Origin of the sequence: Actinoplanes octamycinicus, assembly GCF_014205225.1 — a bacterium.
Classification (GTDB): Bacteria; Actinomycetota; Actinomycetes; order Mycobacteriales; family Micromonosporaceae; genus Actinoplanes; species Actinoplanes octamycinicus.
The window spans coordinates 8,987,625-9,044,328 of the sequence record NZ_JACHNB010000001.1; the positions used below are offsets into that span (position 1 = coordinate 8,987,625).

General features: G+C 73.7%; 49 protein-coding genes (2 of these 49 only partly in view). 19 read left to right on the forward strand and 30 right to left on the reverse strand.

Translation table 11 applies throughout. The features are described 5' to 3' along the window. On the forward strand, nucleotides 1–237 hold the end of the coding sequence (locus BJY16_RS40695) for a LacI family DNA-binding transcriptional regulator (protein ID WP_185046907.1). The gene continues 807 nt to the left of window position 1, outside the view; the window shows 237 of its 1,044 coding nt (coding positions 808–1,044); the start codon falls outside the window, past its left edge; the stop codon is at nucleotides 235–237. Between the two features lie 552 nt (nucleotides 238–789). Continuing rightward, entirely contained in the window at nucleotides 790–1,620 is an 831-nt protein-coding gene (locus BJY16_RS40700) for a hypothetical protein (protein ID WP_185044850.1), read from the forward strand. Nucleotides 1,621–1,772: 152 nt separating this feature from the next. Here the strand turns inward: BJY16_RS40700 and BJY16_RS40705 are convergent, their stop codons facing one another. Then, nucleotides 1,773–2,717, reverse strand: a complete 945-nt coding sequence (locus BJY16_RS40705) for a hypothetical protein (protein ID WP_185044851.1) — start codon at nucleotides 2,715–2,717, stop codon at nucleotides 1,773–1,775. 62 nt (nucleotides 2,718–2,779) lie between these two features. Here BJY16_RS40705 and BJY16_RS40710 point away from each other — a divergent pair, with 62 nt between their 5' ends. Genes BJY16_RS40710 through BJY16_RS40720 form a run of 3 tightly spaced genes read left to right on the forward strand, consistent with a single transcriptional unit; the run spans nucleotide 2,780 to nucleotide 6,276 of the window. Beyond that, nucleotides 2,780–3,412: a TetR family transcriptional regulator gene (locus tag BJY16_RS40710; protein ID WP_185044852.1), complete on the forward strand. Its 633-nt coding sequence runs from the start codon at nucleotides 2,780–2,782 to the stop codon at nucleotides 3,410–3,412. Between the two features lie 54 nt (nucleotides 3,413–3,466). Continuing rightward, nucleotides 3,467–3,886: a hypothetical protein gene (locus tag BJY16_RS40715; protein ID WP_185044853.1), complete on the forward strand. Its 420-nt coding sequence runs from the start codon at nucleotides 3,467–3,469 to the stop codon at nucleotides 3,884–3,886. Then, complete coding sequence (locus tag BJY16_RS40720; protein ID WP_185044854.1) at nucleotides 3,883–6,276, forward strand: ATP-binding protein; 2,394 nt, start codon at nucleotides 3,883–3,885, stop codon at nucleotides 6,274–6,276. Before BJY16_RS40715 ends, BJY16_RS40720 begins: the two co-directional genes overlap by 4 nt. Before the next feature lie 181 nt (nucleotides 6,277–6,457). Here BJY16_RS40720 and araD read toward each other — a convergent pair whose 3' ends face one another. The 7 genes from araD to BJY16_RS40755 form a co-directional block, all read right to left on the reverse strand. Beyond that, on the reverse strand, nucleotides 6,458–7,171 hold the full coding sequence (gene araD, locus BJY16_RS40725) for an L-ribulose-5-phosphate 4-epimerase AraD (RefSeq protein WP_185044855.1): 714 nt from the start codon (nucleotides 7,169–7,171) through the stop codon (nucleotides 6,458–6,460). A gap of 157 nt (nucleotides 7,172–7,328) precedes the next feature. Further along, nucleotides 7,329–8,372, reverse strand: a complete 1,044-nt coding sequence (gene pstS / locus BJY16_RS40730; protein ID WP_185044856.1) for a phosphate ABC transporter substrate-binding protein PstS — start codon at nucleotides 8,370–8,372, stop codon at nucleotides 7,329–7,331. A gap of 11 nt (nucleotides 8,373–8,383) precedes the next feature. After that, nucleotides 8,384–9,682, reverse strand: coding sequence for a GlnX family signal transduction membrane protein (locus tag BJY16_RS40735; protein ID WP_239176607.1), 1,299 nt, complete (start codon nucleotides 9,680–9,682; stop codon nucleotides 8,384–8,386). A gap of 109 nt (nucleotides 9,683–9,791) precedes the next feature. Next, nucleotides 9,792–10,571 (reverse strand): MBL fold metallo-hydrolase, encoded by a 780-nt coding sequence (locus tag BJY16_RS40740; RefSeq protein ID WP_185044857.1) that lies wholly within the window; start codon nucleotides 10,569–10,571, stop codon nucleotides 9,792–9,794. Between the two features lie 35 nt (nucleotides 10,572–10,606). Beyond that, the gene (locus BJY16_RS48820) at nucleotides 10,607–17,641 is read right to left on the reverse strand and encodes a DUF3320 domain-containing protein (protein ID WP_185044858.1); all 7,035 of its coding nucleotides are present in this window, start codon (nucleotides 17,639–17,641) and stop codon (nucleotides 10,607–10,609) included. 109 nt (nucleotides 17,642–17,750) lie between these two features. Beyond that, a complete protein-coding gene (locus BJY16_RS40750) occupies nucleotides 17,751–19,181 on the reverse strand; it encodes a hypothetical protein (protein ID WP_185044859.1) in 1,431 nt (476 codons plus the stop codon). Between the two features lie 84 nt (nucleotides 19,182–19,265). Continuing rightward, on the reverse strand, nucleotides 19,266–21,152 hold the full coding sequence (locus BJY16_RS40755) for an AfsR/SARP family transcriptional regulator (protein ID WP_185044860.1): 1,887 nt from the start codon (nucleotides 21,150–21,152) through the stop codon (nucleotides 19,266–19,268). Nucleotides 21,153–21,209: 57 nt separating this feature from the next. Between BJY16_RS40755 and BJY16_RS40760 the strand changes: the two genes are divergently transcribed. Beyond that, nucleotides 21,210–22,073 (forward strand): alpha/beta fold hydrolase, encoded by an 864-nt coding sequence (locus BJY16_RS40760; RefSeq protein ID WP_185044861.1) that lies wholly within the window; start codon nucleotides 21,210–21,212, stop codon nucleotides 22,071–22,073. Here BJY16_RS40760 and BJY16_RS40765 read toward each other — a convergent pair. Then, nucleotides 22,063–23,058, reverse strand: coding sequence for an NADP-dependent oxidoreductase (locus tag BJY16_RS40765; protein ID WP_185044862.1), 996 nt, complete (start codon nucleotides 23,056–23,058; stop codon nucleotides 22,063–22,065). The genes BJY16_RS40760 and BJY16_RS40765 overlap by 11 nt on opposite strands. 73 nt (nucleotides 23,059–23,131) lie before the next feature. On the opposite strand from BJY16_RS40765, the gene BJY16_RS40770 reads away from it, so the two are divergent. Continuing rightward, entirely contained in the window at nucleotides 23,132–23,767 is a 636-nt protein-coding gene (locus BJY16_RS40770) for a TetR/AcrR family transcriptional regulator (RefSeq protein ID WP_185044863.1), read from the forward strand. Between the two features lie 21 nt (nucleotides 23,768–23,788). After that, nucleotides 23,789–24,544 (forward strand): NADPH-dependent F420 reductase, encoded by a 756-nt coding sequence (locus BJY16_RS40775; RefSeq protein WP_185044864.1) that lies wholly within the window; start codon nucleotides 23,789–23,791, stop codon nucleotides 24,542–24,544. 90 nt (nucleotides 24,545–24,634) lie between these two features. Here BJY16_RS40775 and BJY16_RS40780 read toward each other — a convergent pair whose 3' ends face one another. After that, nucleotides 24,635–25,135, reverse strand: coding sequence for a molybdenum cofactor biosysynthesis protein (locus BJY16_RS40780; RefSeq protein ID WP_185044865.1), 501 nt, complete (start codon nucleotides 25,133–25,135; stop codon nucleotides 24,635–24,637). A 389-nt stretch (nucleotides 25,136–25,524) separates the two neighbouring features. Here BJY16_RS40780 and BJY16_RS40785 point away from each other — a divergent pair, with 389 nt between their 5' ends. Beyond that, complete coding sequence (locus BJY16_RS40785; protein WP_239176609.1) at nucleotides 25,525–27,588, forward strand: sensor histidine kinase; 2,064 nt, start codon at nucleotides 25,525–25,527, stop codon at nucleotides 27,586–27,588. Between the two features lie 127 nt (nucleotides 27,589–27,715). Here the strand turns inward: BJY16_RS40785 and BJY16_RS40790 are convergent, their stop codons facing one another. After that, complete coding sequence (locus BJY16_RS40790; RefSeq protein ID WP_185044866.1) at nucleotides 27,716–27,928, reverse strand: hypothetical protein; 213 nt, start codon at nucleotides 27,926–27,928, stop codon at nucleotides 27,716–27,718. A 330-nt stretch (nucleotides 27,929–28,258) separates the two neighbouring features. Here BJY16_RS40790 and BJY16_RS40795 point away from each other — a divergent pair, with 330 nt between their 5' ends. After that, nucleotides 28,259–29,440, forward strand: coding sequence for a methyl-accepting chemotaxis protein (locus BJY16_RS40795; protein WP_185044867.1), 1,182 nt, complete (start codon nucleotides 28,259–28,261; stop codon nucleotides 29,438–29,440). 39 nt (nucleotides 29,441–29,479) lie between these two features. Here BJY16_RS40795 and BJY16_RS40800 read toward each other — a convergent pair whose 3' ends face one another. The 5 genes from BJY16_RS40800 to BJY16_RS40820 form a co-directional block, all read right to left on the reverse strand. Continuing rightward, nucleotides 29,480–30,112: a TetR/AcrR family transcriptional regulator gene (locus BJY16_RS40800; protein ID WP_185044868.1), complete on the reverse strand. Its 633-nt coding sequence runs from the start codon at nucleotides 30,110–30,112 to the stop codon at nucleotides 29,480–29,482. A 52-nt stretch (nucleotides 30,113–30,164) separates the two neighbouring features. Then, nucleotides 30,165–30,893: an ABC transporter permease gene (locus BJY16_RS40805; protein WP_185044869.1), complete on the reverse strand. Its 729-nt coding sequence runs from the start codon at nucleotides 30,891–30,893 to the stop codon at nucleotides 30,165–30,167. Next, the gene (locus BJY16_RS40810; RefSeq protein WP_185044870.1) at nucleotides 30,890–31,612 is read right to left on the reverse strand and encodes an ABC transporter ATP-binding protein; all 723 of its coding nucleotides are present in this window, start codon (nucleotides 31,610–31,612) and stop codon (nucleotides 30,890–30,892) included. The genes BJY16_RS40805 and BJY16_RS40810 overlap by 4 nt, the downstream gene beginning before the upstream one ends. 68 nt (nucleotides 31,613–31,680) lie before the next feature. Beyond that, nucleotides 31,681–32,334: a phosphoribosyltransferase gene (locus BJY16_RS40815; protein ID WP_185044871.1), complete on the reverse strand. Its 654-nt coding sequence runs from the start codon at nucleotides 32,332–32,334 to the stop codon at nucleotides 31,681–31,683. A gap of 6 nt (nucleotides 32,335–32,340) precedes the next feature. Further along, entirely contained in the window at nucleotides 32,341–33,036 is a 696-nt protein-coding gene (locus BJY16_RS40820; RefSeq protein ID WP_185044872.1) for a dienelactone hydrolase family protein, read from the reverse strand. A gap of 130 nt (nucleotides 33,037–33,166) precedes the next feature. Between BJY16_RS40820 and BJY16_RS40825 the strand changes: the two genes are divergently transcribed. Then, entirely contained in the window at nucleotides 33,167–33,559 is a 393-nt protein-coding gene (locus BJY16_RS40825) for a hypothetical protein (protein ID WP_185044873.1), read from the forward strand. A gap of 2 nt (nucleotides 33,560–33,561) precedes the next feature. On the opposite strand, the gene BJY16_RS40830 is transcribed toward BJY16_RS40825, so the two are convergent. Then, a complete protein-coding gene (locus tag BJY16_RS40830) occupies nucleotides 33,562–34,266 on the reverse strand; it encodes a GAF and ANTAR domain-containing protein (RefSeq protein WP_185044874.1) in 705 nt (234 codons plus the stop codon). A gap of 178 nt (nucleotides 34,267–34,444) precedes the next feature. After that, complete coding sequence (locus BJY16_RS40835; RefSeq protein ID WP_185044875.1) at nucleotides 34,445–34,768, reverse strand: STAS domain-containing protein; 324 nt, start codon at nucleotides 34,766–34,768, stop codon at nucleotides 34,445–34,447. A gap of 144 nt (nucleotides 34,769–34,912) precedes the next feature. Here BJY16_RS40835 and BJY16_RS40840 point away from each other — a divergent pair, with 144 nt between their 5' ends. Then, the gene (locus BJY16_RS40840) at nucleotides 34,913–35,605 is read left to right on the forward strand and encodes a GAF and ANTAR domain-containing protein (protein ID WP_260418366.1); all 693 of its coding nucleotides are present in this window, start codon (nucleotides 34,913–34,915) and stop codon (nucleotides 35,603–35,605) included. A gap of 546 nt (nucleotides 35,606–36,151) precedes the next feature. Here BJY16_RS40840 and BJY16_RS40845 read toward each other — a convergent pair. From BJY16_RS40845 to BJY16_RS48055, 4 genes are all read right to left on the reverse strand, one after another. Beyond that, nucleotides 36,152–37,219, reverse strand: a complete 1,068-nt coding sequence (locus tag BJY16_RS40845) for a hypothetical protein (protein WP_185044877.1) — start codon at nucleotides 37,217–37,219, stop codon at nucleotides 36,152–36,154. A gap of 117 nt (nucleotides 37,220–37,336) precedes the next feature. Then, the gene (locus BJY16_RS40850) at nucleotides 37,337–38,245 is read right to left on the reverse strand and encodes a PrsW family intramembrane metalloprotease (protein WP_185044878.1); all 909 of its coding nucleotides are present in this window, start codon (nucleotides 38,243–38,245) and stop codon (nucleotides 37,337–37,339) included. Nucleotides 38,246–38,289: 44 nt separating this feature from the next. Next, nucleotides 38,290–39,138: a jacalin-like lectin gene (locus BJY16_RS48050; protein WP_373873412.1), complete on the reverse strand. Its 849-nt coding sequence runs from the start codon at nucleotides 39,136–39,138 to the stop codon at nucleotides 38,290–38,292. Continuing rightward, on the reverse strand, nucleotides 39,039–39,563 hold the full coding sequence (locus BJY16_RS48055) for an exonuclease/endonuclease/phosphatase family protein (RefSeq protein ID WP_239176619.1): 525 nt from the start codon (nucleotides 39,561–39,563) through the stop codon (nucleotides 39,039–39,041). The genes BJY16_RS48050 and BJY16_RS48055 overlap by 100 nt, the downstream gene beginning before the upstream one ends. Before the next feature lie 125 nt (nucleotides 39,564–39,688). Here BJY16_RS48055 and BJY16_RS40860 point away from each other — a divergent pair, with 125 nt between their 5' ends. Both BJY16_RS40860 and BJY16_RS40865 read left to right on the forward strand, forming a co-directional pair. Further along, entirely contained in the window at nucleotides 39,689–41,584 is a 1,896-nt protein-coding gene (locus tag BJY16_RS40860) for a phosphatase PAP2 family protein (RefSeq protein WP_185044879.1), read from the forward strand. A 106-nt stretch (nucleotides 41,585–41,690) separates the two neighbouring features. Beyond that, the gene (locus tag BJY16_RS40865; protein ID WP_185044880.1) at nucleotides 41,691–43,130 is read left to right on the forward strand and encodes an alpha/beta hydrolase family protein; all 1,440 of its coding nucleotides are present in this window, start codon (nucleotides 41,691–41,693) and stop codon (nucleotides 43,128–43,130) included. Between the two features lie 210 nt (nucleotides 43,131–43,340). On the opposite strand, the gene BJY16_RS40870 is transcribed toward BJY16_RS40865, so the two are convergent. Further along, on the reverse strand, nucleotides 43,341–44,231 hold the full coding sequence (locus BJY16_RS40870) for a LysR family transcriptional regulator (RefSeq protein ID WP_185044881.1): 891 nt from the start codon (nucleotides 44,229–44,231) through the stop codon (nucleotides 43,341–43,343). 103 nt (nucleotides 44,232–44,334) lie between these two features. Between BJY16_RS40870 and BJY16_RS40875 the strand changes: the two genes are divergently transcribed. Continuing rightward, a complete protein-coding gene (locus tag BJY16_RS40875; RefSeq protein ID WP_185044882.1) occupies nucleotides 44,335–47,682 on the forward strand; it encodes a proline dehydrogenase family protein in 3,348 nt (1,115 codons plus the stop codon). A gap of 261 nt (nucleotides 47,683–47,943) precedes the next feature. Here BJY16_RS40875 and BJY16_RS40880 read toward each other — a convergent pair whose 3' ends face one another. Beyond that, on the reverse strand, nucleotides 47,944–48,564 hold the full coding sequence (locus BJY16_RS40880; protein ID WP_185044883.1) for an RraA family protein: 621 nt from the start codon (nucleotides 48,562–48,564) through the stop codon (nucleotides 47,944–47,946). A gap of 99 nt (nucleotides 48,565–48,663) precedes the next feature. Further along, entirely contained in the window at nucleotides 48,664–49,254 is a 591-nt protein-coding gene (locus BJY16_RS40885; protein WP_185044884.1) for an HAD family hydrolase, read from the reverse strand. Nucleotides 49,255–49,300: 46 nt separating this feature from the next. On the opposite strand from BJY16_RS40885, the gene BJY16_RS40890 reads away from it, so the two are divergent. After that, complete coding sequence (locus BJY16_RS40890) at nucleotides 49,301–49,756, forward strand: WapI family immunity protein (protein ID WP_185044885.1); 456 nt, start codon at nucleotides 49,301–49,303, stop codon at nucleotides 49,754–49,756. A gap of 1 nt (nucleotide 49,757) precedes the next feature. Then, the gene (locus BJY16_RS40895) at nucleotides 49,758–50,381 is read left to right on the forward strand and encodes a maleylpyruvate isomerase family mycothiol-dependent enzyme (protein ID WP_185044886.1); all 624 of its coding nucleotides are present in this window, start codon (nucleotides 49,758–49,760) and stop codon (nucleotides 50,379–50,381) included. 13 nt (nucleotides 50,382–50,394) lie between these two features. On the opposite strand, the gene BJY16_RS40900 is transcribed toward BJY16_RS40895, so the two are convergent. Next, on the reverse strand, nucleotides 50,395–51,375 hold the full coding sequence (locus tag BJY16_RS40900; protein WP_185044887.1) for a DUF2804 domain-containing protein: 981 nt from the start codon (nucleotides 51,373–51,375) through the stop codon (nucleotides 50,395–50,397). Between the two features lie 131 nt (nucleotides 51,376–51,506). Between BJY16_RS40900 and BJY16_RS40905 the strand changes: the two genes are divergently transcribed. Continuing rightward, entirely contained in the window at nucleotides 51,507–53,024 is a 1,518-nt protein-coding gene (locus BJY16_RS40905; protein WP_239176620.1) for an aldehyde dehydrogenase family protein, read from the forward strand. A 1,045-nt stretch (nucleotides 53,025–54,069) separates the two neighbouring features. Here BJY16_RS40905 and BJY16_RS40910 read toward each other — a convergent pair. Together BJY16_RS40910 and BJY16_RS40915 are read right to left on the reverse strand one after the other, a co-directional pair. Beyond that, nucleotides 54,070–54,444, reverse strand: coding sequence for a nuclear transport factor 2 family protein (locus BJY16_RS40910; RefSeq protein WP_185044889.1), 375 nt, complete (start codon nucleotides 54,442–54,444; stop codon nucleotides 54,070–54,072). Between the two features lie 106 nt (nucleotides 54,445–54,550). Beyond that, complete coding sequence (locus BJY16_RS40915; protein ID WP_185044890.1) at nucleotides 54,551–54,823, reverse strand: YggT family protein; 273 nt, start codon at nucleotides 54,821–54,823, stop codon at nucleotides 54,551–54,553. A gap of 92 nt (nucleotides 54,824–54,915) precedes the next feature. On the opposite strand from BJY16_RS40915, the gene BJY16_RS40920 reads away from it, so the two are divergent. Further along, the gene (locus tag BJY16_RS40920) at nucleotides 54,916–55,407 is read left to right on the forward strand and encodes a flavoprotein (protein WP_185044891.1); all 492 of its coding nucleotides are present in this window, start codon (nucleotides 54,916–54,918) and stop codon (nucleotides 55,405–55,407) included. Between the two features lie 512 nt (nucleotides 55,408–55,919). Here the strand turns inward: BJY16_RS40920 and BJY16_RS40925 are convergent. Both BJY16_RS40925 and BJY16_RS40930 read right to left on the reverse strand, forming a co-directional pair. After that, a complete protein-coding gene (locus BJY16_RS40925; RefSeq protein ID WP_185044892.1) occupies nucleotides 55,920–56,570 on the reverse strand; it encodes a hypothetical protein in 651 nt (216 codons plus the stop codon). A 108-nt stretch (nucleotides 56,571–56,678) separates the two neighbouring features. Next, on the reverse strand, nucleotides 56,679–56,704 hold the final stretch of the coding sequence (locus BJY16_RS40930; RefSeq protein WP_185044893.1) for a PadR family transcriptional regulator. Its footprint extends 301 nt past the window's final position; only the last 26 of its 327 coding nucleotides appear in the window; the start codon falls outside the window, past its right edge; it ends in the stop codon at nucleotides 56,679–56,681.

Sequence of the window (56,704 nt, forward strand, 5' to 3'; positions counted from 1 at the left end):
GACATGCCGGACTCGGGATACTTCCTGCCGCCGCTGACCACGGTGCATCAGGACTTCGCCGAGATGGGGCGGCGGGCGCTCGCGCTGCTGCTGCACCACATGGCCCACGTCGAGGGGGACGGCCCCACGTCGAACGTGGTGGTCGCCCCGGAACTGGTCCTGCGCGGCAGCACGGCGTCCCACACCCGGCCGATCCCGCCCGACACCGGCCGCCCGGCACCGGCCGTCCCCTCCTGACCGATCCCACCGGGGTCGGTCGTCCGCGCCTGACCTGTCCCGCCCGGACGGCTGACCGCTTGACCGATTCCGTCCGAGATCGGCCGTCCGTGCACAACCCGTTCCCCCGCGAGCGGGCGTTCGCGGCTGACCGGTGCCGTCCGGCATCGGCCGTCCGTGCACGACCCGTTCCGCGCCGACGGGCGTTCGCGGATGGCCGATTCCGTCCAGCATCGGCCGTCCGTGCACGACTCGTTCCCCCGCGGACGGGCGTTCACGATTGACCGGTTCCGGGCGATCAGCGGCTTTCTTCGGACCGGCGTGCGCTGCGCCGATCTCACCCGCACCGGTGAATGAACCCGCACCGTGACCGCCCGTGCGGTTACAGTCCGAAAGGTGCTCGACGGCGACACAGGATCATCGATCCCTCCTGGCTGCCGTACCCCGCCGTGGCCTGTGCCGGTCGGCCCGCCGCCCCGCACCTTCCTCCTCCCGCCGATCCCGCCGTCCGTCAGGAATGGATCAGAGGCTGTCGAGTCGCCGCGTTGAGTGTCGAAAGGACAGGTGATCGGATTGGCACCCGAATCCGGATTTTCCGGTAACGTCCCCGGCTGGCTGCGCCGCCGCCGGCATCCCCGGCTCTCCGGCACCCTGCGGATCCGTGACGCCCGCGGCCACGAGATCACCGTCCCGCTCCGCGGCCGCGGCGCCGTCCTGACCACCGGTGGGACCGGGTTGACCGGCTACGGCGAGGTCTGGGCCGTCCACATCGACCCGGACGGTGACGCCACCAGCCTGATGATCTGTTACGGCCGCACCGGCGCCGCCGACTCCCGGGAGTCCGGCCTGTGCCCGCCCGGCGCCACCGTCACCCTCGACGGAACCGACTTCACCTGGCACTGCCCCGCCAGCACGCCCCCACGCCCCACCCGGGTGCCGCAGCCCCGCAGCGCCCCCGCGGACCACGCCACCCCAGCCGACACCCCGGGCACCGGCAGCCCCCGGCCGACCGGCCCCGCGACCAGCGCGGACGGCGAGACCGCCAACAGCACCGCAGCCCGGAGCCGCGAGGCCGCCGCCGACCGCGAGGCCGCCGCCGGTCGCCGGGCCGCCGCCACGACGACCGCCGCAGATCAGGAGGCTGGTGCGACCACGACCGCCTCCGGACGCGAGACCGATGCCGCCGCTGCCCCGGGCGGTCAGAGCGGCAGCACCGCAGGACGAGAAAGCAGCAGCACCACAGAGCGAGAGAGCGGCAGCACCGCAGGACGGGAGAGCGGCAACGTCGCTCCGCTGGCCGGGCGGGACGCCGGAGCCGGGCGGAACCTTCGAGCGCCGCTCCCCCGCGCCGGCAACAGCCGGTCCACGGCGCCCGGTGCCCGCGAGGTGCTGCCCGGGACGTGACTGTGGGCTCTGGCCGTACCGAAAATGGTGTCCGCCTGTCTCAGGAAGCGGACCCGGAGTGATCCGCGGTCAGGGAGCGAACCCGGAGTGGCCGTGGCCAGCGAGCGATCCCGGGGTGGCCGTGGTCAGGGAGCGGCCCGGGGCGGCCGTGGTCAGGGAGCGGACCCGGAGTGTTCCGCGATCAGGTCGCGGAGCACGCCGAAGGCGGGTTTTCGGGTGTAGTCGTCGCGGAGCAGGCCGAGCTGGAACAGCGGCGCCGGGGTCGCCGAGTTGGCGTCGCGCAGGGCGTGGTGCTCGTAGGTGGTGATGTTCAGGGCCGCCGCGTGCGCCGCGACCAGGCCGACGACCTCGGCGACCACCTCGGCCTGACGGGACTCCGGGCGGTCCGGGCCGGTGCCCCAGCCGTGCTCGGTGATGTGCATCGGCAGGGTGTCCGGCAGGCCGGCCGCGGCCAGGCTCCCGGTGCGGAACCCGGTCAGCGCGGCGGTGACCACCCCGGCCAGGTCGCCCGGCGGGATCGGGCGGAAGACGTCCGGGAAGAAGTCCAGCCCGGCGTAGTCGAGGGCGTCGCGGAACTCGTCACCGCCCCGCTTGCCCAGGTCGGTCCAGAATTCCTGGGCGGGATCGAAGTCCAGGGTGGAGTTGCAGCCGATCCGCACGTCCAGCCCCAGCCGGCGGGCCTCCCGCTTCGCTGCGATGACGCCGGTGACCAGCGCCTCCCGGACCACCGGGGAGCCGCCGTCGCCGCCGGGCCCGGCGTGGTTGGCCTCCTCGGTGATCTGCAGGCAGGCCAGCCGGTCGCCGTGCCGGCGCAGCTGGGCGCGGAGGAAGTCGAGCCACCCGGTGAGGTCCGGGTCGTGCGAGCGGAAGCAGGCGACCAGGTCGAGGCGGCGCCCACCGGTCGCGAACCGCACCGGGTCGGGCGGGGCCTCGGGCACCCGCGGCGGCAGGTCGGCGTAGTGCGCGTAGCCGCGGACCAGGGTCACCCCCAGCTCGTCCAGCGCCGCGGTGATCGCGGCGGGGTCGTCGGGCGGGCCCTGGGTCTGCGGGTCGTCGGTGACGTGGCCGCCCGGATAGATGCCGAAGAGGAGCGTCATGCCGGCAGCATAGGCAGATTTTTGGTGTCACACCAAGTTTTCAGTGACGCTATTCTTTCCCCATGGGACTGCGGGAAGAGAAGAAGCAGGCCACCCGGACGGCGCTCGCCGACGCGGCGCTCGCGTTGTTCCTGGAGCGCGGGTTCGAGCGGGTCACCGTGGCCGACGTCGCGCGGGCGGCCCGGGTCTCGGTGAACACGGTGTTCAACTACTTCCCCACCAAGGAGGACCTGTTCTTCGACCGGCAGGACGAGGTGGTGCGGCGGCTGCCGGCCGCGATCCGGGGCCGGGCGGACGGCGAGTCGGTGGTGGCGGCGGTCCGGCGGGCGTTCCTGGCCGCGATCGATCGGGACGAGCCGACGCTCGGGCTGCATCCGGGGATCGCCGGGTTCTGGCGGGTGGTCGAGGAGAGCCCGGCGCTCCAGGCCCGGCTGCGGCAGCTGCGGGAGCGGACCGAGGCGGCACTCGCCGAGACGCTGGAGGCCCTGACCGGTGCGGATCCGGCCGACCCGATGCCGAGGATCGCCGCCGCCCTGCTGGCCGCGGCGGACGCGGCGCTGCACACGGAGATCCGGCGACTGGCCCAGACCGGCCAGGACCCGGGCGCCATCCGCGAGCAGGTGCGCCGGATGGCGACGCTGACCTTCGACGCGCTGGAGCGCGGCCTCCCCGATCTGATGACTCTCCGAGGTTGACTGGTGGCACCGAGTCGATAGCGTTCAGCTGACAGAGCTGACGAGGGGGCGACGATGGATCCCACGGCCTTGGCCTTCGCGACCGCGCTGGTGTCCGCGATGGCCACGCAGACCTGGTCGGACGCCCGAGCCGCAGTACTCGCGGTGTGGCGGCGGCGCAAGGCGGAGGCCGAGACCGAGACGGTCGCCGCCGACCTCGACCTGGCACACGAACGGGTGCTGAGCGCCGGCGAGACGGGACATCCGGAGACCGTGGAGGCGGTCGTCGACGTGTGGCAGGGCCGCGTGCAGGAGTTGCTGCTGGATCACCCGGAGCTTGCCGCCGACCTCCGGGAGGTGCTCACCACGACCTTGCTACCGATGCTGGACAAGGCCCGGGCGGACCGCGCGCGGAGCATCATCATGACCGGCACCTCGCGGGACAGCAGCACCTTCAACCAGGTCGCCGGCGACCAGCACCACCACCACGGATGACCGGGCCGGCCGGTCCGCAGGTCGGCGCGGCCGCCGATCGCAGCACGTTCAACCAGGTCAGCGGCGACCAGTTCATCCTGCAGGACGTCGCCGCGGCGCCCACGTCGTTCCACCCGGTTCGCACGCTCCGGGCCGACACCGTGTCGTTCACCGGCCGGGCGGACCAGGTCGCCACCCTGATCCGCGGCGCCGAGGCAGGCCACGGTGTCACGATCTTCGCCATCGACGGCATGCCGGGAGTGGGCAAGACGACACTCGCCGTCCATGTCGGGCACCTGCTGAGCACCCGGTTCCCGGACGCCCAGTTCTTCGTCGAGCTGCACGCGCACACGCCCGGCCGCGCACCGGCCCGCCCCGAGGATCTGCTCACCGAGCTGCTGCTGGCCACCGGCATGACCGCCGAGCAGATCCCGGAGAGCCTGGACGATCGGGCGGCGCGCTGGCGGGATCGCGTGGCCGGACGCCGCTTCCTGCTGATCCTGGACAACGCCGCCGGGGTGGACCAGGTGGCGCCGCTGATCCCGGGCGCCGCCGACTGCCTGGTTCTGGTCACCAGCCGTCGGCGCCTGACCGGGCTCCGGCGCACGTTCGGCGCGTCCCTCCTGCCGCTCGCGGTCTTCTCCGAGGCCGAGGCGATGGATCTTTACACCCGCCTGTGCGGGTCGACGACCAGCGCGGACGAGCAGGCGGACACCGTCCAGATCGTCCGTCTGTGCGGCTACCTTCCGCTCGCCATCTCGATCCTGGCCGCCGGGCTGGAGACCGCGAGCGTCAGCGGCACCGCCGAGGTGCTGACCGACCTGGAGACCGCGCAGGACCAGCTCTCCGGCATCGACTCCCGGCTGGACGACCAGGAGCTCGGGGTGGCTGCCGCGTTCGACTCCTCCTACCAGCGGATGCCGGAGGCCGAGCAGCGGGCGCTGCGGCTGCTCAGCCTGTCCCTGGGGGAGGACTTCGACATCCACGTCGCCGCGGCGCTGATCGACGTCGCGCTCCCCGACGCTCGCCGGCTCCTGCGTGGCCTGCTGGCCCAGCGTCTGCTCGTCCAGCCGGTCACCGGCCGGTTCCGGATGCACGATTTGATCGCGGCCTACAGCCGGAGCCGGACGACCGCGGACGAACGCGGCCCGGCGGTCGACCGCCTCTTCGACTACTACCAGCACATGCTGGCCCGCTGCGACCCGTGGCTGCCGCAGCACAGCGGCCGGCGGTCAGCGGTGGTGCCGCCGGCGCGCCCGCTGAGCACCCCGGCGCCGGCGATCACGGTCCGGGCGGAGGCGGTCGCCTGGCTCCGCACCGAACGCAACGCGCTTCTGGCCGCTCTGGAGCAGGCCCGCACGGAGCGGGACGACGATCGGGTCATCTCGCTGACCCGCTCCCTCACCACCCTCCTGCACCTGGATGGGCCGTGGCCGGAGGCGATCCGGCTGCTGGAGGCGACGCTCGACACCCTGTCCCAGCGGTCGGACAAGGCGGGCCTCGCCTGGACCTACGGCGAGGTCGGGGTGTTCGGGCAGTGGACCGGGGAGTACCGGTTCGCCGCCGAGATGCAGGAACGCTCGTTGCACCTGTGCCGCGAACTCGGGGACCGCGCCGGTGAGGCGGCCGCGCTGGCCGAACTCGGCATCATCGGCGTGCTCACCGCCGAGTACGACCGGGCGGCCGAAGCCGAGCGGGAGGCCGCCGCCATCTATCGGGACATCGGAAATCCGCGCGGCGAAGCCTGGGCCTTGGCGCAGCTGGGCGTGATGCGGCGGATCGCCGACGACTGGTCGGCATCGGAGGAGTTGCAGAAGCGCGCCGCCGCCCTGTTCCACGCCGCGGGCGACCTGTACGGCCAGGCGTGGACCAGCGCCGAACTCGGACTCATCCGACGCAAGAGGGAGGACTACCGCGCCGCCGCCGAGTTGATCGAACGAGCCGCGGCCCTCTACCGGGATCTCGGCGATCGCCGAGGCGAGGGTTACGGCTTCCTGCAACTGGCCATCGTCCGGATCGGTGCGGGGGACCCCGAGCAGGCCATTCTTCTCCTGAGCCGGGCGTCGGCGGTCTTCCAGGAGTTCAGCGACCGGCATGGCGCCGCGCAGGTGAACAGCGTCCGAGGCACCGTGTCTCTGAAGATGAACCGGATCGCCGAGGCGCGGTCCGCCTTCGAGGAAGCGCTGGTCGCGGCGCGGACCGTGGGGAATCCCCGAGAACAGGCGAAAGCGCTGGCCGGGCTGGTGTGTTGCGGGTTCGCCGTCGGCCGGGTCGACGAGGAGCGGTTCCGGCAGGCCACCGATGCCTGCCGGCAGGCCGGCATGACCGCACTGCTGGACAGGATGCTCGCCGCGAAGCGCATGGTCGAGGAGACCGGAAAGGCCGACGTCGACGAGGTGTGGTGGCTGTGACCGCCGGAAGAGTTTTTGCCGGCCCGGGCGATGCTCCCAGCCACGCCCGGGCCGGCGGGTCGCGGACCCCGGCCAACTCAGCGAAGCCGGGGGCGGCGGCCCGAGACGGCGCACCACGTCCTGTTCGGCGCCCGCCGGCCGCTGCCGCGGCCGTGGGCGACGGATGCGCCTACGGGGAAGGTCAGGACTTGGCGGCCGGATTGCCGTAGTACGCACCCGGGCCGTGCTTGCGCTTGAAGTGGCGCTCCTGCAAGTGCTGCGGGGTGGCGGCGGCCGGGTTCAGCGCGAGGGTCTTCAGCGCCATCTCGGCGACGGCCTCCACGATGATCGCGTGCTCGACCGACTTCTTCGCGGAGGCGCCCCAGGTGAACGGGCCGTGGTTGGCGACCAGCGCGGCCGGCATGGCGGCGGCCGCCTCGTCGTCGCCGATCAGCTCGACGATCACCTGGCCGGTGTGGAACTCGTAGTCGTGCGCGCACTCCTGCGGGGTGAGCCCCCGGGTGACCGGCACCGGGCCGTTGAACGTGTCGGCGTGCGTCGTGCCGAGCACCGGGATGTCCCGGTTGGCCTGGGCGAACGCGACCGCGTGGGTGGAGTGCGTGTGGGTGATCCCGCCGATCGACGGCCAGGCCAGGTAGAACGCGCGGTGCGACTCGGTGTCGACCGAGGGGCGCAGGTCGCCGTCGAGCACCTTGCCGGTGGCCAGGTCGACCGGGACCAGCATCTCCGGGGTGAGGTCGTCGTACGACACGCCGGACGGCTTGATCAGGAAGTAGCCGCCGGCGCGGTCGACGCCGCTGACGTTGCCCCAGGTGAGCTGGGCCAGGCCGGCCTTCGGGATCACCTGGTTGGCCAGCCACACGTCCTGGCGCAGGGCCTCCGACCCGATCGTCACGTCGCCGCTCCCTCTTCCGGATTGTTAGCGCTCACCATACGCGATCGGCCGCCCCGGGGTAATGCTGTGAGAGCGTACTTGTGAGCGCCAACACCAAGCCAGCTTCAAGCCGACACCAAGGCGGCACGAAGCCGGGCTTCGAGCCGGCGCCCCGGAGTTACCGCAGCTGCGCGACCGCGGCCGCCACCTGCTCCCGCAGCGTATCCGGGAGCGGCGCGTACCCGGCCGCGGACGCCGCCGCCTGACCGGCCGGGCTCGCCGCGTAGCCCAGGAAACCCCGCGCCACCGCGGACGCACCCCGCTGGCAGACCACCTGATAGGTCACCTGGACCAGCGGGTACGCGCCACCGTACAGCTCGGCGTAGTTGAACTCGAGCCGCAGATCGCCGGCCCCGGCCGGTCGCGCCGCGGCGACCGCGGCAGCCGCCGCCTCGTCGGTCGGTGCCGCGAACCCGCCCCGGGCGTCGCCGACCCGCGCGGTGGCCAGCTCGTTCACCCGGGCGTACGACGCCTCGACATAGCCGATCGCGCCGTCGGTCCGGGCGATCGCCGCGGCCAGCCGGTCACTCCCCCGGACCGCCAGCCCACCGGGCGCCGGCCAGCTGCTGCCCGCCCGGTACGGCCAGGACCCGGCGCCGGCCAGGAACCGGGTGAAGTTCGCCGTGGTCCCGGAGCTGTCCTCGCGGTGCACGGTCCGGATCGGCGTGGCCGGCAGCGCCGCCCCCGGGTTGTCGGCGGCGATCGTCTTGTCGTTCCAGGTCGCCACCTGGCCCGCGAAGATCTTCGCGACGGTGGCCGGGGCGAGCCGCAGGTCGCCGACGCCGGCCACGTTGTAGGCCAGCGCGATCGGCCCGATCACCAGCGGCAGGTGCACGACCGGCGCGCCGCCGCACCGGGTGGCCGCGGCCGCCCGGTCGGCGTCGCCGAGCGCCGCGTCGGTCCCGGCGAAGTCGCCCTCCCCGGCCAGGAACGCCTTGACCCCGGCCCCGGACCCCGAGCTGGCATAGGCGACCGCCGCCTGCGCGCAGGCGATCTGATACTGCTCGATCCACTCGTTGACCGCGGTGGTCTGCGCGGACGAGCCCTGCCCGCGCGCCTCGCCGGCCGCGCACGGCACCGGATCGTCGACCCGGTCCGGCCGGTCGCACGCGGCGATCAGGAGCACCGCGGCGAGCACCGGAATCACGGCGAACTTCGTCATCGTCGAGCCCCTCACCGATACTCCGCCAGCCGGCGCCGGACCCCGAGCGGCACCAGCAGGATCACCGCGCCGAGCACCACCACCGGGAGCACCGCCCAGCCCCGCAGCGCGCGTTCCGCGCCTCGCGATTCACGATCAAAACCCTGTTTCCGTACGTCGGTCACGGCGCCCACCGCCGCATCGAAGTAGGCGAAGTCGAAAGCGGCGTCGCCCCGCCGGATGCCGGTCAGGGCGTCCACCGCCGCCCCGGTCCGGCCCGCGTCGGCCAGCGCCAGCACCTTCTCGTGATCGCGCTGGTAGGCCATCCAGCGCTGGACCGCCTCCGCCCCGGCCACCGCGCCGAGCTCACCGCGCAGCGGGCCGGCCTTCGCGGTGAAGCCGTCCCGGTAGAGGCCGAGATTCGCGGAGACCACGTAGCGGCTGGTGTCGGCGGCCGCGTCGTAGCCGGTCGCGCGCAGCCCGGCCAGCGCGAGGTACGGCGTCAGGTGCTCGTCGCGCGCCGTGGACATCCGGTCGGCCTGCACCCCCAGCACCACCGACGCGCCGATGCCGAGCACCAGGCCGAGCGCGGTGGCGGCGAGCAGCGCCGGGTTCACCGAGCGGCGGAACCGGCGGGCCAGCCAGACCTGCAGGGTGATCAGCAGGACCAGCAGGGCGCCGCCGAGCAGCAGCACCAGGGTGGAGCCGGTCGCCTCGGTGGCCCGCTTGCCGGCGTAGGCCCGGTCGAGCCGGCCGATGGCATCGTCCCGGAGCTGCCGGGCGGCCGGCAGCAGGCGCAGGTGCAGCACGTTGGTCGCCTGGGTGTAGTAGCCGAGTGCCTCGGCCGGCAGCCGGCCGGCCTGGCGCCGCTCGATCCGGTCGGCGGCGGTGATCGTCTGCCCGATCCGCTGGTGGTAGACGCCCAGGCCGTCGAGCAGGTCGACGACCACGGCCCGGTCGGTGGCGCCGGCCGCCAGCATCCGCTCCAGGTCGGCGTCGGCCTGGCGGGACCGCTCGCGGTAGGCGCCCAGCGCGTCCGCCCGGGTGCCGGCCAGGGCGTCCGAGTCGCCGGTCAGCAGCAGGCGGGTGGCCTGCGCGTCCATGTCGCTGAGCGCGAAGTAGAGGTCGGCGGCGGTGGTCGCCTGCGGCGCGGCCTCCCGGCCGATCACCCGGACCTGGTCCTGGAGCCGGGCCATCACCAGGCTGGTCGTGGCGAGCAGGGCGGTGGCCGCCAGGACGACCAGCGCCGACCACAGGCGGAGACGGGCGGGGGTTTCCTTCCGGACCAGATTACGGGCGGTATTCCTGATCGCATTCAAGACCGCTGGCACGCCCGCAACGGTAATCCATTCCGGCAAATATCCGGTCGTTCACCTGGCGTTCATTCAAATGACGTCTTCCCAGCTCACCGGCGTATAGCGGCATTTCCGGAATAGCGTTTCAGAAGGCCGCCAGGGCCGCGTAGATAACCGGATCATGGGCGGAGAGCAGGGTCAGATCCGGCTCGGCGCGCTGGTGCAGGGCGGCCAGCCGGGCGTGGTTGGCGCGGACCCGGGCGCGGTCGAAGGCCACCGCGTTCTCGGCGAGCCGCAGGGTGAGCGGGACCCTGGTCCCGTCCAGGGTGCCCCGGTGGTAGAACGCGTCGCCGCAGTGCAGCAGCCAGCGGGAGCCGGCGTCGACCGCCACGGCGGCGTGCCCGCGGGTGTGCCCGGGCAGCGCGATCAGCACGATGCCGGGGGCGATCTCGGTCAGCTCCTTGGCCGCGGTGAACCCGCGCCAGCTCTCCCCGTCCGGGGTGTGCTCGACCAGGTCCGGGCCGTGCGACCACTGGGCGTCGCGGAACCGGCGGCGCTCCTGCCGGGTCGGCGGCCGCAGCGCGCCGGTCACCTCGGCGGCGGTGACGTGCACCCGGGCGTGCGGGAAGTCGGCCAGCCCACCGATGTGGTCGATGTCGAAGTGGGTGACCACGATGTGGCGCACGTCGGCCGGCCGGAAGCCGAGCCGCTCCACCTGCACCACCGCGGTCTCCTCCCGGTCCAGGGCCGGGCGCAGCAGATGCCGGGGCGGGCCCAGCCGGCTCGCCGGGTCGGCCAGGTCGGCCAGGCCGAAGCCGGTGTCGACCAGCACCAGGCCGTTGTCGGTCTCGGCCAGCAGCACGTGGCAGACCAGGTCGCCGCCGGGGACCCGCATGGTCCCGCAGTTGAGGTGATGAACCCGCACGCCGCGAAGGTACGCCGAACCGCGCCGGAAAGCGATCACCCCTGGCGGCTCGGGTGGTGGGCCGGGCGGCGGGCCGCGTCGTGGTGCGGGAGCGAGACCGGGTCGGGCAGGCCGTGCGCCGCGGCCAGCCCGTCCGGGTGCTGCAGCAGGTGCCCCTCGGCGACCAGGTCGGCCAGCAGCCCGGTGAGGCGGGCGTCCAGCTCGGTGGACCGGCGGGTGGACCACCCGTAGAGCTTGGTGACCGCGGCGAGCAGCTCGTCCACCGACAGCATGCCGCCGTCGATCACCAGGTTCTCGCACGCGACGGCCAGCTCGGCGTCGGCGATCTGGTCGGCCTTGCGGGCCACCCCCTCCGCCCGGTAGCGGACCACCGGGTGGGCCTGGTCCGGGTCGCCGAGGAAGGTGCCGTCCCAGGCCACCCCGGCCTGCTCGATGGCGTCCTCGATGGCGGCCCGGGCCGGCCGGGCGATCCGGGCCAGTCCCCACTCCTCGCGCATCCGCTGCAGCGCCAGGCTGATGTGCACCGGTCCCTCGATCTCGGCGAGGCGCCGCACCGCGGCGATCAGGTCCGGGCGCAGGGCCGGGTCGGTGAGCACGGCGCCGGGTGGCAGCGGGGCCAGGCCGGCCTTCCGGTACGGCTGAGCCCACTCCCCGGCGTGCGCCACCCGGGCGGCCCCCTCGAACCGGGCCTCGTCCACGGCCGTCTCGGCCCACGTCCCGCCGGCCGGGGTCCAGCCGGGCGGGGCGCCCATCGTCTCCTCGAACTCGGCGACCGCGGCGGCGATGTCCGGCTGTCCCTCGATCGCCTGGTACCAGGCCGGCCGGTGCGACTCCGCGGGCGTCGAGCGGAGCGCCTGCTCGGCCACCGTGGCGGCCGCGTCGGCCAGGTCCGGGTGCAGGTTGGCGGACTCGGCCAGCTCGGTGCGCAGCTGCGCGATGGCGCCGAGCCGGTCGGCCGGTTCGGCCGTGTCGTGCAGCCCGGCCAGGAACTGCGCGGCGGCCGCGGCCAGCTCCTCGGTGCCGACGCCGAAGCGGGCGGCCACCTCGGCCAGGTCCTCCCGGCTGGCGGCGGTCTGCTCCGGGGCGGGCCGCCAGGCCGGCTCGTCGTCCCGGCTGGCGGCCGGCCACTGGACCTCGGCCACCTGCCGCTCCGGCTCGGCGGCGGGCGGCGGGGCCGGCTCCGCGCGGCTCGCGGTGGGCCACTCGACGCGCTGCGGGGCGGCCTCGTCCTCGCGGGTGGCGACCGGCCACTCGATCGGCTGGACCGTCCGCTCGTCGGCCGACGAGACCGGCGTCCGCTTGGCGGCGCCGAGCCGGGCGGTCAGTTCGTCGCGGTCCGCCGACGGCCAGGAGATCGAGGAGACCTGGCGGTCCCGCTCGTCGGCGATCGCGGACCGGCTGGAGCGGTGGATGGTCGCCGAGGTCTCGTCCAGGTCGGCGGTCGGCCACCGCACGGCGGAGACGGAGGGCGACGACGCGGCGGACGGCCAGTCGACCCGGTCCGGGACCTCCGCCCGGCTGGCGAACGGCCACTCGGCGCGGATCGTGTCCTCCTCGCCCGGCGCCGGCCACCCGGCGGCCGGCTCCTCCGGCTCCGGGGTCTCCGGCCGCGCGTGCCGGCCGGTGGACCGGCCGGGCTCCGCGGCGCTCGGCCAGCCGACCCGGTCCGGATCCTCGGCGCGGCTGGCGAACGGCCAGTCCGCCCGCACGGTGTTCTCGGCCGCCGGCGCGTCCGGAGCCGTCGCGGCCGGCGAGACCGGGGCCGGCGGCACCGAGGAGGTCAGGTCGTCGCCCAGGTAGGCCTCGGCCACCGCGAGTTCCTCCGCCCCGGCCTGCGCCGCCGCGAACCGCGCCGCGATCCGGGCCACGTCGTCCTCCCCGGCCCCGGCGGGCTGGGCCGGGTCCGGGGACACGGTCACCGGCTCGGCTAAGTGCTGCACCTCGGCGAAGGCGGTCAGCGGCGCGTCGTAGTCGTCATCGTGGCCGGGCAGCACGGCCTCGGGCGTCCGGAGACCGTCGGTCTCGTGGGCCGCCGCCAGGTCCGCCTCCGCGGCGGCTTCCGCCTCGGCCAGCCCGATGTCCCCGGCGTCGGTCCAGGCCAGCACGATCTCCGGTTCCACCACGTCCGCGGTGGCCTGGGTGAACGCCGCGACCGGCCCGGCCGACGGGGACCGCCCGGCGGACGACACCCCGGCGACCGCGGCGGCCAGCTCCTCCGCGGAGACCCGCTCACGCTCGACGCCCGGGTCGGGCTCGGCGGTGCTCACCTCGTACCCGAAAGGCTCTTGATCCGCCGCGGCCCCGGCCGCGTCGGTGTACCCGGCGGTGTAACCCTCCGCCCCGGTCGCGACCGGCGTGGCGGTGGTCAGCTCGGGCGCGTCGGACTCCTCGGGCAACGCGGCGAAGGCGTCCTCGATCGCGGCCCGCAGCCGGGTCTCCTCCCGCTCCCGGTCCAGGTACCAGGCGGTCCCCCAGACCCGGTGCAGCCGCCAGCCCAGCCCGTGCAGCACCTGCTCGCGGATCCGGTCCCGATCCCGGGCGGTCGGCGCCGAGTCGTAGGTGGTCCCGTCGCACTCGATGCCCAGCGCGTAGGGCGCGTTGCGGCGGGCCGAGCGGCGCACCGCGATGTCGATCCGGAAGGCACCGGCGCCGACCCGGGTCTGCACCCGATAGCCCCAGCCGCGGATCACGTCGCGCACCGAGTCCTCGAACGGCGTCTGCGACTCGATCGGCTCCGGCTCGGTGTCCAGGTTGAGCGCGGCGATCCCGCGGGCCGCGTAGTCCAGGAAGTCGGCCAGCCGCGAGTCGTCGGCGGGCAGGTCCCGGGCCCGGACCGCGGAGATCACCTCGAGGCGGCGACGGGCCCGGGTGGTGGCCACGTTGAGCCGGCGCCAGCCGTCCGGGCCGGCCAGGCCGCCCAGGTCGGCGCCGATCGCGAAGATCACCACGTCGCGTTCGTCGCCCTGGACCGCGTCCAGGTCCTTGATGAAGAAGCCGCGCAGCCGGTCGTCCTCGGGCGGCACCACCATGTCGGCGACCGCGGCCTCGATCTCGGCGGCGTCGGCGGCCGTGCAGACCACCACGCCCAGGCTCAGCTCGGGGCGGGTGACCAGGTGGTGGGCGACCCGGGTGGCGACCAGCTCGGCCATCGACAGGTCGCCGCCGGCCGGGTAGAGCTGCACGCCGGCGTCCGGGCCGGGCGGCGCGAAGGCCGGGAAGGTGGTGAGCCGGCCCTGATAGAACGCGTGGTTGGCGAACGCGATCAGCGACTCGTCCCGGCTGCGGTAGTGCGTGGTCAGGTCGAGCACCCGGAACGCGCCGCAGCCCAGCGCCAGCTCCAGGATCGAGCGGGGGTCGCCGCCCGGGATCGGGGCGGCCGGCAGCTGCCGGTCGTCGCCGCAGATCACCAGGGCGTTGCCGCGGTAGGCGCAGGTGATCGCGTCCGGCACCGGCACCCGGGACGCCTCGTCGATGATCACCACGTCGAAGACCAGCTCGGGCGGGAGCAGCCGGCTCACGTCGGCCGGCGACATCACCAGGCACGGCTTGACCGCCATCGCGGCGTGCATGGCGCGGGCGAACAGGTCCCGGACCGGCAGCCGGCGGCCCTGCTGGGCGGCGGTGGCGCGGAGCAGGGCGGCCTCGCCGGCCGCCGCCTCGGCCGGCTGCAGCGCGTCGACCGCGTTCATCACCTCGGCGGCGGCGGCCCGCTGCAGGTGCTCGTCCCAGAGCCGGAACTCGTCGACCAGCCGGTCCCGGGCGACCGCGTCGAGCGGGGCGAGCCGGTCGTCGTCCCGGATGATCGCGTCCGCCCAGGACTGGAAGAGGGCCCGGCCGAGCACCGGCAGGATCTGCTCGACCGGCAGGTCCTCGCGGGCGCAGAAGTCGACCACCGGGTCCAGCCCGTGCTCGGCCAGGATGGCGCGGGCCGCCTGGTAGTCGAACCACTCCTGCTGGCCCCGGCTGTCGTCGAGGAGCTCGCGGAGCAGCTCGCGGGCGGAGTCCCGCTCCTCCATCGCGAGCTGCAGGGCCGGGTGCCGGCCGGGCGCGAAGGCGCGCAGGATCCAGTCCCGGGCCGACTGCCACTCGGCGACCCGGGCCGGCAGGCTGTCGGTCGGCTTGGCCCGGCCGATCAGCTCGGCCTGCTCGGCGGTGAAGGCGATGTCCGCGCCGTTGCGGATCCGGCGTGCCTCCGAGGTCCAGGCCATCGCGGTGGCCAGCGCCTCCACGTCGGTCTGGGTGCCGCGGTAGGCGGCGCCGAGCACCTGGGCGTACTCCCTGGCGTTGGCGGACAGCGCGGCCGCGGCCTCCGAGGCGCTCTCCCGGAGCAGGCCGATCGCGGCCGCCTCGGCCAGCGTGAAGTCCCGGCCGGCCGCCACGCTGTACGCGTGCACCAGCTCGGCCACCGCGGTGAACGGCTCGACGTGCGCGCGCAGCCAGGTCACCGCGTCGTGGATCGGCCCGGCGGCCAGCTGCGGGCGGGGCGCCGGCTCCGGCGGGGTGCGCAGCGCGGCGGTCCACCGGTCGAACTCCTTGCCGGCCTCGCCGACGATCCGGATGATCGCGCTGTTCGGGGTGGCCGCGCAGATCCGCTCGATCAGCGTGGGCAGCGCCTCCGGCGGGGTGACCTTCAGGGTCTCCTCGGCGGTGGCCAGCGCCCGCTCGATCGCGTCGAAGTCGGTGTCGGTGCCCGCCCAGTGCTTGCCGAGCACCGCGGCGTGCTGCTCCTCGGCCTCCGCGAGCTCCTGCAGGGCGCGCTTCCAGGCGGCGGCCGCGTTCAGGTTGGCGACCGCCTGGGACCGCTTGACGTCCGGCCGGGCGATGGTGGCCGCGGCCCGCTTGTCCCGCCGGGACTGCGCGCTCAGCTTCCGCAGGCCCTTGTGCTGGTGGGCGAACCGCTCGGCCAGCTCGTCCACCGGCTCGGCCAGCGCGTTGTCGCTGAAGTGCTCCCGGGCCCGGGCCTCGGCGGCCTTCACCACGCTGACCACCCGGCGCAGGTTGCGCATCGCGGCGTGCGCCGCGTTCAGGCCGAGCCCGTCGAACCAGGCCGGCTCCGGCTTGTCCGGGCGGGACAGCAGGTCGACGATCGCGGTCAGCCGGGGCAGGTCGGTGAAGGCCACCACGTTGGGCAGGCCGAGCCGGGCGGTGACCCGGTCCAGGCTGTGCTGGTGCTGCTCCAGCCGGTCGGCCTCGTCGGCGAACCGGCGGGCCAGGCCGCGGGCCTGCGCCGCGGTGAGCGGGAGCAGCTCGACCGCCGGCGGGCTGAGGTGCCCGAGGCTCGGGATGATCGGCAGCTTGGCCGGCGACGGCAGCGCGCTCCAGGTCACCCCGGCCTTGGCCCGGACCGCGTCCTCGGCCTGGTGCAGCGTCTTGAGGTGGCGCAGCAGCCCCTCGGCGGCCCGGGCCACCGGCTCCAGGCTGGCCATCGTGAGCCACTCGTCGGCGGCCTCCGGCGGGCGCCGGGTGGCGTGCCCGACCAGGGTGGTCAGGGTGATCGCCTCGCCGATCGAGCCGATCTGGAAGGCCTCGCCGAGCGGGTCGCGTTCGATCGCCTCGGTCAGGTGGTCCAGGGCGGTCTGCGCCTGGTGCAGCCGGGCGTCCAGCCGGTGGTGGTCGATCACGTCGCGCCAGAGGAAGTCCTCGCCCTCGCGGGCCGGGCGCCAGGCCCGGCCGAGGCGCTCGGCGGCGTCCCGGACCCGTTGCAGCGACTGGGTGGTGAGCGGGATCGGCAGCTCGGTCAGCGCCGGGGCCTGCGGCACGTCGGTCATCTGCGCGCACATGCCGAGCACGTCGTGCAGCCGGTGGCCGAGCGGCTCGCGGACCTCGTTCATCGCCTCGGCGTACGCGTTGAGCCGCTGCCGGTGCTCGCGCAACGCCTCCCGCTCGTCGGTGGACAGGTCCGGCGGCGGCAGCGGGATGAAGTCGAGCGCGGCGGCCAGCGCGGCCGCCACCTGCTCCCGGCCGGTCCGCCCGCTGTGCAGGTCGAGCAGGTAGTCGTCCAGGCCGACCGGGGCGAGCCGGTCCCGGACGGTGTCCAGCGCGGCGGCCTTCTCGGCGACCAGCAGCACCCGGCGGCCGGCGTGCAGCAGCCCGCCGATCATGTTGGCGATGGTCTGCGACTTGCCGGTGCCGGGCGCGCCGCGCATCACGAAGGTCCGGCCGTGCAGCGCCGCGGTGATGCAGGACCGCTGGCCGGCGTCCGCGTCGAGGACCAGTGGCACGTCGTCCGGGGAGGCCACCTCGTCGATCCGGCGACCGGCGATCACCTCGAACTTGAAGGCGTCCGGCTGCCCCTCCGGCGTGCCGGCCAGCGCCCGGACCACCGGGTGGGCGAGGATCTTGCGTTCGTGGTCGAGCAGGTCGGTGTACATCACCTCGCGGTGCACGGCGAACCGGCTCAGCATGATCGCCTCGTCGGAGTGCCAGTCCGGGTGGTCGCCGAGGGCGGCGTCCAGGCGGGCCCAGAAGACCGTGACGTCCAGCCCGGTCAGGCTGTCCACCGCCGGCAGCTCGATGTTGTGCCGGCGCAGGCAGATGTCCAGGGCCGGGTTGACCATCGGGTCCTCGGCCCGGGGCAGCAGCCGCGGGTAGTCCTCCGGGTCCGGGCAGACCAGGTCGACCGGGATCAGCAGGATCGGGCTGCAGTGCTGCCGATCGCCGTCGCCCGGCAAGGCGCCGTCCTTCCACCGGACCGTGCCGAGACCCAGGTAGAGCGTGGCGACGCCCTGTTCGAGCACGTCACGGTGGGCGGCCCGGCGCAGGGCGCGGAGCGTGGCGTCCATCTGGGCGTCGGTCATCGCGGTCTGGAAGACGTGCGCGGCCCGCGGCCGCGGGCCCTCGGCCTGCTCCTCGATGCCCAGGAAGCCGCACTCGCGGCCCTGCTGGAGCGCCTCGACGACGCTGCGCGGCGACGGACTGACGATCTCCACCACGCCGGGCGCCGCCGTCCGCACGTCGATCAGCGGATTCCCGCCGGTGAGGTCGAGCAACCCGTCCCGCCACGACTCCAGCGTCGCCCGCACCCGGGCATCCGGCCGCCCCGTGAACCCGTCCGACTGATCCCACCGCATTTTCCCATTGCAGCAAGGCGACGGGCCGCATGGTGGCGTTTTTTCGGGTTAATCCGACGTTCCGCACGGATCGGGCCAACTGGCCGCCCCGTGCGTCACAGCGGCCCCATCAGTCCCAGGTCGGAACCCACCACTGCCAGCCGGCCGGGGCGAGCGGCCAGGCCGCGTCCGGCCGCCAGCCCTCTGGCGGGTACCACCCGTCCGGCGGGGTCGGCCAGCCCGGCGGCACCTGGAACTTGATCCCGGTCGGCGCGGACGGGATCGGCGGGTGCGGGTTCGGCTCCGGGGCCGGTGAGACCGGGGCGGTGCCGGTCACGGCGGCCTGCTGGTGCTGCTGCTGCTTCGCCATCACCGCGCTGAGCGCCGGGATCACAGTGGTCTCGGCGATCTCCCCGGTGCCGCCGAAGAGCGAGGTGCCCGGGACCGGGGAGGTCGGCACGCCCGGGATCTGGTGCGCCGGCACGCCGGGGACCACCGGCTCCTCGACCTGGGTCCGGCCCGCGATGGTCGGCACCGGGCCGCTCACCGAGGCGGCCCAGCTGGGCACCGGCCCGCTCGGCTGCACCCAGGTCGGCACCAGCTCGCTGCGGTCCATCCAGGTGGGCTGCGCGTCGCTGCCCTGCGCGGCCCAGGCCGGCACCGCGTCGCTGGAGGTCATCCAGCTGGGCACCGCGGAGGTGCCGGCGGCCGGCAGGTCCGGGCCGGCGCCCGCCGGGGCGACCGGGGTGGTGGCCGGCGGCGGCGAGACCGGCGCGACCCGGCCGGCGCCGCCGCGGGCGGCCGGACCGGTCCAGCTCTCCGGCAGGTCCTGGACCCGGGCCACGTAGAGCAGCACCTCGGTCTTGATCGCGTTGCTCTTGACCACCGCGCGGGCCGCCACCACCAGGCCCCGCTCGGACTGGTAGCGCAGCACCGGGGCGAGCTCGACGCTCATCTTCGGGCTGAGGTCGCCGACCCGGGCGTCGCCGAGCCGGACCTCGACCAGGTGGCCGGCCATCTCGTGCAGCGTCACGTAGGCCCAGCACTCGCCCTCCGGCCGCTGGAACCGGGCGAGCGCGTCCAGGTGCTGCTCCTGGCCGTTGACCTGGAGCGCCGAGCCGGTGGGCAGCAGCCGGTGCTCCTGCCGGGGCGGGTCGTTGGCCGGCACGATCATGTGCGGCTCGGCGAGGTCGAGGCGGATGGTGCCGACGAAGGCCGGCGGGCGGCCGTCGTACTCCCCCCACTCGCGGCCGTGGATCTGAGCGTTGACCTCGGGGATCAGGTTGCGCTTGGTCAGCTCGGTGAGCACCCCGACGTAACGGGCGGCCTCCGGGCGGGGCAGGTGGCCGAGCAGGGCGTTGTCGGACCAGACCCCGACGGCGTTGCGGTCGTGGCGGTTGCTGCGGTCGGGTATCAGCTGGACCGGGACGGTGATGTCGGTTCCCTGTGGATCGAACTTGGGCCCGAAGAGCGCCCGGATCGCTTTCGCATAGTGCGTCTCACCGACGACCTCGGCGCTAGCCCAGCCCGCTTGACCCCAAAGTTGGAACCGATTTGCCACACGGGAACGCTAGTGTCTGCTTTCCGTCAGTGACGTCGTCCATACGGATGAGTGGTGTCAGCCGGACGGTCCGTATCCAAAAGATCAACTCTCCGCGTCGAGCGCTTGATCCAGGTTTGCGAGCTGTTCACCCACCGTTCCGATGGCGATCATGCCGGTCCCGGCGCCCGCCACCTCCCCCGCGGCCGGTCCCAGAGCGGTCCGGGCGCGCCGCATCATCGGGCGATCGCCGCTGGTCACGGCCGCTTTCCCGAGCAGCCACCAGAGTGCCTCGGCGAGCAGGCCGGGCGGCGGGTCCGGGAGATCCCGCAGCGCGCGGTGGTCCCACAGGGGCAGGACCCATGTCGCGTACGACCCGAAGCCCTCGAACGCGCCGAGCTCGCGTCCCCGCCGCAGCCGCGCCCCGAGCAGCGCGAGCGCCACCAGACCGTCCCCGACCCCGGGCATCCCGGCCGCGTCCAGCCGCTCGCCGAGAGCCCGGTAGGCCCGCTCGACCGCCGGGTACCCCGCACCGTCCAGGTCCTCCCGCAGCGCCGCGTAGCCCGCGGTGAAGACCTCGACCAGCGGCAGCTCGTGCCGCACGCCCAGCCCCCCGGCCGCCGCCGCGTGCCGGTCCGCGCCGGCCAGGTCGCCGAGCGCGGCCCGCGCCTGCACCCGGACCAGGTGCCCGAGCACCTCGGCGGTGACCAGCCCGTGCCGGCCGGCCAGCGCGATCAGCTCGGCGCCGATTGCGTCCCGCTCGGCGGCCAGCCCGGTCCGGTGGCACCGCTGCATCCAGCTCGCGTTGAGCGCGAACGCCAGCAGCGCCGGGTCGTCCAGCTCCCGGGCGATCGCCTCGGCCTGCCGGGCACACTCGCCCGGCCACGGATCGGTGGTGCCCCGCGCCTCCAGCCCGATCGTGGCGAGCAGCCGGGCGCGGGCCGCCGGGTGCCCGGCCGGCAGCGCGGCGAGGGTGCGGGCGGCGGCCGCCACGATGCCGGCCGCCCGGTCCGGGTCGTCCGCGCGGGGCCAGACGGCCGGCACGTCGTACGCCCCGATCACCCGGGCGGTCAGCTCCGGGTCGCCGAGCTGCTCGGCCGCCACCACCGCGGCGGCCCGCTGCTCCCGGGCGGTCCGCAGGCCACCGGCCCCGGTCACGGCGAGCGCGCGGAGCAGCCCGACGGCCGGTTCCAGCCGGGCCCGCGCGCCGCCGGCCACCCGGTCGTACGCCTCGGCCGCCCGGGCCAGCGGATCCGCCGCGCCGGGGTCCAGGCCCGGCGCCTGCCGGAGCACGTCCTCCTCGAGCCGGCGCAGCGCCGGCCCCGGGTCCACGCCGAGCTGCTCGACCAGCAGGGTCCGGGCCCGGCGCAGCACGGCGAGGGCATCGCCCTGACGGCCGGTCCGATAGAGTGCCAGGGCGAGCAGGCGCCAGCCCTCCTCCCGCCAGGGGTGCGCGGTCACGTGCGCGTCCAGGTCGGCGATCGCGGCGGCGTCCAGCCTGGCTGCGGCCCGGCTCTCGACGGCTTGCAGGCGCAGCTCGGTGAGGCGGGCCCGGTCAGCGGCGGCCCACGGCGCTTCCGGGAAATCGGCGTAGGCGGGACCGCGCCACCACCCCAGCGCCTCGTCCAGGACGGCCGGGTCGGTGGACCGGGCGGCGGCTTCGAAGCGCCAGGCGTCGACGGCCTGCCCGGTGGGGCGGAGGGCGTACCCCAAACCCTCAGTGACCAGCAGCGATGCCGGCGCCCTCGGCGGCCGGTCCGGTTCCAGGGCGCGCCGCAGCGCGGCGACGAACGTCCGCACCGCGGCGACCGCGCCGTCCGGCGGCGCGACCCAGAGGTCCGCGACCAGATCGCCGACCGGCACCACCCGCCGTCTGGCCACCAGCAACCGGCCCAGCACCGCCCGGTGCATCGGCCCCTTCAGCCCGACCCGCCGCCCGGCCGCGTCGACGGCGATCAGCGGGCCCAGCACGCCGAAGCGGATCTCGCTCATCGGTTGCTCATCCGCCTTCCGCAGGCTGATTCCCGAGTCACCCAGAAAGGATCACCCATGGTCGAGTACCACCAGATTCCGGTCGCCGACGGTGTCGCGCTGCACACCGCGGTCGCCGGCTCCGGCAGCCCGGTCGTGCTGCTGCACGGCTTCCCGCAGACCCACCTGATGTGGCGGCACGTCGCCGCCCGGCTCGCCGCCGACCACACGGTCATCTACCCGGACCTGCGCGGTTACGGCGCCAGCGACAAGCCGGCCGAGACCGGCCCGGACGTCTACAGCAAGCGGACCATGGCCGCCGACATCGTGGCGCTGGCCCGCGAACTGGGCCACGACCGGTTCGCGCTGGCCGGGCACGACCGCGGCGCGCTGGTCGCCTTCCGCGCGGCGCTGGACCACCCCGGCACGGTCACCCACCTGGCCAGCCTGGACGTGCTGCCGACGCTGGACATGTGGGACGTGATGCGCGGGGCGAGCGCCGCGGTCGGCTGGCACCTGTACCTGATGGCCCAGCCGCCGGGCCTGCCGGAGCGGATGATCGCGGCCACCGCCGACGAGTTCTTCGGCCACTTCCTGGACGTCTGGACCAGGGACCCGGCGGCGATCCCGGCCGACGTGCGGCGGGCCTACCTGGACGCCGCCCGGGGCGCGGTGCCGTCGATCGTCGCCGACTACCGCGCCACGGCCGGCATCGACCTGGCCCACGACCGGGCCGACCGGGCCGCCGGGACGACGCTGGCCATGCCGGTCACCGTGCTGCAGCAGGACTGGGGCTCGCTGCTCGGCTTCGACGCAGCGGCGCTGTGGGGCGCGTGGGCGCCGGATCTGCGGCACGTGCCGGTGCGGGCCGGGCACTTCATGGCCGAGGAGGTCCCGGATCTCGTCGCGGACGAGATCCGGGAGCTGCTGACTAGAGCTTGATCACCATCTTGCCGGTGTTCTCGCCGCGCATCAGGCCGAGGAACGCCTCGGGCGCGTTCTCCAGGCCCTCGACCACGGTCTCCTGCGCGGAGATCTGCCCGGCCCGCAGCCAGCCGCCGACCTCGGCCACGAAGTCCGGCATCCGCTTGCTGTGGTTGCCGACGATGAAGCCGCGCAGGGTCAGCTCCTTGCCGATGGCCAGCGCCAGGTTGCGCGGCGCGGCCGGCGGAGCGGTGTCGTTGTACTGGGCGATCGCCCCGCAGAGCGCCACCCGGCCGAACTTGTTCAGCGACGTGATCGCGGCTTCCAGGTGGTCGCCGCCGACGTTGTCGAAGTAGACGTCGATCCCGTCCGGGGCGGCCGCGCGCAGCTGCTCCCGGACCGGGGCGTCCTTGTAGTTGAACGCCGCGTCGAAGCCCAGCTCGTCGACCAGGTAGCGGACCTTCTCCGCGGAACCGGCGCTGCCGATCACCCGCTTGGCGCCGCGCAGCTTGGCGATCTGGCCGACCACGCTGCCGACCGCGCCGGCCGCGCCGGAGACGAAGACCGTGTCGCCCTCGCGGAACTGGGCGATGTCGAGCAGGCCGACATACGCCGTCAGGCCGGTCATGCCGAGCAGCCCGAGGTAGGCCGACGGGGTCGGCGCGGCGGCCGGGTCGACGACCCGCACGTGCCCGGCGTCCACCACGGCGTGGTCGCGCCAGCCCAGGCCGTGCAGCACGGTGGCGCCGACCGGCACCTCGGCCACGTCCGAGGCGATCACCTCACCGATCGCGGCGCCGTCCAGCGGCTTGCCGACCTGGAACGGGGCGACGTACGACTCGACGTCGTTCATCCGGCCCCGCATGTACGGGTCCACCGACATGAACCGGTTGCGCACCAGCACCTGCCCCGGGCCCGGCTCCGGGGTGGGCAGCTCCACCAGGTCGAAGTTGTCGGCGGTCGGCCAGCCACTGGGCCGGCTGGCAAGACGGATCTCCCGCATCGGATCCTCCACAGGTCGTCGTTGGTAATCGACAGTATGTCGAAAAACTCGACGCCGCGTTACTGTGATCGCCATGACGACGGTTCCGGCCGGCCGCCGGCGCGGCCCCAGCAAGGGTGACCTGCGCGAACGGGCGATCCTGGAAACCGCTCGCCGGCTGCTGGCCGACAAGCCGCTGGCCGACATCACGATCGACGAGCTGGCCGCCGGGGCGCAGATCTCCCGGTCCAGCTTCTACTTCTACTTCGACTCGAAACTGGCCGTCGTGGTCGCGCTGCTGCACGGGCTGGCCGGCGAGCTGGGCCGGGACAGCGAGCCGTGGCTGGCCGGCACCGGGCCGGACGTGCCCGCGCTGCGCGCGTCCCTGACCGCGCTCGCCGCGCTCTGGCGCGACCAGGGCCGGCTGATCGCCGGGGCGCTCGCCGCCGCACCCGGCTGCCCACCCATCGCGCAGTGGCGGGCCGGGCTGCGCGAGGCGCACGTGGCCCGGCTCGCCGCCCGGATCGAGCGGGACCGGGCGGCCGGCCTGGCCCCCGACGGCCCGGCGCCCCGGGTGCTCGCCGCGCTCGTCGACGACCTGCGGACCGCCGCGTTCGCCGCCGCGGCCGACCCGGAGGCGCTGGTCGACGACCTGGTCACGGTCGAGCTGCGGATGCTCTACGGCGATCTCCCGGTTCCTGGTTTCGTGGTTCCCCCCTCGCAGCCGTGATCGGCGGGGCACCCTGAGGTCATGCGTATCGGGGTCATTGGGGCAGGGCAGCTGGGCGGCACGCTGGCCACGTGGTGCGCCGAGAGTGGGCACGACGTGGCGGTCACCTCGCGGCATCCGGACCGGCTGACCGACCTGGTCGAGCACGGCGACGGGCACATCCGGGCGATGTCGATCCCGGAGGCGGCCGCCTTCGGCGAGATCGCGTTCTTCGCGCCGAACTGGGAGTCGGCCCACGAGGCCGTCGACCTCGCGCACGACGCGCTCTCCGGGAAGGTGGTCATCGACGCCACCAACCCGCTGACCACGCCGGCCCCGCCGCCGCTCGGCGCGCAGCCGGACGCACCCGGCCCGGGCGGGCTCGGCGCGTTCGCCCCCGGTTTCCCGTCCGCGCTGGAGATCCCGGCGTTCGTCCGGGTGCCGGCCGCGCCCGGCACCAGCCCGGCGATGGGCGCCTCCAGCAAGAGCGGCTTCGAGACGCTGATCTCCTGGGCACCGGACATCCACTGGGTGAAGGCGTTCAACACCATCTCCACCGACGTCCTCGACCGCCGGCGCGGCCACGACCCGCTGCTCGCCGAGTACGTCTGCACCGACCAGCGCGACGCCCGCGAGGCGGCCTGCCGGATCATCCAGGAGCTGGGCTTCGCCCCGTTCTTCGCCGGCGGCCCGGAAGCGGCCCGGCTCACCGAGACCGGCGGCCCGCTGCAGATGCGCGAGGTGGACGTCCAGGACGCCAAGGACGTCCTGGCCGAAGCCCTGGCCACCATCCACTGACGACCCGCTCGCGCCAGGCCGTCGGGTGGGCGCGGGCCGCCTCGATCGCCTCGGCCAGGGCGGCGCACTCCAGGGGCCCGTCACCACCGCTTACGGTACGACCGAAGCCGCCTCCACGGTCGCGACCAGCGCACCGACGCGCAGCACGCCGTCGTCCAGCGGCACGCACCGCACCCCGCCACGGCGGCGTAACGCCTTCATCGCCCCCGGCCCGACGGTCACGTCCATCCACGCGCACGGGTTGGCCGCCCGGCGCACCGCCAGCCGCACCGGCCCGTCCCCGGAGTCCAGCACGAGCACCGACCCGACCAGGTCGTCCACCGTCCGCTCGCCGACGACCAGTCCGGCCACGAGCACGTTGCGCCGCACCTGGGCCAGCCCGACGCCGGCCGGCAAGGACTCCCGTGCGATCACGGTGATCGACGCATCCCGATGCGCCGGATGATTGAAGTACCGATCCCCCACGATCCCCATCCCGGCCCGCACCCGGACCTCCCGCACCAGCTCGCCGTCCGGCGCCGCCCCCGGCCCGTCCTGGGGCCGCCCCTCGAACCGATGCACCGGCGACGCCAGCAACTCCACGATCTCCACCCGGCAAAACTAGGTGACCGGTGGTGATCGCGGGTTGGTCGGAGTCTTGATCGACCCGCGTTGTTGTTCAGCGGGTGGCCGGGGACCGGCTTCTGTCCGGTTGGCGAGCTGGACAGCTCCGGGCGAGGCGGGCGAGGTTCAGCCGCTCTCGGGTTTGGGGTTGGCGATCGTGACCGGCCACGGGCGTCGCCCTGGAGGGCTGAGCGTTCTGGACGCGCAGCGGCCAGCTCGGCCCGGAAGGGTCCCTGGCGGGAGCGACGATCAGTGATCAGCGCGGATCCGAGTCAGCCGGCCCGTGAATTTGATCTTGCAGACTGACGCTGAATACGGCGCATCCGCTCAGAGTGTGGGGAACCCGGCCGATAGGAACAGGTCGGAGGGAGACGGCGTTGATCGGCTACCCGCGGTCACTGGCCCGGACCGCGTTCTTCGCCCTTCTGTACGCCGCCGCGGTCTACGCCGGACGACGGACCGCGATGGTCGACGACGGCGTCAGCCTGGTCTGGCCGGCGGCCGGCGTCGCGGTCGTCTGGTACTGCGCGATCCGCGACGCGCCCACCCGCCACCTGGACATGCTGCTGCTCGCGGTGATCCTCGGCGTCGGGAACTGGTGGACCGGCGCACCCCCGGCGGTCGGCGTGGTCGCCGGACTGGTCGGCCTGATCCAGGTCGGGATCTTCCGGTGGACGCTGCGCCGGCTGCGACCGACCCTGTGGGGCGCCGGCGGCACCGACTGCCTGCGCTCGCCGCGCGACCTGTGGGCGCTGTTCGGCGCCGGACTGGCCTGCAGCGTCGGCGCGAACCTCGCCAGCCTGCTGGGCCGCTGGCTGGTCACCGGCTCGATCCCGGTGGCACTGTCGGTGATGTCGCTGGCCCGGCACATGGCCAGCATCCTGATCTTCGGGGCGGTCGGGATCTGCGTCGGCGCGGCGCTCGCCGGACGCCACCGGCCGCGGCGCGAGGCACGCTGGCGGAGGGCGGAGACCGCGGGGATCCTCACGGTGAGCTTCATCGGGCAGACCGCCGCTTTCGCGTACGAACACAAACTCCCGCTGTCGTTCGCGCTCCTCGGCTTCACGGTCCTGGTCGGCACCCGGCTGCGCACCCCGTGGGTGCTGCTGCACACGCTGGTGGTCAGTCTCGTCGCGATCCAGTACACGCTGCTCGGCTCCGGGCCGTTCGCGCAGGTCGGCGACGTCAGCCGGCGGGCGGTGATCGTGCAGCTGTTCTGTGTCCTGGTCACCCTGGTCGGGCTGTCGCTGTCACTGGCCCGCGACGAACGGCGGGAGCTGCTGGCCGCGCTCGCCGAGGAGAAGGCGGAACTGGAGGCGCAGCGCCGGCAGGCGGCCCACCACGCCGACCTGCTCACCGCGATCATCGACTCGATGGCCGACGGGCTCGCCGTGGTCGCCCCGGACGGCCGGGTCACCCTGCACAATCCGGCCGTGGTCGACCTGCTCGGCAGCGCCTCCGGCTGGCAGGGCCTGCACCGCCTGGACGGCACCCGGTACGCCGAGCCGCCCTACCTGCCGGCGCTCGCCGGTGAGGACGTGCCCGGGGTGGACGTGCTGGTCCGGAACCCGGCGGTGCCGGACGGCCGGGTGCTCCGGGTGACCGCCACGCCGTTGCGGCACCCGGACGGCACGCGCAGCGCGGTGGTGCTCTTCCACGACGTCACCGCGGAGCGCCGGCACCGCGACGAGCTCACCAACTTCGCCGGGGTGGTGGCGCACGACCTGCTCAACCCGCTCGCCAGCATCGAGGGCTGGACGACGGCGGCGCAGGACGCGCTCAGCGACGTGCCGGAGCACGCCGGTCTCGACGAGGCGCTCGGCTATCTGGCCCGGCTGCTGCGGGCGTCCACCCGGATGCGCGGGCTGATCGACGGGCTGCTGGCCTACACGACCGCGCGGGAGGCGGCCGTGGCGCCGGCCCGGGTCGACCTGGGCGAGGTGGTCGCCGACATCTGCCTGGCCCGGACGGACGCCGCGGTGGCCGCCGGGAAACCGGAACCGGTCTTCGACGTCGGCCGGCTGCCGGCGGTGCAGGCGGATCCGATCCTGGTCCGCCAGCTGATCGACAATCTGATCGGCAACGCCGTCAAGTACACCGCGCCCGGGGTCACCCCGGCGCTGCGGATCACCGCGGACGGCTCGCCGGCGGACTCGGCCGCGGCCGACGCCGGCATGGTGACGGTGCGGATCGCCGACAACGGCATCGGCATCCCGGAGGGGCAGCACGAGGCGATCTTCGGGAACTTCCACCGTGCGCACACCACCGGCGGCTACCTCGGCACCGGTCTCGGCCTGGCCATCTGCCAACGCATCGTGGAACGGCACGGCGGTCACATCGCCGCCTCGGACAATCCGGGCGGCGGCTCCTGCTTCACCTTCACCCTTCCGGCCGCCGCACCGTCCCCCGCTCCGACCCACCCGGTTCTCTCCCGCGCCTGATCCCGCCCCTCCCTCCCGGTCCGATCCCCGCTGCCGCCCGGCCTTGCTCCCGCAGCCGCCGCTTTCTTCCCGCTCGTGTTGTCCCGTCCTGCTCGCGCCGGCCTCCTCCCCGCTCGCGCCGCCCGGCCTAGACCAGGATGTTGACCGCGCTGCCGTGGTCCAGCCGGGCGATCGCGTCCCGGCTCTCCAGCACCCCGATCCGGTCGTCTTCCCGTTCCGGCCGGGGCACCCCCTCCCGGACATGCTCGATGAGCTGCTGGCAGTCCTCCCGCAACCGCAACCAGGCCGCGTGCGTCTCCCAGGCGGACGACGTCGTCGAGGTACCGATGCTGATGCTCATCCCCACTCCTTGATCGTTTCGAAGGCCCCGACCATCGGCCGCCATCCGGCAACCTGAGGAATTCCCCACACCTCTCTTCCCTGCCACCCGGAGCCCCTCTCACCGGTCACTCCGAGGAGCGACCGAGAAGGCGCGCGACAGCGCCACCGTCTGCCCAGCGGGGCGTGCAAACCACATACCGGGGACAGTTCGGTCAGGTAGCGTCGGAAAAGTCTTCGCATTCCGAGCCAGGGCGGGAGGGACCGTGAGCCGATCGGCGAATCCCGGCTTCCAGAGCACCGCACAGCCCGGCCACACCACCGCCGGGCGCGGCGCTGACCTGCTGGTGTGATGCCGGTGTGGCTGGTCCTGGTCGGTGTCCTGGTCCTGGCGGCTGCCGGGGCGGCGTTCTACGTCCGGCAGCGGGCGAGCCCCACCGCCGCAGCGGCTGACACCCCGGGCGGCCCGGCGACGCTGGCCGACGCCCGGCGGGTCATCGCCGAGCTGTCCGAGTCACTGCGGAGCCGGGACACCGAGCTGGCGCAGCTGCAGGAGGACCGGGCGGCCCAGGTGCAGTCCACCGCGTTGCAGCAGAAACAGCAGCAGCAGACGTTGCGGCGGCGGGCCAAGGAGGCGATCGACAGCACCGCCGCGGTGATCGGCGGCAAACTCGAGGACGTGGTGGTGCAGGTCGGCGCGGCCCGGGACGCCGCGGCCGCCACCCACGAGGGGGTCTCGCTCACCAACGAGGCGGCCGCCGCGCTGGTCCGGCGGGCGCACAGCGCGGACGAGGCGGCCACCGCGCTGAACGCGAGCCTGCGCCAGGTCGCCGGGATCGCCAGCGTGATCTCCGGGATCGCCTCGCAGACCCGGTTGCTCGCCCTGAACGCGACGATCGAGGCGGTCCGGGCGGGCGCGGCGGGCAGCGGCTTCGCGGTGGTGGCCGACGAGGTGAAAAGCCTGGCCGACACCACGGCGGACTCGACCGAGCAGATCACCAGCACGATCGCGGCGCTGGAGGCGGACGTCGCGCAGATGGGCCAGACGCTCAGCGCGATCATCCACGACGTCGGGGACATCGAGGACGCGATGCGGCAGCTGGACGCGATCGCCGACCGGCAGCACGACATCGTGGTGCAGCTGCACCGGAGCGTCGACGCGACGATGGCGCAGATCGGCGACCTGTCCGATGTGGCGGAGCGGCTGGAACGCCGCCGGCACGACCGGCTGGCCATCGAGGGCACGGTCCGGCTGATGGTCCCGGCCCGCCCGCAGCCGATCACCGCCCAGATGGTCGACCTCAGCTCGGACGGCCTGGGCTGCACCCTGCCGGCCGACGTCCCGGTCGCGGTCGGCGACCTGATCCGCACCGAGTTCACCTTCAACGGCCTGAGCGGCACCGCCCAGGCCAAGGTGATGCGCCGCACCCCGCGCGACGACCTGATCGAGCTCGGCCTGCAGTTCCAGGACCTGGCCGCGCCGACCCGCAACCAGATCGACAGCTACCTGACCAGCCTCGGCGCCGACGAGTAGGCCGCCGATCGAGTGAGCCGGCGCTCGGGTGAGCCGCCGCTACGCCGGCGGGGTGGCGCTCTCGGCGAGGTCGAAGACCCCGGGCAGCGGCTCCAGCAGGTACCGCTGGACGGCCGGCCCGACGGCCGCCACGATCGCCTCGGCCGGCGCCGAGGCCAGCGGCTCCACCTTGATCACGTAGCGGGCCAGGGCGATCCCGGCCATGTGGCTGGCGGCCAGGCTGACCCGCAGCCGGCCCTCGGCCTCGTCCAGGCCGAGCCGGGGCACCGCCCGGCGCAGGATCTGGCTGACCACGAACTCGCGGAACAGCTTCGCGGTCCACTCGGTGCCGACCGCGGACCGCAGCAGCGCCACCCCGGCCGCCCCGCCCGGCCCGTCCCAGATCCGCAGGAACACCCGGACGAACCGGGCGCCCACCTCGTCACGGTCCCCCTCGGTGGCCGCGTCGAGCACGTCGAGCGGGTCCATCGGGGCCTGCATGGCGGCCAGGAACAGCTTGTCCTTGGTCCCGAAGTAGTGGTGCACCAGCGCCGGGTCGACCCCGGCGCTGGTCGCGATGGCCCGGATCGACGCCCCGTCGTAGCCCTTGTCCGCGAACGCCGCCCGCGCGGCGTCGAGGATGGACTCGCGGGTGTCCGGGTTGCCGGGCCGCCGCCCGGTCCGCCGTGCCATCACCAAGACCCCTTTTCCCGTACGACCAACGCGCGCTACCGGTCGTACCAAATCATGCCGTCCTCCGCCGCAGCGTGGCGGCACCCACCGCGAGTGCGACGAGCACCGCGCCCAGCACGATCGCCAGGTCCCGCCACATCGTGCCGGTCGGCTCGGCGTGCATGCCGACCTCGTTGAGCGCCTGCACCGAGTAGGACATCGGCAGCACGTCGCTGACCGCCTGCAGCCAGCCGACCATCGCCTCGCGCGGCACGAACAGCCCACAGAGGAACAGCTGCGGCGCCACCACCAGCGGCATGAACTGCACCGCCTGGAACTCGGTCCGGGCGAACGCGCTGCACAGCAGGCCGAGCGCCACGCCGAGCACCGCGTTGGCCACGGCGATCAGCACGACCAGCTGGACCGCACCGGCGGTCTGCATGTCGAGCACCCAGTAGGCGAAGCCGGCCGCGAACGTCGCCTGCACCGCGGCGGCCAGGCCGAACGCGATCCCGTACCCGAACAGCAGGTCGAGCTTGCCGACCGGCGTGGTGAACAGCCGCTCCAGGGTGCCGGTGGTGCGCTCGCGGAGCATCGCGATCGAGGTGATCAGGAACATCACGATGAACGGGAAGACCCCGAGCATGGTGAGCGCGATCCGGTCGAAGACGCGGGGCTGGCCGTCGTACATGAAGTAGATCAGGGTGATCAGCAGGGTCGGCACCACGACGATCAGCGCGATGGTGCGCGGGTCGTGCCGCAGCTGGGTGAGGATCCGCTTGATCGTGCTCAGCAGGATCATGCCGCCACCGCCTCGTGCTTGCGGATCAGGTTGAGGAAGGCCTGGTCCAGGTCGTCGGTGCCGGCCGCCGCCTTCACCGCGGCCGGGGTGTCGTCGGCGATCAGCAGCCCGTCGCGGATCAGCAGCAGCCGGTCGCACCGGTTCGCCTCGTCCATCACGTGGCTGGAGACCAGCACGGTGGCGCCGTCGGCGGCCATCCGCCGGAAGTGCGCCCACAGCTCGTCGCGCAGCACCGGGTCCTGCCCGACGGTCGGCTCGTCGAGCACCAGCAGCTCCGGCCGGCTGACGATGGCGCAGGCCAGCGAGGCCCGGCTGCGCTGCCCGCCGGACAGGTCGCTGACCAGCTGGCCGGCCGCACCGGTCAGCCCGACGGTCTCGATCGCCTGGTCGGCCGCGTCCTTGCCGAGCCGGTAGAGGGACGCGAAGTAGCGCGCGTTCTCCCGGACGGTCAGGTCGGCGTAGACGCTGGGCGCCTGGGTGAGGTAGCCGATCCGGCTGCGCAGCGCGGGCGAGCCGGCCGGGCTGCCGAGCACGGTGACGGTGCCGCCGGCGACCACCTGGACGCCGACGACGGCCCGCATCAGCGTGGTCTTGCCGCTGCCGCTCGGGCCGAGCAGGCCGGTGACGCTGCCGCGCGGGACGGTGCAGGAGAAGTGGTCGAGGACCGTCCGCTTCCCACGGGTGACGACGAGGCCGGAGACCTCGATCGCGGTGTCCATGGTTCCTCCCGGGAACTCATCAAGTGTTGAACTCAACGGTAAATGAATTCCCGGAGCGGGTCGAGTGACTATTTCAACGCATGATGAAATCGCTGCAGCACGGCGTCCACGTCCTCGTCGGTGAGCTGGCCGAAGTCGCGGTACCAGCGGCCCACGGCGAAAAACTCGGGCGGCGCGCTCAGGCAGACCACCCGGTCGGTCTCCGGGGCCAGCAGGTCCCGGGCCGGCGGCGCGCAGACCGGCACGGCGAGCAGCACCCGGTCCGGGTCGCGCCCGTTGATCCAGCGCAGCGCGGCGTGCGCGGTCACCCCGGTGGCCAGCCCGTCGTCGACCAGGACGACCACCCGCCCGGTGACCGGGGGCGCCGGGCGGCTCCCCCGGTAACGGCGCACCCGCCGGGCGAGTTCCGCCCGCTCGGCGGCGAGGGTCCCGGCCAGGTCCTGCTCGGTGACCCCGGCGTACCGGAGATTGCCCTGGTCGTAGACCGGCGGACCGTCCTCGGCGATGGCGCCCAGGCCGAACTCCGGGTGGCCGGGCGCGCCCAGTTTGCGGGCCACCACGATGTCCAGGTCGGCGCCGAGCCGCTCGGCGACCGGCGCGGCGACCGGCAGGCCGCCGCGCGGCAGTGCCAGCACGAGCGGCCGGTCGCCCGGGGCGCCGATCACCTCGGCCACCCGGTCCGCCAGCGCGCGGCCGGCCTCGGCCCGGTCAGCAAAAATCACGAGAAATCACCCCCAGCGGCGGGCGGTGGCGACGTGGTCGAGAGCCGGGTGCCGGCGCGGCGGCACCGAGGTGAGGAACGCGGCGAACCACTCCCCCGCCTCCTCGGCCACCGTCTCCAGCGTCCCCGGCTCCTCGAACAGGTGGGTGGCGGACGGGATGATCCGCAGCTCGGCGTGCGCCCGCATGGTGTTCCGGGCTTCCTCGTTGAGCTCCAGCACCTCGTCGTCCCGCTCGCCGACGATCAGCAGGGTCGGCACCCGGACCTCGATCAGGCCCGGTCCGGCCAGGTCCGGGCGGCCGCCGCGGGACACCACGGTGCGCACGCTGTCCGGCCGGGCGGCCGCGGCGAGCAGCGCGGCCGCCGCCCCGGTGCTGGCGCCGAACAGGCCGAGCGGCAGCCCCGCGGTGGCCGGCTGCACGCCGAGCCAGTCGACCAGGCCGACCAGCCGGTCGGCGAGCAGCCCGACGTCGAAGCGCCGGGCCCGGGTGTCCTCCTCCGGCGCGAGCAGATCGGCCAGCAGGGTGGCGAACCCGCGCCGGTTCAGCTCGCGGGCGACGAACTGGTTGCGGGGACTGTGCCGGGAGCTGCCGCTGCCGTGCGCGAAGAGGACCACACCCGAGGCGTGCTCGGCGAGGGTGAGGTCGCCCTCCAGGCTGACCTCGCCGAGAGTGATCCGTTCCGTAGTGGTCCAGGTCGTCATGTCCGTCCCTTTCTGCTCGACCATGGCGGGGCGTGCATTCCGGGGAGACAGTTCCCACCGTACGCGTCCTCAGGTGGCCCGGTGGCCAGCCGATCTGGAGGAGGACGAGTGCCCAGGAGGTTGACCCCCGATGTCCGTTTCGCGGCTGAACCGCACCCAGCAGCCGTCCACGGTGACCCCGGTCCGGCCGTCCGCCCGGGAACGCCATCAGAACGCCCGCGACGACGCGGCCTCGCTCACCGACCGGGACCGGGAGCTGATCTACCAGGCCACCGGCCAGCGCATCGGGGACGGCCAGCCGAACGCCGGCTGGATCAACTCACTGGCCGCCGCGATCGCCGCGGACCGCACGGGCGGGCGGCTCGCCCCCGGGCAGGAGGTGACGGCGGCGTACCTCAAGGATCTGTCCCGGCGGTGGGACCAGGCCGCACCGGGCCGCAACCCGGTGGCCGGCTATCTGGAGCCGGCGCTGCGGTACCTGTCCCAGCGCGGCGACGGCAACCGCCTCGACGTCAGCGCCTGAGGTCAGCCCCGCTGGGTGCGCTCGACCAGGGCGGCCGCGACATCCCGGAGCTTGCGGTTGGTGTCCTGGGAGACCCGGGTGAGGATGGCGAAGGCCTCGTCGGCGCTGCACCGCCGCTCGCCCATGATGATCCCCTTGGCCTGCTCGATCACCGCGCGGCTCTCCATCGCCGCCTGCATGTGCTGGGCGAGCGTGGCGGTGGTGTCGTAGAGGTGCGCGTTGGCCAGCGCGACCGCGGCGTACCGGACGAAGGTCTGGGCCAGCGCGATCGCCTCGTCGTCGAAGGCGCCCGGGCTGCGGCCGTAGATGTTGAGCGCCCCGGTCACGTTCTCCACGATCGGCAGGCCGACCGAGAGCATGCTGCCGATGCCGGAGGTGGCGGCCAGCTCGGACCAGCCGTCCCAGCGCCCGTCCCGGCCGGCGTCCGGCACGGAGATCGTGGTCTTGGCGGCGGCCGCCTCCAGGGACGGGCCGCGATCCTGCCGGTACTGCCACTCGTCGAGCTGGAGCGCGATCTCCCCGGTGTGCGCCGGCGTGTGCGCGGCGCCGTCCCGGATCAGGGTGATGGAGACCTGCTCGGCGCCCGGAAGGGTGCGCTGGGCCAGGTCGGCGACCCGGTCCAGGACACCATTCAGGTCGGTCTCGCCTAGCTTGATGCGGCCGAGTTCCGCGAAGGCCGCGGCTTGGTCGGCCGGGTCGTGCGCCATCAACGTCAGTGTTTCCCCGCAGCGGAGCGGCAGGCCGTCCGTCGGACGACTCGCGCTGAGTGAGCTGGTGTCGCTGCCCGGAGGGCCGGAACGGCCCTCGGACCTGCGCCGCTGCTTGACGCTGGTTGGCCGGTGCCGGTGTCCGACATCGACCGCAGGACGCCGATAATACCCAAAGTCACCACGGGATACGCAGCGCGGTACCGAGTCCGGCGATCAGCAGGACCTCGCGAGCGGTACCCTGCACCCCGGCCAGCTCCAGCACATGACCCCGCTCGGCGCCCCGGCCCTGCGCCGCCGCGATCGCGTTCGCCCCGGCCGCGCCGAAGTGGCTGACTCCACTGAGATCACAGGTGACCAGCGGGTACGCGTCGATGGCGTGTTCCAGCGCGGTGGCCAGCACGCTCGCGGTGTCGGCGTCCACCTCGCCGTGCGCGTGGACCACGGCGGAGTCCGGGGTGAGCTGCCGGAAATACACGGTCAGAGGCGGATCAGCGGGCACGGCGCATCCCTTACCGTCGGCTGGCGATGGCTAGGGCACGTGGCTTGACCCAGCCTCACCCTACTGCGCGGACGGAGGCCGGACCGATTGCTGTCCGGCGCGGCGCGAAAGCGGGTAAGAAAGGAGAGCATGACGCCGGAACCGATGGATCCCACGGCCGCCTTCACCGCGCTCGGCCGGATCAACCTGGGCGAGACCGACCTGGAGGGGGTCCTGGCCACCATCGCCGACCTGGCTAAACGGACGGTTCCGGGAGCCTTCGAGGTGTCCGTGACGCTGATCCGCGACCGCGGCCCGCACACCGTGGCCAGCACCGGCGAGGCCGCCGACCTGGTCGACAAGTGGCAGTACGAACGCGGCTCCGGCCCCTGCCTGGACGCCTGCAAGCAGCGGAGCACGCTGCTCGTCGAGGACGTCGCCGGGGAGCGCCGCTGGCCGGGCTGGGAGACGAACGCCCGGGAGGCCGGGGTGGGTTGCGCGCTCAGCGTCGGCCTGCCGATCCGGGAGCGGGTCGCCGGGGCGCTCAACATCTACGCCGAGTCGGTGCGGGCCTTCGACGAGGACGCCGTGGTGCTCGCCGAGACCTTCGCCAGTTACGCCGCGGTCGCGCTGGCCAACGCGCACCTCTACAACACCTCGATGACCCTGGCCCAGCACATGCAGACGGCGATGGAGAGCCGCGCGGTGATCGAGCAGGCCAAGGGGATCATCATGGGTCAGCGGCGGTGCAGCGCCGACGAGGCGTTCACCATCCTGTCCCGGGCCTCGCAGGAGTCCAACCGCAAGCTCCGCGAGGTGGCCGCCGACCTGGTCGAGCGCGCCCAGCGACCCGGCTAGTCAGCCGGCGATCGCCGCGCACCCCAGCGCGCGAGATGCTGGACAGCCCCGCAGCCAGCGGGTTTTTCCCAGCTGCTTCGGTACGCGCGGAAAGGTCCCGCCCGCACCCGCCACAAGTCCCGTCGCACCGCCCCGCGGCTCCTCCTCACCCGGCGCGCTTCATCCACATCAGCACGTTGTCCACAGCCCCGCCTCGGAAGATCCCGCTGCCGCGCCACACTGTCTTTCGGGCGGCTCCCCCTGGGCGGGCGGGGACTGGCGAGTGGCCGGACACCCGTGCCGACACCGCATTGACCGGCCGGAGCGGCAGCTGTGCCGGACGGCCGGGACCAGCGGACGGCCGACGACGAACGGCCGACCACGCGCGAACAGCCGACCACAGGCGAACGGCCACGCACGAACGGCCAACCACAGGCGAACGGCCACGCACGAACGGCCAACCACAGGGGACCGGCCGACCACGGGCAAGCGGCCGACCACAGGCGAACGGGGGCCGACCACGAGCGAACGGCCGACACCCGGCCGCCACCACTGAACGGGTAGCGGTCAGGGGGTGTGGTCGAGGAGGTGGCGCCAATGGCGGATCAGGGGGGCCGGGCAGGTCAGGTCCTGGACGCCGGCCATCCGGAGCTGGTCGAGCAGGTGGGTGCTGGGGCGCAGGTCGAGGGCCACCTGGCAGGGGATGGACTGGGTGCCGGCGACCGAGACGGACCATTCGACCAGTTGGAGGACGACGAGTGGCAGGTGGTCGGGTGGGAGGAGCACGTCGTTGCGGACGGTGCGGTCCCAGACCATGGTGTGCTGGGCCAGGTCGGCGGTGTTGACGTGCAGCAGGTGGCAGTCGTCGACCAGGTCGGCGACGCCGAGGGCGGCGGCCGGGGTGGCCACGTCCAGGCCCAGCCGCCAGCGGGAGCCGGTGGCCGCGGCGAAGGCGGCGATCTCCTCGCGGGCGGCCACCATGGGCAGCACCACGACCGGGTCGTCGGCCGGGGACTGGTCGACGATCGTACCGAAAGAGGTCAGTGCCTCCGGGGACAGTGAGCGGACCCCGCGCCGGCCGAACGACGCGGCCGGCGGGCCGCCGGCCGGCTCGTCGAAGTAGCGGATGGCGGGCAGCGGCCGGCCCGACTCGGACAGGAAGCGCCACAGGTCGTCACGCTCGGCGGCGGGCAGCGCGCGCAGGTCCTCGGCGCGCAGCGGCGCCCAGCCGTCGGCGAGGTGCCCGGCCTCCTGCGCCTCGGCCAGCGAGGCCACCTCGGCGTGCAGGCGCAGCCCGGCCGCGTTGAGCAGGAACGGGGCGGTGGTCGCGGCGTCGAAGTCGACGATCACCTCGTGGCCGAGCCAGCTGTCGTCGACGGTGATCCCGGTGAGCACCGGCACCGGCAGCGACCAGAGCGCGCGGGCCTCCGGCGCGTACGGCGTGACCGGCTCCTGGACGATCACCCCGGACAGCCGGGGGGCCAGCGTGCGGATCAGGTCGGCGTCCGGTTTCTCCAGGTAGAGCAGCGCCCGGCCGTAGACGATCTCCTCGATGCCACTGCGGTCGACCAGGAGACCACGGTGACGGCCGAACCCGTAGGCGATCCCTGGCTCGTCCTCGGCCCGGTCACTCATGCGCGCACCTCGCGGGGAAGGGCTGACAAACGACTGTCCGCTACGGACGGTAGTCCTGATGGGCCGGGAGCGCAGCCCGGGAACGTGCCGGATGCCGTACCGGAAAGGGGGTCCCGGTCAGTGCGTGATCGGGATCCGCCAGAAGGCGGGCGAGTCGCGGTCCGCCTGGCGGGCGACGGCCCGCAGCCAGAGCAGGGCGATCAGCGAGATCACCAGCAGCCCGCCCCAGGACAGGATGGTGAACAGGTGGGTCTGGGCGCTGGTCGGCTGCGGCTGGTAGCCGCGCTCCAGCAGGGCGTACTGGTAGGGGGTGCCGGTCAGCACCAGGGTGACCAGCAGCGCGATGCTGTGCATGCTGTCCCAGAGCGCGTGCAGCACCGAGACGCCCAGGTAGGACAGCAGCAGCCGCCGGGTGAGCGCGAAGTGCCGGCGGCCGCTGGCGGAGAAGAGCACGCCGCCCAGGATCGCGGTCCACAGGCCGTGGCCGAGCGGGGCGAGCAGGCCACGCAGCAGCTCGGTCTGGACCAGCTGGGTCAGTGACAGGCCCTGCTCGGTGAAGAGCGCGGTGAACGCGTATCCGGCGGATTCGAACGCGGCGAAGCCGAAGCCGACCGAGGCGCCCAGGACCAGGCCGTCGGCGGCGTACTTGTGGGTGAGCCTGCGGGTGAGGAAGGCGAGCGCGGCGAGTTTCGCGGCCTCCTCGATCAGCCCGACGCCGAGGAAGAAGCCCGGCGACGGATGCAGCAGGTAGGTCTCCAGCAGCGAGGCGGCCAGCACGCCGAGTACGCCACCGGTGACGAACGTGCTGAACAGCAGCTCGGCGGTGACCTCGCCGCTGTGCCGGCGGCCGAACGCCCACAGCACGAAGGTGACCGGGACCAGGAAGCTGCCGAGCAGCACCAGCGTGGGGATCAGGTTGGGGTTGCCGGTCGCGAGGGTGACCACCACCGTGAGGACCCACAGCAGCAGTCCGGTGAGGAAGACCCGCAGCCAGTGGCGGCGGGGTCGTGCGGCGACTTCGTCCATGGCGCCGGGATACCCCGGTCCCGGCGCCACGCACACTGTGACGCTCAGCGCCGGGTGTAGAGGAACCCGAGCCTGTCCACCGCGTCTCCCGCGCGCCCGTGGAAGCCGGCGATCTGCCAGCCGGCCGGCGCATCGCGGGTCACGCAGTCCGCGGTGGCGGTCCCGCCGGCCAGGGTGCGGCCCAGGTTGGTGGTGAACTTGGCGTAGAAGATCCGGGTGTGTGAGTTGTGGACCCCACGGCACAGGTACGCACTCGTCACATATTCCCCACTGCCCAGGGTCAGCGACGTGGCGGTGCCACCGGTCCCGCCGTGCGTGCCGATCCGGTCCACCCGTGACCCGGCCCGGATGCTGATCGCGCTCGGGGTGGCCAGCGTGTCCAGGTCGTTGAAGTAGTCGCCGTGCGGCCCGCCGAACTGCTCGCTGACCTGGTAGGCCGGGTTGGTGGTCCAGCTGAACCCGGCGCTGACCGGGTCGTGGTCGGAGAGCGTCAGCCCGTCGGCGGTGAGGAACGACGCGTGCTCATTGTGGTAGGAGGTCGCGGTCAGCGTGAGGAACTTGCTGCTCCGGTAGAGGATCTTGTCGACCACCTCGCAGGTGTCCTCGGCGCAGAGCAGCGGGTCGCTGCCCTTGACCGGGGGCGTCCCGCCGCGCGTGAGCTGCACCCAGGCGTCGGTGAGCCGGTTGGCCGCCACGAAGTCGGCGATGGTGTCACCGGCCCGGGTGTAGCGGGTGTTGGTGTCGCCCATCACGACCACCGCGTTGCCCTGCGAGTGGGCGCCGATGAACGCGGTCAGCTGGCGCAGGTTGTCGGCCCGGGCGGCCAGGTCGCCGTCCCTGGTGCCGGCGTTGGTGTGCAGGTTGTAGAAGTCGGCGTAGACGCCCTCGGCCAGCCGTACCCGGCTGAAGGTGAAGCCCTTAGGGTCAGGCAGTCACCGGAGTCGAGTTGGCAGGAGTGCCACCGGACGCGCTCGAAGTCGTCGGTGTCGTAGGCGTACGAGGAGAGGCTGTTGAGCCCGGAGCCGATGCCGGCGCCGCCACTGGTCGGCGTGCGGTGGGCGTGCGTGTCGGCGGCGTACAGGTAGGCGTGGTAGTTGAAGTCCTCCTGCACGTGGACCACGTCGTAGCCGGTGAGCCGCCGGCCGATCGCGGTGGTGGCGGATTTCCGGTCGGTCTCGGCGCTGGACAGGATGTCGGGAAGTCCGGCTACGTTGTAGGAAAGAACCTTGAAAGATCCGCTGGGCGCGGCGGACGCGGGGGCGGGGACGGCGAGGAAGGCGGCTGTCAGAGCCGCGACCGCGAGGCGTGTCGTGAACACGAACCGGACGCTAGGCGCGGAACCGCTCGAAGGGAACCTCGGCTACTCGTCGGTAGCTCGATGTTCACGTTAACAATCGCGCCCGTTGGCCGCCCGTTGGGAACGCTTGAAAAAACTTCCACCCCATGTCTTCCCTCTCCCGCCGGACCTTGCTGGCCGGCGCTGCCGGGCTCGCCGCCGGCCCGGCCCTCCTCCGTTCCGCGGCGTCCGCCGCTCCGGAAGCCGCTCCGGAAGCCGCCGCCACCGAAGCCGCCGCGGAAGCCGCCGCCCCGGGAACCGCCGCGCCGGCCCAGGCCTTCGTCGACAGCTACCGCACCAACGTCACGGCGAACCTGACCGCGGAGACCAACGCCGCCGTGCGGATCCTCTCCGGCTTCTCCCGGGTCTGGGCCACCGGCGCCGCCTGGAACACCGGCACCGTCCTGGACCGGGCGTTCCTGCGGGCCAACGTGCGCTACGTCGCCGAGGTGACCCGGCGCCGCACCGACGCCGAGGCGGCCAAGGCGTTCATCGTCGACCGGCAGCACCAGAGCTACTCGGTGATCGCCGGCCTGGGCCCGCTCGCCGACCTCTACAAGGCCGGCGCGCTCGCGGTCACCGGCATCACCAGCGCGCCCGCCACCACCCCGGCGACCACGGTCAGCGACGCGGTCCCGGCCGGCGCCCCGGCCGGCTCGGCGCTCGGCGCCGGCTCCCCGACCTCGCCGCTCGGCAAGGTCGCCACCCTGGTCAGCACGCTGCGCGGCAGCTACTCGTCGGGGAACCCGGCCAAGTTCGCCTTCCAGTACCCGCGCCCGTGGCGGCTGGCCGAGGACAGCAGCGTCACGCCGACCGGCGCGGTGGACGAGTTCGGCTTCCCGGTCTACGACTCGGCGGTCGTGGTGGTCCCGGCCCTGCTCCGGCAGCGCGGCACCAATCCGGCCGAGGACGGCGGCTACGTCTCCGGGCATACCAACGCGCTGTTCCTGGCCGCGCTCGCCTACGCGTACGCGATCCCGGAGCGCTTCCAGGAGCTGATCACCACCGCCTACGACCTGGCGCACACCCGGATCGTGGCCGGCATGCACTCCCCCGCCGACGTGATCGGCGGCCGGATCCTGGCGACCGCGCTCGCCGCCGCGATCCTGCGCGACCCGGCCACCGCGACGCTCAAGGCCGAGGCCCGCGCCCAGGCCCGGGACTACTTCCAGGCCCAGATCAAGAGCCAGGACCTCGTCGCGTACGCCCACCGCCCCGCCGAGCGCCGGGCGAACGCCGCGCTCGTCCGGCACAAGCACACCTACGACCTACCCGCGCACGGCAAGCGGGTCCCGGTCACCGTCCCGGCCGGCGCCGAGGTGCTGCTGGAAACCCGGCAGCCCTACCTGGACGACGCCCAGCGCCGCGAGGTGCTCCGGACCACCGGCCTCACCTCGGGCCACCCGATCCTGGACGGCCCGGAGCAGTGGGGCCGGCTCAACCTGTTCGCGGCCGCCGACGGCTACGGCGCGTTCGACGCGACCGTCGCGGTCACGCTGGACGCCGCCCGCGGTGGCTTCCACGCCGCCGACGCCTGGCGCAACGACATCGGCGGCCGGGGCGGCCTGGTCAAGCTCGGCTCCGGCGCGCTGGAGCTGTCCGGCGACAACGGCTTCCGCGGCGGGGTCACGCTGGCGCGCGGCACGCTGACCGCCGGGTCGCCCACCGCGCTGGGCGAGGGCGACGTGACCGTCACCGGCGGCACCCTGGACCTGGCCGTCGACGGCGTCCGGATCCGCGGCGGCTTCCGGCAGACCGGCGGCGTCCTGGCCGTCACGGTGGACCCGAAGGGCAAGGTCCCGCTCACCGTCGGCGGCGACGCCACCATCGGCGGGAACGCGACCGTGCGGGTCGCCGTCACCCGTCCGGCGAAGGGCGTCACCGTCCCGGTGCTCAGGGCCCGGCACCTGCGCGGCCGGTTCGCGAAGGTGGAGGTGACCACCCCGGGTCTGCGCGCCGAGCTGGTGACCCACGGCGACACGATCGCGGTACGGATCCGATGAAACCGTGCCGGGGCCCCGGAAAAGGGCCCCGGCACAGTCCATAAAGCTGTGTTGGCCTTGACAAACGTCGATACCCGGCCATTACATGTGTCCGGGAGGTAACACGATGACCATGCGCCGGAGATGCCTCGCTCTGCTCGCCGTGGTGCTGGCCGTGGTCACCGCGCCGGCCGCGCCGGCCTCGGCCGCGCCGGTGGCGTGCGCCGCGCCGGCGCCCAGCACCACCCATCCCGGCTACCTGGTCTTCGACCCGGCCTGCGACGTGTCCGGGGCGGCCTTCACCCCGCTCGCCGACGCCTCCGGGACGGCGCTCACCCGGATCTGGACCGGCATCCGGGACGGCGCGGCCTACCGGGTCGAGGTGCCCACCCGGTGGAACGGGCAGCTGGTCGTCTACGCGCACGGCTACCGCGGCACCGGCAACGTGGTCTACGTCGACAACCCCTCGCTGCGCGCGCACTACATCAGGTCCGGGTTCGCCTGGGCCGCCTCCAGCTACGCCACCAACGGGTACGACGTGGGCCAGGGCGTCCGCGACTCGTACGCGATGATCGAGACCTTCCGGCAGGTCACCGGCAAGCGCGCCCGCTCGGTGATCATGAGCGGCGCGTCGATGGGCGGGCAGGTCACCGCGGTGGCGATCGAGCGCTTCCCGCGGGCGTTCAGCGCCGCGATGCCGTACTGCGGGGTGCTCGGCGACACCAAGCTCTACGACTACTTCCTGGACGCGAACGTGACCGCGGCCGCCCTCGCCAAGGTGAAGATCGACTTCCCGCTGATGCTGCCCGCCGACTTCCCGGCCACCTGGCGCGCCCAGGTGAACCAGATCGCCCCGGCGCTCGGCGTGAAGGCGGGCACCGCCCCGGTGCTGACCACCGCCGGCAAGGAGTGGTCGAACGCGGTGGAGCGGCGCAGCGGCGGCGACCGGCCCGGCTTCGACTCGGCGTTCGCGTACTGGAACGCCGCGCCCGCCCTGGCCCCGCTCAACGACCTGCCGTTCCTGTTCGGCGTCTACCCGGGCCTGACCGGCGGCACCGGCGGGATCGCGCCGGGCAACGTCACCGACAACCGGTACACCTACTACCGGCTCACCAACGGTCCGCTGCCGACCATCCCGGAGCTGCGGCTCAACGCCGAGGTGCTGCGGGTGCAGCGAACCGCCACCGCCGACCCGGGCCTGGCCGGCATCCCGCGGGTCAACGGCACCCCGTCCATCCCGGTGCTGTCCCTGCACGACATCGGCGACCTGTTCGTGCCGTTCTCGATGGAGCAGGAGTACGCCCAGCGCGCCGCCCGCAACGGCCGCGGCCACCTGTTCGTCTCCCGCGCGATCCGTGGCGTCGGCCACTGCGACTTCACCGAGGCCGAGCTGACCCAGGGCTTCGACGACCTGGTCCGCTGGGTCCGCACCGGCCACCGCCCGGCCGGCGACGCGATCCTGGACCGCCGCGCGGTCGCCGCGGACACCTTCGGCTGCCGCTTCACCAACGGCGCCCACGCCACCTTCGTCGCCCCGAGCTGCGGCTCCTACAACCCGCGCTTCTGATTCTCCGACACCGTCAAGATCAAGAGATGGATGACTCGGGTCCGCGCTGATCACCGATCGTCGCTCCCGCCAGGGACCCTTCCGGGCTGAGCTGGCCGCTGACGCGTCCAGAACGCTCAGCCCGCAAGGGCGACGTCCGCGGGTGGCCACGACCCGCCGACCCCAACCCCGAGGCCGGCCTCGGCGGGCGGGTCAGCACCCGGCGTGCGGTCAGTAGACGGTCTGCTCCAGGATCTCGCGGAAGGCTCGGGCGGCCGGTGACTCGGCGCCGGACAGCCGCTGGGCGGTGAAGATGGTGCGGCGCGGGGCGCCGGCCAGCTCCAGCAGGCGGCAGGAGGTCTGCCGGCCGGCCCAGACCAGGTCCGGGATGAGGGCGACCGCGTTGCCGGACTCGACCAGCCGGATGTGCGCCTGCAGGTCGGCGGTCTCGTAGCGGACGTCCGGCTCGAAGCCCGCGCGGCGGCACAGCTGCTCGGCGAAGTGCCGGGACGCGGCCCCGCGCGGCTCCATCACCCAGGGCATCTGGCGGGCCGAGTCGAGCGAGTCGACCGGGTGCAGCGACTCCGCCTCGGCGGGCAGCGCGAGCCGGATCGCGTCGGTGGTCAGGTCCCGGCGGTCCAGGCCCGGATGGTGCGGCGCGGCGTGCGCCGGGTACTGCTCCGCGATCACCATGTCGAAGTCGCGCGCCCACGTCTCCCGGAGCGCCTCCTCCGGCTCCCGTTGCACCATCTCCACCCGTACGTCGGGAAAACGAGCGGCCGTGGCGCGCAGCGCGGCCGGCATGAAAGCGAGCGCCGCGGACTGGAAGACCGCGACCCGGACCGTGCCGGTGACCCGGGTCGCCGCGGCCTGCAGGCGTGCCTCGGCCCGCTCCAGGGTATCCAGCACCTCGCCGACCGAGGCGACCAGCACCTCGGCCTGCGGGGTCAGCTGGACCCGGCGGCCGGCCTTGCGCAGCAGCACCGTGCCGGTCTCCCGCTCCAGCTGGCTGAGCTGCTGGGAGACCGCGGACGGGGTGAAGTTGAGCGCCTCGGCGACGGCGGCCAGGGTGCCGCGGATGGCGAGTTCGCGGAGCAGGATCAGGCGGCGAATCTCCAGCATTCGGACACGTTAGCCGTACTGAAGGTTACTCGTCAGAAAGCTTCGCTTTTCCTTACCGGATTTCTGGATACAGACTCTCAACGAATGCGGAAGGAGCATCCCGATGTCTGAGATTGCCGACGAGACGATCGCTCTCGTGCGTCGTTGGTTGAGTGAGGCCGCGACCGTCCCGGTCGGCGGCTCGGCAGCGCAGCTGGCCGGCCTGTTGCGCGACCCGAAGGGTCTCGGGTTCGCGGTCGGCTTCGTGGACGGCGTGGTCCGTCCGGAGGACCGCAAGGTCAGCGCCCGCACCCTGCACGCGCTGGCCGGCGACGTGCCCGGCTTCCTGCCCGCGCACCTGCGCGCCGCGGTGAAGCTCGGCGGCGCGCTCGCCCCGATCATGCCGAACGTCGTGGTGCCGATCGCCCGCCGCGCGCTGCGCCAGATGGTCGGCCACCTGATCGTCGACGCCACCGACGCCCGCCTGGGCCGCGCGATCAAGAAGATCAAGAGGCGTGGGGTACGCCTGAACGTCAACCTGCTCGGCGAGGCCGTCCTCGGCCGCGGTGAGGCCTCCCGCCGCCTGAAGGACACCGAGCGCCTGCTGGCCCGGGCCGACGTCGACTACGTGTCGATCAAGGTGTCGTCGACCGTGGCCCCGCACAATCCGTGGGCGTTCGACGAGGCCGTCGACGACATCGTGACCGAGCTGCTCCCGCTGTTCACGCTGGCCGCGCGGACCGGCAAGTTCGTGAACCTGGACATGGAGGAGTACAAGGACCTCGATCTGACCATCGCGGTCTTCACCCGGCTGCTGGACCGGCCCGACCTGCTCGGCCTGGAGGCCGGCATCGTGCTGCAGGCCTACCTGCCGGACGCGCTGAGCGCGATGACGCGGCTGCAGGTCTGGTCCGCGTCGCGGCGCGAGCGGGGCGGCGCCGGGATCAAGGTGCGCCTGGTCAAGGGCGCGAACCTGCCGATGGAGCGGGTCGAGGCGGCACTGCACGGCTGGCCGGTCGCCACCTGCGACAGCAAGCAGGCCACCGACACCAACTACAAGCGGGTCCTGGACTACGCGCTGCAGGCCGACCGGATCCGGAACGTCCGGATCGGCGTGGCCGGGCACAACCTGTTCGACGTGGCCTACGCCTGGACCCTGGCCGGGCAGCGCGGGGTGCGCGACGGCATCGAGTTCGAGATGCTGCTCGGCATGGCCGAGGGGCAGGCCGAGGCGGTCCGGCGGGAGGTGGGCGGGCTGCTGCTCTACACGCCGGTGGTCCGGCCGGAGCAGTTCGACGTGGCGATCGCCTACCTGATCCGGCGGCTGGAGGAGGGCGCCAGCTCGGACAACTTCATGTCCGCGGTGTTCGAGCTGCACCAGGACGAGGCGCTGTTCGAGCGGGAGAAGGAACGGTTCCTCGCCTCGCTGCGCGACCTGGACGACAGCATTCCGGCCGCCAACCGGGTCGCGGATCGGCATGCGGCCACACCCGCCGCCCAGCCGGGACACTTCGCGAATTCGCCGGACACCGACCCGGCCGTCGCCGCCAACCGGACCCGGATGCGCGAGATCCTCTCCCGGGTGCCCACCTCGCAGCTCGGCACGGACATCCCCCGCATCGCCGAGAAGGCGGCGCTCGACGAGCTGCTCGGCAAGGCCGCCGCGGCGAATTGGGGAGCCGCCGACCGCCGCGCGGTGCTCCACCAGGTCGGCGACGCGCTGGAGCGCAACCGGGACATCCTGCTCGAGGTGATGGCCGCCGAGGCCGGCAAGACCATCGACCAGGCCGACCCCGAGGTCTCCGAGGCGATCGACTTCGCCCACTACTACGCCGAGCTGTCCGCCGCCGAGATCGACGGCGCCACCCCGGTCCCGGCCCGGGTCACCCTGGTCACCCCGCCGTGGAACTTCCCGGTCGCCATCCCGGCCGGCTCGATGCTGGCCGCGCTGGCCGCCGGCTCCGCCGTGGTGATCAAGCCGGCCGGCCCGGCCGAGCGCTGCGGCACCGTGCTCACCGGGATCGTCCGGGACGCGCTGGCCGCGGCCGGCGCCGACCCCGACCTGGTCACCCTGCTCCAGGTCGACGAGGGCACGCTGGGCCGGGAACTGGTCGCCCACCCGCTGGTCGACCGGGTGATCCTGACCGGCGCCTACGAGACCGCGGAGCTGTTCCGCTCGTTCCGGGCGGACCTGCCGCTGCTCGCCGAGACCAGCGGCAAGAACGCGATCATCGTGACCCCGAGCGCCGACCTGGACCTGGCGGTCAAGGACGTGGTGGCGTCCGCGTTCGGGCACGCCGGGCAGAAGTGCTCGGCCGCCTCGCTGGTCGTCCTGGTCGGGTCGGTGGCCCGCTCGGAGCGCTTCCGGACCCAGCTGCTCGACGCCGTGTCGTCGCTCGCGGTGGGCTGGCCGTGGGAGGTCACCACGCAGGTCGGCCCGCTGGTCGAGCCGGCCGCCGGGAAGCTGCTCGACGGGCTGACCACGCTCGGCGCCGGGGAGAGCTGGCTGCTGCAGCCACGGCAGCTGGACGAGAACGGGCAGCTGTGGAGCCCGGGCATCCGGGACGGGGTGCGGCGCGGGTCGGCGTACCACCGCACCGAGTACTTCGGCCCGATCCTCGGGATCATGACGGCGGCCACCCTGGACGAGGCGATCGACCTGGTCAACGAGGTGGACTTCGGGCTCACCTCCGGGCTGCACTCGCTCGACGCGGCCGAGGTGCGCACCTGGCTGGACCGGGCGCAGGCGGGCAACCTCTACGTGAACCGGGGCATCACCGGCGCGATCGTCCGCCGGCAGCCGTTCGGCGGCTGGAAGCGGTCCGCGGTTGGCCCCGGCACCAAGGCCGGCGGCCCCAACTACCTGATCGGGCTGAGCGGCTGGGCGCCGGGTGAGTCGTCGGCCCGGGCCGACATCCAGGCTGCTTCGGTACGATCCCTGCTCGCCGATTGCGCCGCCCTCGTCACCGCCTCCACGGAGCGTGCCGCCCGCAGCGACGCGGCCGCCTGGGCGGCGTCGTTCGGCCGTGCCGAGGACGTGTCGGACCTCGGCGTCGAGCGCAACGTCCTGCGCTACCTGCCCACCCCGGTCACCATCCGGCTCGCCGACGGCGGATCGCCCACCGACCTGGTCCGGGTGCTCGCCGCCGGCCTGCTGACCGGCGCCCCGATCCGGGTGTCCTCGGCGGTCGAGCTGCCGGCCGCGCTGGCCGCGCACTGCCCGGAGCTGACCGTGGAGTCGGACGAGGCGTTCGCGGCCGGGCTGACCGGCGCCGGCCGGGTACGGCTGATCGGCGGCTCCGCGTCCGAGCTGGCCACCGCCACCGGCGGCCGCCCGGACCTGGCGATCTGGGCCGGCCCGGTGGTCGAGGCCGGCCGGGTGGAGCTGCTCCCGTTCCTGCGCGAGCAGGCGGTCAGCATCACCGCCCACCGCTTCGGCAACCCGCTCCCGATGGCCGCCGAGGTCCTCTGACCTCACCGCTGGCCGCAAGCCGCGGTCCCCTGCTTGCGCTGAGCGCGGCGCCCGCCGCCGGTCACCGTCCCGGCCGCGGCGCGCGCTCCCCGGCTGGGCGTGAGGGGTGTCTCGAGTACCTCGAGACACCCCTCACGCCCAGCCCGCAACCGCGAGGCGCGTCACGGCCCGGACCACAGCGCGCCTCGCGGTGCGTCCGGCTGGGCGTCAGGGGTGTCTCGAGTACCTCGAGACACCCCTGACGCCCAGCTCGCGACGGGGTCAGCCGGGGAAGCCGTGCTCGGCGAGAGTGATCTCGATGCGGGCGCGGTGGGACTCCTCCCAGTCGTCGAGGGTCTCCGCGCTCTCCTTGGCGAGCTTCGCCTGGGCGGCGGCCAGCACCGACTCCTGCCGGTCGCCGGGGACGACGACCACGCCCTCCTCGTCGGCCACCACGATGTCGCCCGGGCGGACGGTGACGCCGCCGCAGGTGACCGGCTCGCCGATGCTGCCGAGTTTCGCCTTGGTGCCGGGGATCGGGATGACGCCCCGGGCGAAGACCGGGAAGCCGTCCTCGCGCACCTCGCCCAGATCGCGGATCAGGCCGTCCAGCACGAACGCGGCCACGCCCCGGCGGTGCGCGACCGCGCAGACGTTGCCGCCGGCCAGCGCGTAGTCCAGGTCGCCGGACTCGACCACGATCACCGAGCCGGGCTGGGCGCGGTAGATCGCGGCGTGCAGCATCAGGTTGTCGCCGGGGACGCAGCGGACCGTGAAGGCCGGCCCGGCCACCCGGGGCACCGGCATCCAGAGCGGGCGGATGCCGATGTCCATCACCCGGTCCCGGCCGAGCACGTCGGCGAGCGTGGTGGGCGGGATCTGCGAGAAGTCACCGGTCGTCATGCCGATGACCTTAACGAGCGTGCGGGTGGCATCGACGAGGAGGCGACGGGACGGCGGCGGCGCGACAACGAGGGCGGAAAAGAACAAGCTGACGGGCGGTCAGCGTTCCCACGGGGGCGGCACCCGTACGCAAGCCATCCCGGCCGCCTCGGCGGCCCGCACCCCCAGCTCGGTGTCCTCGAAGACCAGGCATCGCGCCGGGTCGGCGCCGAGCAGCCGGGCGGCCATCAGGTAGGGCTCCGGGTCCGGTTTCGGCCTCGCGTAGTCGCCGGCGCAGACCAGCACCGGGAAGTGCTCGAGCAGGCCGAGCGCGGTGAGCGAGTCGACCACCGACTCGCGGGTGCTGCCGGAGACCACCGCGAACGGCACCCGGCGGTGCGCCTCGTGGATGTGCGCCAGCACCCCGGGCACCGCCCGCATCGTGCCCAGCCCGGCCCGGAACAGCTCCTCCTGCCGGGCGGCCACCGCCGCCACCGGCATCGCCAGTCCCTGCCGCTGGTTCAGCTCGGCCACGATGTCCACCACCGGCCGGCCGCCCCACGCGTAGAACAGCTCCTCCGGGAACTCGCACCGCCACTCGGCCAGCGCGTCCTGCCAGGCCCGGTAGTGGACCGGCATGGAGTCGGTGATGGTGCCGTCGCAGTCGAACAGGTACGCGTCGAAGTCGCCGGGCGGGAGGGGTAGGAGCACCGCCGAAGGCTACCCGGTGATCTTGTAAGGCCGCGAGAATGGTGTTGTGGAGATCGCTTCGGAGAACGGCGGCTGGCTGCGGATGCGCCCGCTGCGCTACGAGTTCGACGCGGAACCGGCCGACCCGACCGAGGACTGGCTGGTGGTGTCGGTCGCGGCCGCCGACCGCAACGGGCACACCTGGCAGGCGGAGAGCCCGTGCCTGACCGTCGCCGAGACGATCGAGCTGGCCGACTGGCTGGACGGCCGGACCGAGGCCGCCGAGCTGGAGTTCATCGAGCCCAACGTGGCGTTCCGGCAGCTGCGGGAGGAGGCCGGCACGCACGTCCTGGAGGTGTCGTTCTCGCACGAGAACCTGCCGCCCTGGCTGCCCGGCACCGGTCTGGACCGGGTCCACCGGATCCAGCTGGAGGTCACCACCGAGGCGCTGCGCCGCGCGGCCGGCGCCTGGACCGCGGAGATCGCAGCCTTCCCGCCCCGCGCGGATCTGGCAGATTGGTGAGATGGATTTCCGCCGCACCTTCCGATCCGCCGCCATCGCGTACGCCGGACTGGTCGCGAGTCTCCCGCCGGAGCGCCTGGACCAGCCCGCCCTCGGCGAGTGGACGCTCCGCGAGCTGCTCGGGCACACGGTGAGCTCGGCGCTGCGCCAGGTTCCGGAGGTTCTCGCGACCCGGGCCCCGCACGTCGACGTGGAGACCGCCGAGGGTTACTTCGCCTTCGCCCGGTCCGCCCCGCCGGAGCTGCTGGCCGCCGCCAGCGCCGCCTCCTCGGACGACGCCCGGGCCACCGCCAAGAGCTTCGGCGAGGACCTGTCCGAGGAGGTCAACACGCTGATCGGCGGCGCCACCGAGGCGCTCTCCCGGGTCAACGACGACGACCTGATCATCACCCCGGTGGGCGGGATGCGGGTCCGCGACTGGATCGCGACCCGCACCTTCGAGCTGGTCGTGCACGGCCTGGACGCGGCCGCCGCGGCCGGCCGCCCGTTCGAGCCGCCGATCGAGGTGGTCGCCGAGGCGGTCACCCTGGCCACCCGCACCGCGCTCGGCGTCGGCGACAGCGTCCGCCTGCTGCGCGCCCTGACCGGCCGGGAGCCGCTCCCGGCCGGTTACTCGATCATCTGACCGCGTCGCGGGGTCACCAGCGGTTGCGGGCCTCCTCGGCCCAGCCGGTGAGGCCGTCCAGGTCGAGCTTGTGGCCGTCCGAGGTGCGGGCCCAGCCGGAGAACCGGCCGAAGCACTGGTGCGTCTCCGAGGCGAGCACGCCCAGGTTGGTACGGGCGACCCGCTCGTGGAACGGCTCGAAGGTGACGTCCACCCCGGACCCGGTGATCCGCCACGGCTTGAGCCAGTCGGCGCGGTCGTACTCCCAGCGGAGGTCGGCGCCGATCTTGTGCAGCCGGCCGTCCTCGAAGACCGCGTTCTCGGTGGTGCCGGTGCCGTCCGTCCACTTGCCGCCGAGCTGGATGGCCCGGTCCGCGTCGGCGCCGGCCGCCCAGTTCCAGGTCATCCGGTACGGCCACTTGCCCCGCCCGTGGTCCAGCGTCGCGTAGGAGCCGCGCGCCGGGACGACGTGCTCCACCCCGTCGACCGTGATCGTGCCGTGCACCGGGCGGCCGACGTCCTTGACCGTGTACTGGAAGCGCTTGCGGCTCCAGCCGACCACCACGCCCAGCGCGTCCCGGTCCTCGACGGCCGGCATGGTGAGGTCGACCTCGACGCGGCGGCTGTGGGCGCGGACCGTCGTACCGTCGAAGGTCTGATCGATCTCGATGCGCAGGCCGCGGCCGGAAGCGGCCACCCGCCCGGATCCGCTGCGGTCCGGGAGGACCGCCCCGCGGGCCAGCGGGACCGTCGCGTCCACCGCGATCTCCTTGCCGCTGACCCGGTCCAGCAGGTACAGACTGTGCACGCCGGCGTAGTCCAGGTCGGACGCGACCACCCCGAGGATGTGCGCCGGGGTGACCACGCCCCAGTACTCCCAGCGCTTGCGACGACCCCAGCCGCGCAGGTTCGCCCGGTGCAGCGGCTTGCGGCTCCAGCCCACGGCGGCCGGGTTGAGGCGGCCGTCCGGCAGGCACAGGTCGACCGGCTCGGTGATCTGGATCTCGTGCGTCACGCGCGCAGGTTACCGCCGGGTCAACCAGGCGTCTCGCGGTGGGTAGTCATCCGACAATGACCGCCCGAATTCTCCCGAGATATCGCATCCGGAGCCGGGCGACTTCGCGGAACCGCCCGTTCCCGCCGCGGGTGGACTACCGTCGGCTCCATCCCTCGTCGGCTCATCCCCAGCAGGAGGCGATCGTCGTGTTCCTCGACGAGAAGATCTGGACCGGCAACATCTTCCTCGGCGGCGGCTGGCGGCCCGGGCGCGCCGAGGCCTTCGACGTGATCGAGCCGGCCACCGGCGACGTGCTCGGCCGCAGCGGCCGGGCCAGTGCCGAGGACGTCGCCGAGGCCGCCGGGCTGGCCGCCGAGGCGCAACGCTCGTGGGCCACCACCCCGCACCCGCGCCGGGCCGCCGTGCTGCGCCGGGCCGCCGCGCTCTGGGCCGAGCACGCCGAGGAGATCTCCTGGTGGAACGTGCGCGAGGTGGGCGCGATCCCGCCGATGGCCGGGTTCGCGCTGCACGTCGCCGAGCAGGAGTGCTACGAGGCGGCCGCGCTGCCCAGCCTGCCGTACGGTGAGCTGCTGCCCAGCGAGGAGCCGCGCCTGTCGATGTCCCGCCGCGTCCCGGCCGGCGTGGTCGCGGTGATCGCCCCGTTCAACGTGCCGATCATCCTGGCCATCCGCTCGGTCGCCCCGGCCCTGGCGCTGGGCAACGCGGTGATCCTCAAGCCGGACCCGCGCACCGCGGTCACCGGCGGCGTCACGCTGGCCCGGGTCTTCGAGGAGGCCGGCCTGCCGGAGGGCCTGTTCCAGGTGCTGCCCGGCGGCCCGGACGTCGGCGAGGCGCTGGTCACCCACCCGCTGGTCCGGGTCATCTCGTTCACCGGCTCCACCCGGGCCGGCCGCCGGGTCGGCGCGCTCGCCGGCGAGCACCTGAAACGCGCCCACCTGGAGCTGGGCGGCAACTCCGCGATGATCGTCCTGGGCGACGCGGACGTGGACCAGGCGGTGGCCGCGGCGTCCTTCGGGTCGTACTTCCACCAGGGCCAGATCTGCATGACCACCGGGCGGCACCTGGTGCACGAGCGGCTCTACGACGACTTCGTCGAGCGGCTGGCGGCGAAGGCGGCCGCGCTGCCGGTCGGCGACCCGGCCCGCCAGCAGGTGGTGCTCGGCCCGATCATCGACGCCGGGCAGCGCGACAAGATCCACAGCTTGGTCACCGGGTCGGCGGCGGCCGGGGCGCGGGTCGCGGCCGGCGGCACCTACCAGGACCTGTTCTACTCGGCGACGGTGCTGGCCGATGTCGCGGACAGCACGCCGGCGTTCACCGAGGAGATCTTCGGGCCGGTCGCGCCGGTCCTGAGGTTCACCGACCCGGCCGACGCGGTCCGGCTCGCCACCGCCTCCGAATACGGTCTGTCGCTGGGCATCATCACCCGGGACGTGATGAAGGGCCTGGCCCTCGCCGACCGGATCCCGACCGGCATCGTGCACATCAACGACCAGACCGTCAGCGACGAGGCGAACAGCCCGTTCGGCGGGGTCGCGGCGTCCGGCACCGGCTCCCGGTTCGGCGGCGCCGGCGCCAACATCGAGGCGTTCACCGAGACCCGCTGGGTGACGGTCCGCGACCAGCCGCCGTCGTATCCGTTCTGAGAAAGCCGTTTCGGGCTCGTTACCATCCGGCGGGAAGCCTTGCTATCCATGCATCCTCATCAATAATGAGCGCCATGACAGGAGCCGACACAGGGGGCCGCGGCACGCATTCCCACCCCGCGGCCCAGCCCCGCCCACCCGACGACCCGGGCCCACCCACCAGGTCCGCAGCGGCGGCCGGCCGGGAGGCGCCATGACCCAGGTGGCCGACCCAGCCCGCACCCGCAGCACCCGGCCACCCGGCCGGAGGACCACGCGGTGGTCCCGCTCCGCCCGCTTGCCCCGCTCACACCCTTTCCGGTACGACCGGAGCCGCTCGCCGGCCATCCCGGCCCGCAGCCCGGTCGCCCCGCACGCCGCGCACCCCAGCCTCGCGGCCCGCGCCCAGTCCCGACCCGGGCCGGCACCCCTCGGCCCCGCCCGTTCGGCGGCTCCCGGCGATCCTGAGCCCGCCCGTTACGCGGCTCCCGGCCATCCCGAGCCCGCCCGTCGCGCGGCTGTCGGCCGTCCCGAGCCCGCCCGTCGCGCGGGTCCCGGCCATCCCGAGCCCGCCCGTTCAGCGGCTCCCGGCCATCCTGAGGCCGCCGCTTCGGTGGCTCACAGCGCCATGCAGGCCGGTTCCGCGGCTTCCGCCCACAAGGCCCCCGGTTCCGCGGCGCCCAACGCGATCGTCTCCGCCGCACTCCCGGCGTCGAGCGTTCCCAGCCGCAGCGGCCGTCCGCCGTCCGCCGGCTGGTCACCCACCACGGCCGTCGGCCACCCCGCGCGCCCACCACCAAGCCCCCGGCCATCCACAGCGCCATCCACGGCACGACTCAACCGGCGCGGGCGGCTGCCTCGGCCCCCTGGAGGCAGCCGTCCGCGCGTGCCGGCTGGGCGCGATCCGGGCGTACCGAAAATCGCGGCCTGAAATCGGACGCGGGCCCGCACCGACCCGCGGTCATCGCCGAATCAGGCGGGCCGGACGCAACGCGGACCCGGACGCAACGCGGACCCGGACGGAGCACGGACCCGATGCGGTCACGCGGCCTTGCTGGAGGGCGCGTCAGGCGCGGAAGTAGTCGCGGAGGTGGGCGATCCGGCCGTCGCGGATCCGGAAGATCTGCACCAGGGCCATCGGCACGCCACCGCTCACCGCGTCGATCTCGGCGATGAACACGTCCGGGTCGGCGGTCTCGTGCAGCACGTAGCCGGACCGTTCCGGGTCGACCGGCCCGGCATCGTCCCGCTGGAAGGCGCCGACCCCGGCCCGGATCGCCTCCCGGCCCGCCAGGCGGCGCGGCAGCGGCCCGTCCGAAGCGACGAGGGGCGCCTCGAAGACGCCGTCCTCGGTGAAGAGCTCAGCGACCGCGTCCGGATCGCGGGTGATCGCGCCGGCGTAGACGTACCGTTCGAAGAGTTCCCTGTGCGAATCGGTCATCCGGCGACTCTAGGCCGTCGTCCGGGATCCGGCCGACGGCGGAAACGCGGACGGGCCGCGCACCCCGAGGGATGCGCGGCCCGTCGAACGCCTGGTGCGGCGACCGTCAGATCAGGCTGCGGAGGATCGTGACGGCGAAGAACACGATGATGAACGCCAGGTCGATCGAGACGCCGCCGGCCCGCAGCGGCGGGATCAGCTTCCGCACCGGGGCCAGGATCGGCTCGGTCACCGCGAACACCCCGCCGGACACCCGGGAGCGCAACGAGCCGGGCATCGCCGGGCCGGCCAGCACCGCGCTCCAGTCCAGGACGGCGCGGGCGATCAGCAGGAACTGCACGATCAGCAGCGCCAGGCTGATGATGCCGAGAAGACCCATCACGTACCTCCGAGTCGGCGGAATGTGCGTCCCACTGTGACGCGTCCGGTTGTGAAGTTGCTGAGCAACCGCTGAGCACTACCCTGCGGTGGGTGACTGATCAATTGCTGCTGGTGGTCTGCGCGGCCACCCCGCTGCGCCGGATCGGCGAGCTGATCGACCTGCTCCAGGCGCGCCGCTGGCAGGTCACCGTGCTGGCCACGCCGTCCGCCGCGAGCTGGCCGTTCCTCGGCGACGTCGCCGAGCGCACCGGCCGGCCGCTGCTGCACCGCATGCCGCTCCCGGACGAACCCTGGCCCGCCCTCACCCCGGACGCGGTCCTGGTCGCCCCGGCCACCTTCAACACCCTGAACAAGTGGGCCACCGGCGTCAACGACAACCTGGCCGTCGGCCTGCTCAACGAGTACCTGAGCGGCGACCTCCCGATCGTCGCCGCCGTCCACGTGAAGCCCGAGCTGGCCGCCCACCCGGCCTTCGCCGGCAACCTCGCCGTGCTCCGCGCCGCCGGCGTCCGCCTGACCGCCCCGCACCCGTTCACCTGGCAGCCGGCCATCGACCTTCTTCCTTCCTCCGGTACGACGTGAGCCCCACCCCGACCGCACCAGCCCCGTCCCCACCGACCCGGTGAGCCCGGTAGCCGACCCGGGCGGCTGTTGGCGGCTGCCGCTCCCACCGAGCCGGTGAGCCCGGTAGCCGAACCAGGCGGCGGCTGCCGACTACCGTTCCCATCGACCCGCTGAGCTCGGCAGCCGAACCAGGCGGCGGCTGGCGGCTGCCGCTCCCACCGAGCCGGTGAGCCCGGTAGCCGAACCAGGCGGCGGCTGCCGACTACTGTTCCCACCGAACCGGTAAGCCCGGTAGCCGACCCCCGGCGGCTGCCGACTACCGCTCCCACCGAGCCGGTGAGCCCGGCAGCCGACCCCAGCGGCTGCTGCCGGCTCAACGGTGAGTTGTCCACATCAGCGCGTCGTCCACAGGCTCACCCCGCGAGGGCCCGCCGCCGCGCCACACTGTCTTCGGGGCGGCTCCCCCTGGGAGCGGTGGGGACTGACGTGTTGGCGGGGGAGGCTGACCGCGCTGTCCCGCGCGGGGCGGATCAGAGGAGGGCCGTGATGGAGTCGGCTCGGCTGCCGTCGAGGGGGGTGGTGACGTCGCAGAAGCGCCACTTCTTGTCGGCGCTGCGGACCAGGGTGATCCGGACCGTGGTGGACTTCAGCTCCGGGAGGTAGGCGAGGATCTGCGTCTGGTCGCCGGTCTTGCGCGGCGTGACCGCCTCGGCCGGGCGGCTCACCTGGATGTCCAGACTGGTCCGGTCGCCGAGCGGGATGGCGCTCGGGGACGGGGACGGCCAGCGGACCGCGGTCACCGTCGGGGTGCTGGTGGTCACGTAGGCGTTCTGGTCGATCAGGGACTGGGTCTCGGCGATCAGCTGGGTGGCCGCGCTGCAGCCAGGCGCCGCGATCATGACGGCTTTCGACGGGTCCGGGTTCGCGATCAGCCACTGGCCGTATTTGATCAGCGAGGCGACGACCGCGGGCAGGTTGGCGCCGGTGGTGGCCAGGTTCGGGGCGGACGTGTTCGGCACCGCGGGCGTCTGCAGGAACGTGCTGGTCGGGGCGGCCTGCAGGGTGGCTTCCGGGGTCGCGGTGGTGGTGGGGCTCGAGGCGAACGCGGCACAGCCGGTCAGCGCGCAGGCCGAGGCGAGCACGGCGGTCAGCCGCAGGGCACGACGGGGGGTCGGCTGCATCAGGGGTTCCTCCGGTATGACGTTTCGCGGCCAGTCACGTCGGTACCGGAGGGGTCGGGTTGAGGAATCGCGGCCAGGAACTCCGACCGCAACCCGTGGGAGATCTGGTCAGGTGGTGCGCGGCTCGGCGACGC

What these genes read in the sequence shown, in the direction of transcription:
- BJY16_RS40705 (WP_185044851.1), bottom strand. Translation starts at nt 2,717, where the DNA reads ATGACGCTCCTCTTCGGCATCTATCCGGGCGGCCACGTCACCGACGAC.
- BJY16_RS40710 (WP_185044852.1), top strand. Translation starts at nt 2,780, where the DNA reads ATGGGACTGCGGGAAGAGAAGAAGCAGGCCACCCGGACGGCGCTCGCC.
- BJY16_RS40715 (WP_185044853.1), top strand. Translation starts at nt 3,467, where the DNA reads ATGGATCCCACGGCCTTGGCCTTCGCGACCGCGCTGGTGTCCGCGATG.
- BJY16_RS40720 (WP_185044854.1), top strand. Translation starts at nt 3,883, where the DNA reads ATGACCGGGCCGGCCGGTCCGCAGGTCGGCGCGGCCGCCGATCGCAGC.
- pstS (WP_185044856.1), bottom strand. Translation starts at nt 8,372, where the DNA reads ATGACGAAGTTCGCCGTGATTCCGGTGCTCGCCGCGGTGCTCCTGATC.
- BJY16_RS48820 (WP_185044858.1), bottom strand. Translation starts at nt 17,641, where the DNA reads ATGCGGTGGGATCAGTCGGACGGGTTCACGGGGCGGCCGGATGCCCGG.
- BJY16_RS40755 (WP_185044860.1), bottom strand. Translation starts at nt 21,152, where the DNA reads ATGAGCGAGATCCGCTTCGGCGTGCTGGGCCCGCTGATCGCCGTCGAC.
- BJY16_RS40760 (WP_185044861.1), top strand. Translation starts at nt 21,210, where the DNA reads ATGGTCGAGTACCACCAGATTCCGGTCGCCGACGGTGTCGCGCTGCAC.
- BJY16_RS40765 (WP_185044862.1), bottom strand. Translation starts at nt 23,058, where the DNA reads ATGCGGGAGATCCGTCTTGCCAGCCGGCCCAGTGGCTGGCCGACCGCC.
- BJY16_RS40770 (WP_185044863.1), top strand. Translation starts at nt 23,132, where the DNA reads ATGACGACGGTTCCGGCCGGCCGCCGGCGCGGCCCCAGCAAGGGTGAC.
- BJY16_RS40775 (WP_185044864.1), top strand. Translation starts at nt 23,789, where the DNA reads ATGCGTATCGGGGTCATTGGGGCAGGGCAGCTGGGCGGCACGCTGGCC.
- BJY16_RS40790 (WP_185044866.1), bottom strand. Translation starts at nt 27,928, where the DNA reads ATGAGCATCAGCATCGGTACCTCGACGACGTCGTCCGCCTGGGAGACG.
- BJY16_RS40795 (WP_185044867.1), top strand. Translation starts at nt 28,259, where the DNA reads ATGCCGGTGTGGCTGGTCCTGGTCGGTGTCCTGGTCCTGGCGGCTGCC.
- BJY16_RS40800 (WP_185044868.1), bottom strand. Translation starts at nt 30,112, where the DNA reads ATGGCACGGCGGACCGGGCGGCGGCCCGGCAACCCGGACACCCGCGAG.
- BJY16_RS40805 (WP_185044869.1), bottom strand. Translation starts at nt 30,893, where the DNA reads ATGATCCTGCTGAGCACGATCAAGCGGATCCTCACCCAGCTGCGGCAC.
- BJY16_RS40810 (WP_185044870.1), bottom strand. Translation starts at nt 31,612, where the DNA reads ATGGACACCGCGATCGAGGTCTCCGGCCTCGTCGTCACCCGTGGGAAG.
- BJY16_RS40820 (WP_185044872.1), bottom strand. Translation starts at nt 33,036, where the DNA reads ATGACGACCTGGACCACTACGGAACGGATCACTCTCGGCGAGGTCAGC.
- BJY16_RS40825 (WP_185044873.1), top strand. Translation starts at nt 33,167, where the DNA reads ATGTCCGTTTCGCGGCTGAACCGCACCCAGCAGCCGTCCACGGTGACC.
- BJY16_RS40830 (WP_185044874.1), bottom strand. Translation starts at nt 34,266, where the DNA reads ATGGCGCACGACCCGGCCGACCAAGCCGCGGCCTTCGCGGAACTCGGC.
- BJY16_RS40840 (WP_260418366.1), top strand. Translation starts at nt 34,913, where the DNA reads ATGGATCCCACGGCCGCCTTCACCGCGCTCGGCCGGATCAACCTGGGC.
- BJY16_RS40845 (WP_185044877.1), bottom strand. Translation starts at nt 37,219, where the DNA reads ATGAGTGACCGGGCCGAGGACGAGCCAGGGATCGCCTACGGGTTCGGC.
- BJY16_RS40850 (WP_185044878.1), bottom strand. Translation starts at nt 38,245, where the DNA reads ATGGACGAAGTCGCCGCACGACCCCGCCGCCACTGGCTGCGGGTCTTC.
- BJY16_RS40860 (WP_185044879.1), top strand. Translation starts at nt 39,689, where the DNA reads ATGTCTTCCCTCTCCCGCCGGACCTTGCTGGCCGGCGCTGCCGGGCTC.
- BJY16_RS40865 (WP_185044880.1), top strand. Translation starts at nt 41,691, where the DNA reads ATGACCATGCGCCGGAGATGCCTCGCTCTGCTCGCCGTGGTGCTGGCC.
- BJY16_RS40870 (WP_185044881.1), bottom strand. Translation starts at nt 44,231, where the DNA reads ATGCTGGAGATTCGCCGCCTGATCCTGCTCCGCGAACTCGCCATCCGC.
- BJY16_RS40875 (WP_185044882.1), top strand. Translation starts at nt 44,335, where the DNA reads ATGTCTGAGATTGCCGACGAGACGATCGCTCTCGTGCGTCGTTGGTTG.
- BJY16_RS40880 (WP_185044883.1), bottom strand. Translation starts at nt 48,564, where the DNA reads ATGACGACCGGTGACTTCTCGCAGATCCCGCCCACCACGCTCGCCGAC.
- BJY16_RS40895 (WP_185044886.1), top strand. Translation starts at nt 49,758, where the DNA reads ATGGATTTCCGCCGCACCTTCCGATCCGCCGCCATCGCGTACGCCGGA.
- BJY16_RS40910 (WP_185044889.1), bottom strand. Translation starts at nt 54,444, where the DNA reads ATGACCGATTCGCACAGGGAACTCTTCGAACGGTACGTCTACGCCGGC.
- BJY16_RS40915 (WP_185044890.1), bottom strand. Translation starts at nt 54,823, where the DNA reads ATGGGTCTTCTCGGCATCATCAGCCTGGCGCTGCTGATCGTGCAGTTC.
- BJY16_RS40925 (WP_185044892.1), bottom strand. Translation starts at nt 56,570, where the DNA reads ATGCAGCCGACCCCCCGTCGTGCCCTGCGGCTGACCGCCGTGCTCGCC.